Below are 55,163 nucleotides of genomic sequence, written 5' to 3'. Positions count from 1 at the left end.
GCGGCGGCGTGGGCCTGTCCCTGCCCGAGGGCGTCGACCCGGAGGACGAGGACTTCAAGGCCGCCGAGGAGGCCTGCGAGGACATGATGCCCGGGCCCGGTGAGGACGCGACGCTCGACCCGGAGATCTACGAGGCGCTGCTCGACTATTCGGAGTGCATGCGGGAGAACGGCATCACCGAGTTCCCGGACCCGGAGCCCAACGGCGGCATCATCATGAACGGCGAGATGGGCTTCGACCCCGAGAGCGAGGAGTTCCAGGCCGCCGACAAGGCGTGCGCCGACCTGCGGCCCGAAGGTCCTGACGAGCCCGGCAACGACAGCGAGGACGAGTGATGTCCCGCAAGCGCCGCAAGGGCGGTGCCGGGAAGGTCGTGGCCGTGACGGCCGTCGTGGTCGCGGCCGCCGGTGCGACCGCGGCCGCGCTCGGGTTCGATCCGCGCACGTTCTTCGAGGAGGCCGAAGCCGGTGCGGCGCAGGAGACTCCGGCGACCGCCGAGGTGGTGCGGCAGACGCTCACCGAGACCGTCACCGTCTCCGGCGATCTCGGCTACGGCGAGGTGATCGGGCTCGACTGCCTGCTCAGCGGCACGTATACGGCTCTGCCGAAGGCGGGGGACGTGATCGAGCGCGGCGGTGAGCTGTTCGCGGTCGACGACAAGCCGGTGACGCTCCTGTACGGGAGCCTGCCGGCCTACCGGTCCCTGACGCCGGGCGCTGAGGGCGCCGATGTGGAGCAGTTCGAGAAGAACCTGTCGAAGCTCGGCTATGAAGGGTTCACTGTGGACGATGAGTACACGGATGCGACCGCCGAGGCGGTGGAGGAGTGGCAGGACGATCTCGGCCTGACCGAGACCGGCATGGTCGAACTCGGTCAGATCGCCTACGCCCCAAGTGCAGTGCGGATCGACGCGGTGGGAGTCGAGCTGGGGGATCCGGCTCAGCCGGGCTCGCCCGTCCTGGACTACACGGGTCTCGACAAGGTCGTCACGGTGGAGGTCGAGCTGGAGGACCAGGCCCTGGTCACCGTCGGCGAGGCCGTCGCGATCACCCTCCCCGACGGCACCGAGTCGACCGGGACGATCGCGGACTCGGCGACCCTGGTGAGCGAGGAGGACACGCAGAGCGGCACCGAGTCGACCACGTATCTGGAGGTGACGGTGGCCGCGGACGACCCGGCGGTGTTCGACGGGCTCGACCAGGCCGCGGTGGACGTCGGGTTCGCCGGTGACACCGCCGAGGACGTGCTCACGGTCCCGGTCGAGGCCTTGCTGGGCCTCGGCGAGGGCGGGTACGGCCTCGAGATCGCGAACGGCGACACCACGGAGGTGATCGCTGTCGACACGGGCCTGTTCGCCGACGGCTCTGTGGAAGTGAGCGGCGAGGGCCTGGAGGCGGGCATGGCCGTGGTGGTGCCGTCATGAGCGCGCTGGCCGGGGCGGCCGAGGCGGGTGCGCCCGCCGGGCCGCGGCCGGTGGTCGAACTCGAGGGGGTCTCGAAGACGTATCCGGGCGGGGTGCGGGCGCTGCGCGGCGTCTCGCTGCGGATCGACGCGGGGGAGATGTGCGCGATCGTCGGCCCGTCGGGTTCGGGGAAGTCGACGATGCTGCATCTGATCGGGACGCTCGACCGGCCGAGCGAGGGCACGGTGCGGATCGACGGGTTCGATGTGGCGCGGTTGCGCGACAAGCAGTTGTCGGCGCTGCGCGCCACCAGGATCGGGTTCGTGTTCCAGCAGTTCCATCTGGCGGTGGGGCAGCAGGTGCTCGACAATGTCGCTGACGGGCTGCTCTATTCCGGGCGGCGCGGACCGGATCGGCGGGCGCGTGCCGCCGAGGCTTTGGAGAAGGTCGGGCTGGCGCATCGCCTGGACCACTTGCCGAACGAGCTCTCGGGCGGTGAGCGGCAGCGGGTGGCGGTGGCGCGGGCGATCGTGGGTGGGCCGGCGGTGCTGCTGGCGGACGAGCCGACCGGGAATCTCGATTCGGTGTCCGGTTCGGGTGTGATGGCGCTGCTGCACGAGTTGCATGAGGCCGGTACCACCGTGGTGGTGATCACGCATGACCAGGACATCGCGGGGTCGCTGCCGCGGCAGGTCGCGATGCGGGACGGGGAGGTGGTCTGAATGGACACGCCTCCAGGAGGTTCCGGGCGCGGCGAAGGGCCGCCGCCGGTCAGCTGGCCGCCCCCGCCGACCTCCGCGCGGCGACCGGACACAGCGTCGACGGGTGGCCCGACCGGGTCGGCGCAGAGCACCGCCGCGACGGCACCTGTGCCGGAGCCTGACACAGGCCCGGCTGCGACCCGAGCGCCCGCGAAGCCGCCGAAGGGTGCTCGTCGGATGCGGTCGCTGCGGCCGCCCGGTCCGGCGGAGCCTTCGGCGAAGTCGCTGCGGGCTGCCAGGATGCGGCCGGGGGACGTGCTCAGGGTCGGGGCCACCGGCCTGCGGACCCGGCCTTTGCGGGCCTGGTTGTCGGCGTTGGGGATCGCGATCGGGATCGCGGCGATGATCGCGGTCGTCGGGATCTCGTCGTCGAGCCGGGCCGAGCTCGACCGGCAGCTGGCCGCGCTCGGCACGAACCTGCTGACGGTCTCGCCGGGCACGTCGATGATGAGCGGCGAGGTCGGGGTGCTGCCGTACGAGGCGGTGTCGATGATCGGCCGGATCGCGCCGGTCACGCAGGTCGCGGCGGTCGGGCAGGTGCCGGATGCGAACGTGTACCGCAACGACCGGATTCCCGAGGGGCAGAGCGGCGGGATGACCGTGTGCGCGGCCGAGCTCGCGATGCTCGACACCGTGGGCGCGGACCTCGCGGACGGGGTGTGGCTGAACGAGGCTACGTCCCAGTACCCGGCGGTGGTGCTCGGTGCGAGCGCCGCCGAGCAGTTGGGGATCACGGGCGCGGGTGTCGACATCTACATTGGAGGGCAGTGGTTCTCGGTCGCGGGAGTCCTCGAGCCGGTGGTGCTCGCTCCGGAGCTCGACTTGACGGCGCTCATCGGCTGGGAGTCGGCGGCGGCGTATCTCGGGTTCGACGGACACGCGACCACGGTGTACACCCGCGCTGAGGACGCGTACGTGCTCGACGTGGCGAACGTTCTGGCCGCGACCGCCGACCCCTCGGCGCCCGATGAGATGTCGGTGTCGCGTCCCTCTGACGCCCTCGAGGCGCAGCAGGCCGTGGACAGCGCGTTCACCGGGATGCTGCTGGGGCTCGGCGCGGTGGCGCTGCTCGTCGGCGGGGTCGGGGTCGCGAACACGATGGTGATCTCGGTGCTGGAGCGGCGCAGCGAGATCGGGTTGCGGCGGTCGCTCGGTGCGACGCGGGGCCAGATCCGGACGCAGTTCCTCGCGGAGTCGCTGCTGCTCAGTGCACTGGGCGGCCTGGGCGGGGTGCTCATCGGCACCGTGGTGACCGCGGGGTACGCGTCTTCGCAGGGCTGGCCCGCGGTGGTGCCGTACTGGGCGAGCGCGGGCGGTGTGGGGGCGACGCTGTTCATCGGCGCGGCCGCGGGGCTCTACCCGGCGATCCGGGCGTCCCGGCTCGCGCCGACGGAAGCCCTTGCGGCCCAATAGGAATGGAAACAGCGGTGCCCGGCTCGACCGAGCCGGGCACCACGTCTTGCCGGCGTTCCTAGATGTACCGGTCGAGGATCGGCGTCAGCAGGCCCGCGATCTTCGCGTGGCCGGCGTCGTGGGGGTGCACGTTGTCGCTGGTGTCGGTGGCCGGGTCGACCCAGCCGCGGGTGTCGACGTAGTGGACCTTCGAGTCACCCGCGTTGTTGCGGTTGGCGACGGCGTTCTGGACCTCCGTGAGCAGCCGCTCGCGGAAGACCCCCATCGCGAGGATCTCCGCGTTCGGGTACGACTGGCGGACCCGTTGCAGCAGCAGGATGTAGTCGGCCTGGAACTGCGCGGCCGACACCTTGTTGTTGGTGCCCAGGTTGATGACGACCAGGTCGGTCTCGTAGGTGTTGAACTCCCACATGTCGTTGGCGTCCTGGTTGGTGGTGCGCAGGAACCAGTCGACCATGCCGCGGCAGTCGGTGGTCGAGACGCACGCGCCGCCCTCGGCGACCTGCATGTGTGAGGCGCCGAGCGCTTCGGCCGAGTTCCACGCGTACGTCGAGAAGGGACGGTTCGCGTTCGGCTGGCCGACGGTGATCGAGTCGCCGATGAACTCGATGTGCTTGTCCGGGCGCACCGTGGAGCTGGTCGCGCCGCCGGAGGCGAGGATGAAGCCGCCGAAGGACGGGTCGCCGGTGTAGGAGCCGGCGCGCTCGCGGAAGCCGATGCGGATCGTGTGGGTGCCGCTGAGGCCGCTCCTGACGGTGACGTTGCCCGAGACCGCGCGCATCCACGTCTCGGCGCCGCCGTCGATCGAGTACCACATGTCGATGGTGTTCCGGAGTTTCACGCCGATCGAGGAGCCGCTGAAGGCGGTCTCGACGTAGCCGCCGGCCCAGCCCATCTGGTACCAGGTGGCGTTGTCCCGGTCCCAGCGCCCGTAGAACTGGACGTTCGCGTCGGTGAGGGAGCCGTTCCCGGACGCGCCGGTCGAGCCGACCGGCACGAGCTTCCAGTGCTGCGTCTCTTCGTTGTTCCGGGTGTACTGCGAGACGCGGCTGCCCGCGCTGGTGGCCCGCTCCCAGTTGTCGAGGGCCTTGCCGGAGTTGCGGTTCACGAGTTCGACGCTGCCGTCGGACTGGGTGTTGACCTGCCACTGCTGGTTGGTGCCGTTGTTGTCGGACCACTGGACGATGTCGGCGCCGTTGGCGGTGGACTTGGCGTAGACGTCGAGTACCTGATTCGAGTGCCGGGCTTGGATCCGGTAGTAGCCGCCGCCGGAGTCCACGAAGCGGAACTGCTGGTTCGTGGCACTGGATGCGGTGGCGAGCACGGATTTCGCGCCCGCGGTGGTGGAACCGCCCTCGATGCTGACGGCGAGGCCGGAGTAGTCGTTGACGATCCGGTACCAGGTGTTGGTCTCGACGGCGGCGGCCGGAGCGGCGGTGAAGGCGGTGAGGCCCGCGGCGGTGCAGACGGTGACGACGGCCGCGGCGAGCCATCGCGTCAGGCTTCGCCTCTGGCGGGGTGGAGCGGGAGTGCGCAAGGGGGAACTCCTTAAATTGAAACGTTTAAATGCGTTGGTACGTTAGAGGATACCGCTTGCACGTGAGCGAGGCCACCCCTCCGACGCCCGAAATCGGTGAGTTCGCGACACCGGACGTCACCCGGCGGCCCCCGCTGTGCCGCCCGCACCAACTCCACCGGTCGCGCCGCCGGATGTCGGACCCAGGCCGTACCCTGGCAGGAACGGAAGAGCCCCGGCCAGCAGGAGGATGACGTGGCACTCGCGCTGTACCGCAAATACCGGCCGCAGACCTTCGCCGAGGTCGTAGGCCAAGAGCACGTCACCGAGCCGCTCATCAACGCCATCCGCGCCGGGCGCCTCAACCACGCCTACCTCTTCTCCGGACCCCGCGGCTGCGGCAAGACCTCCTCGGCCCGCATCCTCGCCCGCTCCCTCAACTGCGCCCAGGGCCCCACCCCCGAGCCCTGCGGCGAGTGCCGCTCCTGCAAGGCGCTCGCCGCCGACGGGCACGGCTCGGTCGACGTCATCGAGATCGACGCCGCCAGCCACGGCGGTGTCGACGACGCCCGTGAACTGCGCGAACGCGCCGTCTTCGCCCCCGTCGACTCGCGGTTCAAGATCTACATCATCGACGAAGCCCACATGGTCACCGCCGCGGGCTTCAACGCCCTCCTCAAACTCGTCGAAGAACCCCCCGAGTACGTCCTCTTCATCTTCGCGACCACCGAACCGGACAAGGTCCTCCCGACCATCCGCTCGCGCACCCACCACTACCCGTTCCGGCTCATCGCCCCGCCCGCCATGCGCGAGCTCTGCCGCAAGCTCTGCGACGAAGAGGGCGCGAACGTCGCCGACGACGTGCTCCCCCTCGTCGTCCGCGCCGGCGGCGGTTCCGCCCGCGACACCCTCTCCGTCCTCGACCAGCTCATCGCCGGGGCCGGACCCGAAGGCGTCACCTATGAAAGGGCCGCCGGGCTCCTCGGCGTCACCGACGCGGGACTCCTCGACGAGATGTGCGAGGCCTTCGCCGCCGCCGACGGCCGCGCCGTCATGGAAGTGGTCGAACGCGTCGTCGAGGGCGGCCACGACCCCCGGCGCTTCGCGGGCGACCTCCTCGAACGCCTCCGCGACCTCATCGTCCTCCACCAGGTTCCCGACGCGGGCTCCTCGGGCCTCGTCGACGCGCCCGCCGACCAGCTCGCCAAGATGACCAGCCAGGCCACCCGCATGGGCACCTCCACGCTCACCCGCATGGCCGAGGTCATCGCCGCCGGGCTCGCAGGCATGCGCGGCGCCACCGCCCCGCGCCTCCTCCTCGAACTCGCCTGCGTCCGCGCGATCCTGCCCGGTTCGGACGAATCGATGGCCGGACTCACGCAGCGCCTCGAGACCCTCGAGCAGCGCGCGGCCGGAGCCGCGTTCGCCGCACGCGAAGCCCCGAGCGGCGCCGCAGCGGCGCGCGCCGCGCTGGCGCGGTCCGCCGAAGTCCCCGCGCCGACCCCGGCAGCCGAAGCCGCGCCGGCCCCGGCGACCGCCGCACCCGCCCCGCCGAGCCAGGCGGCCGCCGTCCCGCCCTGGGAAGACGAAGCCCCGCAAGCGAACCCGCCGCAGCCGACGGCCGCGCCGGAACCGGTCGCGGCCCCCGCTGACGACTGGGCCGCCGACACCCGTGCCGACGCCGAACCCGTCCCGGCGGCCGAACCGGCGGCCCCGGCCTACGAGCCCGCGTACGACGGCGGCGGCGTGACCGCGGCGTCGATCCGGCGCCAGTGGGACCGGATCATGATGGCGGTCAAGGACAAGAAGCGCACCACCGCGGCGCTGCTGCAGGACGCGACGATCGCGGACGCCACCGACAAAGAGGTGGTGCTCGCGTTCAAGCACGCCTTCCACGCCGAGAACCTGCAGAAGGAACCCGCGTACGGCATCGTCGTGGGCGTCTTCAACGAGGTGCTCGGCGGCAGCTGGAAGATCCGGTGCGAGGTGGGGGAGGCAGCGAGCCTCCCAAAAGCGGGGACGGGAGCGGCGCCTAGTCCGGCGCCCAGAACCCCCGCGCCCGCCGCACCCAGTGCGCGGCCGCAGACCGTCCCGTCCCGCCAGGCCCCCGCGCCCGCCGCGGAGTCCTTCGAGGAGCCCCCGGCGGACGACTACGACGAACCGAGCCCCGACGACCCGGTCGCCCCCGGCGGCTTCGGCACCAGCGAAGAGCAGGCCGTGAAACTCCTGACCACCGCCTTCGGCGCCAAGAAGATCGGCGTCTAGCCCCGGAACTCCTCGCGGAGCCGGTGTGGCTCGATCCGGTGCCCCCGGCGGCTTGGGGGCGGTGTGTCGGGTCGGGCGGTTAGGCTGGCGGGACACCTGGGAGACCCGGAGCCGGAGGAGTGACATGGACATGTTCGCAGGAGGCGACCTGCAGAAGATGCTGCAGCAGGCGCAGCAGATGCAGGCCGACATGATGCAGGCCCAGGCCGAGCTGGCCGAGTCCGAGGTCACGGCTTCGGCCGGGGGCGGACTCGTGAGCGCCACGGTCAGCGGCGACGGCGAGCTGAAGGGCGTCAAGATCGACCCGAAGGCCGTCGACCCCGAGGACGTCGAGACCCTCGAGGACCTCATCCTCGCCGCGGTCCAGGCCGCCAACACTGACGCCAAGCGCCTGGCGGCCGAGAAGATGGGCCCGTTCGGCGACGCCCTCGGCGGCATGTCGGGCGGCCTCGGCCTCCCCGGCATGTAAGTCTCAGGGCCGCAACCCTTCGGCGCGACCGCGCCACCACCGCACTGACCGTGAACGAGCCGCAGGAAAAGAGAGATCCTTGTACGACGGGGCTTTGGGCGACCTCATCGAAGAGCTGGGGCAGCTCCCGGGCATCGGGCCGAAGAGCGCCCAGCGGCTCGCCTTCCACCTGCTCGCCTCCGAGAGCGCGGACGTCGAGCGCCTGACGTCGGCGCTCGAGCGCGTCAAGGCCCAGGTCCGCTTCTGCGAGATCTGCGGGAACGTGACCGAGGCGGAGCAGTGCGGCATCTGCCGCGACCCGCGCCGGTCCGAGGCGCTCATCTGCGTGGTCGAGGAGCCCAAGGACGTGCTGGCGATCGAGCGCACCGGCGAGTTCCGCGGCCGGTACCACGTGCTCGGCGGTGCGATCAATCCGCTCGAGGGCATCGGCCCGGACGACCTGCGGATCCGCCAGCTCATGATCCGCCTCCAATCAGGAGAGACCAAAGAGCTCATCCTCGCCACGGACCCGAACACGGAGGGTGAGGCGACCGCCACGTACCTGGCGATGCTCATCAAACCCATGGGGTTCAAGGTGACCCGGCTCGCGAGCGGGCTGCCCGTCGGCGGCGACCTCGAGTACGCGGACGAGGTGACGCTCGGCCGGGCGTTCTCGGGCCGCCGGGACGTCGACTAGCGCGAACCCGGATCCGTTGGGGCACTGCGGACTGTAATTGACAGGATTCTTTTCCGTGACGGCGCCTCAGGCGCGCCGATTTTCAGTTCCCTTGTGCCGCAACGGAATGCACTTCGGTGCGATCCTTACGATTTGGGTAACAATATTCGCCGAAACGGTCACGATCACATAACGCTTAACAGTGGTGTAACTCACCTGGACTTAGGCTGTCTCTACCTCCGAATACCCAACGACGACAGGTGAGACAACCTATGCGTACGCCACCTTCCCCAACCAGGCGCGCCTTGGCCGCAGCGGCAGGCGCCGCAATGGCATTGGGCCTGTTCACCGCCTGTGGATCCGACGGCGACGCCGGCGGCGACGCCGACACCGCCGAGGACTTCGACTTCTCGTGCCCTGAGCGCACCGACGGCGAACCGGCCGCGGACACGGCCGCGAACGAATCGCAGCCGTTCGTCTTCGGCACCCCCGGCGACCCGACCAGCCTGGACCCGATCCTCGCCTCCGACGGCGAGACCTTCCGCGTCAACCGCCAGGTCTTCGACACGCTCCTCGACGCCGACTGCACCGACACCGTCCCCGGTCTCGCAGAGTCCTACGAGCAGAACGAGGAAGGCACGGAGTGGACGTTCCACCTGCGCGAGGGCGTGACCTTCCACGACGGTGAAGTCCTCGACGGCGCCGCCGTGTGCAAGAACTTCGAGCGCTGGGCGAACTTCAAGGGCGGCTACCAGTCCCCGAACTTCACCTACTACTACTCGTCGGTGTTCGGCGGCTTCGCCGAGAACGACCCGGCCATGGGCATCGAGACCGAGTCGATCTACAAGGGCTGCACCGCAGACGGCCTCGACGCGACCATCAGCCTGAGCAAGTACACCTCCAGCTTCCCGGGCGCGTTCACCCTCGAATCGCTCTCGATCATCAGCCCGGCCTCGATCGACGCCGTCGCCGACGCCGCGATCCCCACGGCCGACTCGCCGCTGCCGGAGTACACCCAGACCGTCGGCACCCTCGCCGGCACCGGGCCCTACAAGCTCGAGAACTGGGACCACAGCTCGCAGGAGGTCGTCCTCACCCGCAACGACGACTACTTCGGCGAGCCCGCCAAGGTCAAGACGGTCATCTTCAAGACCATCTCCGACGAGACCGCCCGCCGCCAGGCCCTCGAAGCCGGGGACATCCACGGCTACGACCTCGCCGCCCCCGCCGACGCGCAGGCGCTCATCGAGGCCGGCTACCAGGTCCCCGTCCGCGGCGTCTTCAACCTGCTGTACCTCGCGTACACGCAGAGCCACTCGCCGCTCGATGACCACGCCGTCCGCGAGGCCCTCTCCTACGCCATCGACCGCGAACGCATCGTCAACTCGGTGCTCCCGGCCGGCGGCATGGTCGCCACGCAGTTCATCCCGCCGAGCCTCGAGGGCTACTCCGAGGACGTCGCCACCTACGACTACGACGCCGAGAAGGCCAAGCAGATGCTCGCCGACGCGGGCGCGGAAGACCTCACCATCACCTTCTGCTACCCGACCGACGTCACCCGGCCGTACATGCCGGCGCCGAAGGACATCTTCGACATGATCTCCTCCGACCTGCAGAACGCGGGAGTCACGGTGGAGGCCAAGCCGATCACGTGGGTCGACTACATCCCGACCACCCGCTCCGGCGAATGCCCGCTGTACCTGCTCGGCTGGACCGGCGACTTCGCCGACCCGTACAACTTCCTCGGCACCTGGTTCGCCACCGAGTCCACCGAATGGGGCTTCAACAACCCCGAGGTCTTCGACTCGATCGCCGCGGCGAACACCGAGCCCGACGAGGCCAAGCGCGTCGAACTGTGGAAGGCCGCGAACGAGGCCGTGATGGAAGAGCTGCCGGGCCTGCCGATCTCGTCCTCGCCGCCGTCGATCGCGTTCGCTCCCAACGTGTACCCGCCGGACGTCTCCCCGCTCACGCGGGAGGACTTCTCGCAGGTCTACTTCACCACCGCCTCCTAATCGGAACGATTACAGCCGAATATGCTGCGCTACACCGTTAAGCGCCTCCTGCAGTTGTCCGTGGCGCTCTTGGGACTCTCACTGCTCCTGTTCGCGTGGTTCAAAGCCCTCCCGGGCGGACCCGAGAACCGGCTGCTCCCCGAGAACGCCACGGACCGGCAGCGGGAGGCGCTGCGGGCCGCACTGGGTCTGGACGAACCCGTCTGGACCCAGTACGGCGAGTTCCTCGGACGCATCGTCCGCCTCGACTTCGGCTCCTCGCTGTCGAGCGGACGCCCGATCGCGACCGAGCTCGCCGAACGCCTGCCCGCCACCGTCGAACTCTCCTTGGCCGCCATGCTCATCGCCGTCGGCCTCGGCATCCCGCTCGGGTACCTCGCGGCCAAGCGCCGCGGCACCTGGATCGACTTCGGCACCGTCTCCGGCTCGCTGCTGGGGACCTGCATCCCGATCTTCTTCCTCGCCGCCATGCTCAAAGTGGTGTTCGCGCAGGAGCTCGGATGGCTGCCGACCACGTTCCGGCTCACCGCCGGCGCCGACTTCACCGAAGTGACAGGCCTGCGCGTCTTCGACGGGATCATCACCGGCGAATTCGACATCGCCTGGGACGCGGTGAAACACCTCATCCTGCCCGCCATCGCGCTCTCCTCGATCCCGCTCGCGGTCATCGTGCGCATCACCCGCGCGAGCGTGCTCGACGTCGTCGGCGAGGACTACGTCCGCACCGCGGACGCCAAGGGCCTCAAGCCCTCCACCGTCCGCGGCCGCCACGTCATGCGCAACGCCATGCTCCCGATCGCCACGATCATCGGCCTCCTGCTCGGCAGCCTGTTCGCGGGCGCCGTGCTCACCGAGAGCGTGTTCGCGTTCGGCGGCATCGGCTCGTTCGTCTACCAGGCCACCACCGAGCGCGACTACCCCGCGCTCATGGGCTTCATCCTCGTCATCGCCGTGTTCTACGTGGTCATCAACCTCCTCGTAGACCTCTCGTACGGCCTGCTCGACCCGAGAGTGCGGGTGCGCAAATGACCACCGCGAAAATCGAGAAGCTCGACCGGCTCATCGAGGCCACGGCCACCGCCCGGGACGCCAAGACCGGTTCCCTGTGGCGGCAGTCGATCCGCCGCATGCGCCACTCGCCCATGGCGCTCACCGGCGCGATCATCGTCGGCCTCTTCGTCCTCGTCGCCGTCGTCGGCCCCTGGGTCGCCCCGTACGACCCGACGGCGCAGACCTGGGGCCGCGAGGTGTTCCTCAACCAGAACATCTTCCCCGGGCCGCGCCCGGAGAACTGGTTCGGCCTCGACCACCTGGGTCGGGACATGTTCTCCCGCATGATCGTCGGCGCCCGCCAGACACTGCTCGTCGGCGTCGTCGCCACCTTCATCGGCTTCATCGCCGGAGCGTTCATCGGCGGCGTCGCCGCCGCCGCGGGCACCTTCGGCGGCCGCTGGGGCGAACGCGTCGAAGCGGTCATCATGCGCGCGGTCGACGTCGCGCTGGCGATCCCGATGCTGCTGCTGGCCTTGAGCGTCGCGGCCCTGCTGGGCCCGTCGCTGCGCACGGTCATGATCGCGGTCGGGGTCGCGCAGATCCCGATCTTCGCGCGGCTGCTGCGCGGTTCGATGCTGGCGCAGGCCCACTCGGACTACGTGCTCGCCGCGATCGCAATCGGCGTCCCCAAAGGACGGATCGTGGTCTCGCACATCCTGCCGAACTCGCTCGGCCCGGTGATCGTCCAGGCGACGCTCGTGCTCGCCACGGCGATCATCGAGGCCGCCGCGCTCTCCTACCTGGGCCTCGGCAACCCCGACCCGGGCAGTGCCGAATGGGGGACCATGCTCGCCGACGCGCAGCGGTTCCTCTCCGGCGCACCGCAACTGGCGATCTACCCGGCCGTCGGCATCATCGTCACGGCGCTCGGCTTCACCCTCCTGGGCGAGGCCATGCGCGAATCGCTCGACCCGAGGCTGAGGAGGCAGGAGTAATGGCACTGCTCGAAGTCGAAGACCTGCGGGTCGCCTTCGGGGCGTCCACCGCCGTCGACGGCGTGTCCTTCTCGGTCCCGGAAGGCAAAGTGGTCGGGCTCGTGGGCGAGTCCGGCTGCGGCAAGTCGGTGACGAGCCTGGCGATCATGGGGCTGCTGCCGAAGGGCCGCGGCCGCAAGGCCCGCCAGCCGGTGCTGGCCGCGGCATCGGAGCCGGTCGGCAGCGGACTCAAGGCGACCGCGGCCGCGCCGCAGTCGATCGCGGCCTCCGGCGGCCGCAGCCGCGGCGGCGCCGACGTCAACGGCCGCGCCGTCTTCGACGGCACCGACCTGCTCTCGCTCGCACCCGCCGCGATGCGCCGCCGCCGCGGCAAGGACCTCGCGATGGTCTTCCAGGACCCGCTCTCGAGCCTCAACCCGGTCGTGCCGATCGGCAGGCAGATCACCGAGGTCCTCGAACGCCACCGGGGCCTCAAGGGCGACAAGGCGTCGAAGGAGGCCGCGAACCTGCTCGACCGCGTCGGCATCCCCGACCCGACCCGCCGCCTCAAGGAGTACCCGCACCAGCTCTCGGGCGGCATGCGCCAGCGCGTGCTCATCGCGATCGCGGTCGCGTGCGCCCCAAGGCTGTTGATCGCCGACGAGCCGACCACGGCGCTCGACGTCACGATCCAGGCGCAGATCCTCGAGCTCCTCAAGGACCTCGTGGAGACCGAGGGCACGGCGCTGCTCATGATCACGCACGACCTCGGCGTGGTCGCCGGGATCTGCGACGAGGTGAACGTGCTCTACTCGGGCCGCGTGGTCGAGTCCGCGCCGGTGCGCGAGCTGTTCGCGCGGCCCACGCACCCTTACACGATCGGGCTGCTCGGTTCGATTCCGCGGCTGGACCTGCCGATCCACGAGCCGCTCACGCCGATCCGCGGTTCGATCGCGGATGTGATCCGCTGGCACGACGGGTGCGCGTTCGCGCCCCGCTGCGACCGCGTCGCCGCGCCCTGCGTCGAGGGCGAACCCGCGCTCGTCGGGGCCGTGCACGCCCACCGCTGCGTCATGGCCGAGGAGGTCGCATGAGCACTGAGCAAACGGAGCCGCACGTTCCCGCGCAGCGCACCGAGGAACCGGACCTGTCCGCTGCCGCGACCGCGTCCACGCGGCTGCTCGAGGTCGAGGATCTGAAGGTCCACTTCCCGATCCGGCGCGGCATCGTCGTGGAGCGCACGGTGGGCCACGTCCAGGCCGTCGACGGCGTCGGCCTGGGCATCGACTCGGGCGGCACGTACGGCCTGGTCGGTGAATCCGGTTGCGGCAAGACCACGTTCGGCCGGGCCGTGCTGCGCCTTGAGGAGCCGACCGCGGGCCGCGTGCGGCTCGGCGGTGAAGAAGTGACCGCGATGAAGGGCGAGCGCCTGCGCCGCTTCAGGTCCAGGATGCAGATGGTCTTCCAGGACCCGCTCGGTTCGCTCAATCCGAGGCACAACGTGGACATGCTCTTGTCGGAGCCGCTGAAGGTCCACGGGGTCGGGTCGAAGGCCGAGCGCCGCAAGCTCGCGGTCGAGACGCTCGACGCGGTGGGCCTGCCGAAGTCGGTGCTGGAGCGCTTCCCGCACGAGTTCTCGGGCGGGCAGCGGCAGCGCCTCGGGATCGCGCGGGCGCTGATGCTGCGTCCGGACCTGATCGTGTGCGACGAGCCGGTGAGCGCCTTGGACGTCTCGATCCAGGCGCAGGTGATGAACCTGCTCGACGAGCTCCAGGACGAGTTCGGCCTGACGTATCTCGTGATCGCGCACGACCTCGCGGTGGTGCGCCACCTCTCGGACCGGGTCGGGGTCATGTATCTCGGCAAGCTCGTGGAGGAGGCGGACTCGGAGACCATCTACGAGCGCCCGCGTCACCCGTACACGAAGGCCCTGCTTTCGGCGGTGCCCCAACCGGATCCGGAGGTCGAGGCGAACCGGGAGCGGATCATCCTCAAGGGCGACCTGCCGTCCCCGGCGAATCCGCCGTCGGGCTGCCGTTTCCGCACCCGCTGCCCGTGGGCGGAGGACATCTGCGCCGAGGTGGAACCGGAATGGCGCGAGGCGGCCGGCGGCCACAAGGTGGCGTGCCACTTCGACCTCTGATCGATATTGGGGCGCAGCGAATGAGCAAGGCGGCGCGGGCGGGGCGAGAACCCCGTCCGCGCCGCCGTTTCCCGCTCCGGTCGCGGTCTACGCGGGGCCGTCGGCGGGGATGCCCTCGATGCGTCCCCGGTAAGGGTGCCTGCGCTGCCACTGGGTTTCCCAGAGCACGAGGTCGGCGAGGTGTTCGGGCAGGTCGGGCCGGTGCACGCGGATCGCTTGCGGGCTGCCGGGGACGGTGATGATGCACCGCCAGAGGGCTTCGATCGCGTCCTTCGCCTCCGCGAAGTCGTAGGCGGTGGCGCGGTCGTCGAGGTACCGGTGTGCGACGGTGACCGTGTCGGGCGCGAACTCGACGTCGTAGCCTTCGCCTTCGAAGTGCTCGCGCTGCTTCTCTCCCGCTTCGACATCCGCTATGGACATGAGTGCGTTGAGGCAGCCGAAGTAGTTGCGGCCCAGGTCGAAGCTCAACCAGGTGCCGAGCTCCCGGTCGTGGTCGGGCCGGTGGCCGGTGTAGCCGATCCCGCCTTCGCGCTTCGCGTAGAAGTCCATGTCGTCACCCTACTTCGCTATTGTTCATCGACCCAGGCTGGGAATCCGTGGCCGATCTTGCCGGTCTTCGGGTCCCAGAACCCGTTGATCTTGACGCCGTCGTATACGCCGCTCCAGGTGCCGTCCTCGTTCTTCGTGCCGTTCTTGAACGCGGAGGAGGTGGCGTCGTCGACCTTCCGGGGCCCCCAGCTGTCGGGGAAGAACGCGGACTTGCCGTTGCCGTTCTTCGGCACCCAGTCGGGCGGCGGCTTGCTGTTCTGGAATTCGGGCGTCCCCTCGTAGACGCCGTTGGGGTGCCGCTTGGTGATGGTGGTGCGGCGGCCGGGGAGGTCGTGGCCGCCGGGCCGGTAGTGGTAGCCGGTGCCGCGCTTCTGGTAGTCGGGCGGCTGGTTGCGCCGGGCGACGTTGTAGGTCTTGACCTCGCCGCGCATCTGGTGCCGGAGCGACCGGCCGTTCATGCGGTGCGCCTGGCCCTTGCGGGTCTTCTTCTCTTTGAGGAAGTCGAGCGCCTTCTTGATGAGGCCGTTGTGCTTGCCGCTCATCAGCCCTCCAGGATCTGGGTGAGGGCCTCTTCGATGGCCCAGCCGATGGCCTCTTTCGCGGCCTGCTTGATGGCGACGACGGCTGCACCGCCGAGGCCGCCGCTCGCGACCGCCGCGGCGACAGCGGCGGCGATCGCGTAGACGGTGGCCGCGAGTTCCGCGATGATGTACATCTTCAGGCCGATGACGATGTTGGCGCAGATCTGCAGGGCCGTGCCGGTCATGGCGGCGGCGGTCGCGCCTTCGGGGAGGGATTTCGGCGGGTTGTCCTCGCCCTCCCACCAGGTCTTGAACGCGTCGATGTCCTTGCCGCTGTGCTCGCTCCAGACGCCGGCGGCGCTGAGGCCGACCTGGACGGCGTGGAGGGAGAGTTCGAGGCCGAGGGTCGACCAGGCGCTGCCGAGTTCGGCGATCTTGTCTTCGTCGGCGGTGGGGAACTCGAATCCGAGTTCGCTGAGGAGGCCGCGCAGGTCCTCGGGCAGGGTGATGGTCATCAGCCGCCGCCCATCTCGTCGCCGATGCGCCCGAAGTCGCTCTTGGCCGCGTCGTCGGCGTCGCGCCACTGCTGCGCGAAGCCCTTCAGGTCGCCTCCGGCGGACTGGACTTCGTAGGCGGCCACGTAGAGCACGTCCAGGGCGGTATTGAGCACTTCGCCGTGGTGCTCCTCCATGAGCCGGCCGATCTCGCCGTTCCCGAAGCAGCCGTGCACGCTCTCGGCCTTGTCGCCGAGTCTGTCGACGGAGGCGGCGACCGCTTCGCCGAGCTCCATGAGCTGCTGCCCTTGGGCGTCGAGCGTGTCGGGGTCGTTGGCGACGGTCACGGCGCCGCCGTTCCGGTCGGGTGCTGGAGGCGCATGACCGAGTCGAGCACCTGCTGGAACGCCTGCCTGCCTTGGGCGCTGACGCGCGCGAACTCCTCGGCTACGGCCGCGGGGTCGACCGGGGCGGCGGTCGTCATCGAGTGGCGCAGGCGGTGCAGCGCCTCGTTCGCGGCGCGGCCGATCTCCCGGGAGACCTCGTCGGAGCCGCGCTGGAGGACGCGCGGGTCGCGGATCTCGACCTTGATGAAGCCGGGCGGGGCGGCGATGACGCGCAGGCCGCCGTCGCAGCCTTGGACGGCGACGGGCGGGACGTTCGCGCCCTGGCCGACGCGCTGCGCCATGCCGGCCGCCTGCTCGACGACGGCGGCGAGGTTTTCAAGGGACCGTTGCGGATCGGTCATGGGCGTCTCCCTGGATCGGCCTCCGGCCCGGGGGACGGAGGTGCGGTCTCGTTGGGAGCCACAGTGACCGGGCGCGCTCTGGATCCGCTCTAGATTCGCCCCGGATCGGATGCGCGGCCGGGCGCGAACGCCCGGCCCGCCCGTAACAGCTGATCGGCTTTGACCTTGCCGCCCTGCATGATCAGCTGCAGGTTCTCCTCAGGCCGAGTGAGTACGGCGAGGTCCGCGAGCGGGTCGCCGTCTATGACGATGAGGTCGGCGAGCGCGCCCGGGACGACCTGTCCGAGGCGGCCCTCCTCACCGAGCAGCCTTGCGGCAGTGACGGTGGCGGAGCGGATCACGTCGGCTGCCGGAATGACCGCGCCGCGGATCGTGAACTCCTCCAACTGGTGTCGGCGCATGCCGCCGAGGAGGTCGGAGCCGTAGCAGAGGTTGACGCCGGCGCGGTGGGCGAGTTCGAGCGCGCGGAGTCCGGCGTCGAGCACGATGGGGTTCTTGGCGATGCTCTCGGCGGGGAGGCCGTGCTCGACGCCCTCGGCGGCCATGCGCTGGTAGGTCACCAAGGTGGGCACCAGGAACGCGTCGTGCTCCAGGAACAGATCGATGCTGGACTCGTCGAGGAGGTTGCCGTGCTCGATCGAGCGGACGCCCGCCTCGAGGCCCCGGTTGATGGCCCGAGCGGTGTACGCGTGCCCGGCCACGTACCGGTTGGCGGCCTCGGCTTCTTCTACGATCGCGCGGATCTCCTCGAGCGAGAACTGGGTCGAGTCGATCCGGTCGGTCGGTGAGGCGACGCCGCCGGAGAGCATGATCTTGACGTGGAACGCGCCGGTACGCAACTGTTCCCTTGCAGCCCTGCGAACTTCATCGACACCGTCGCAGACCGTACTGAGGTCGGGGCAGCACTGGTGGTCCTCGCGCACGCTGCGGCCGCGCGGGCGGCCGTCGCCGTGCCCGCCGGTCTGGGAGAGCGCCTTGCCGCCGAAGTACAGGCGCGGGCCTTCGATCACGCCCTCGTTGAGGGCCTCGTGCAGGCCGAAGTCCGCGCCGCCCGGGTCGCGCACGGTGGTGAACCCGCGGTGCAGCATCGCCCGCATCTCGTCGGCGGCCTTGAGGGCCACGTACGCGGGCGACTCGTCGGCGAGCCCGGCCAGGTTGGCGCTGTGGGCGTTGACGTGCGCGTGGCAGTCGATGAGTCCGGGCATGAGGGTCTTCCCGGCGAGATCGATCACGCGGGCGTCGGGCGCTTCGAGGTCGGGCCCGACTGCGGCGATCTCATTGCCGCGCACCAGGACGCGCTGATCGCGGACCAGTTCGCCCGCGGCGGTGTCGAGCACAGCGGCCCGCTCGAACAGCACGGTCCCGGTCATCGGCTTCTCCCAAGGCGTCACAGCGGCCGAACTGGCCGCGCGGCTAGTACGGGTACCAATATGCCTGACCGCCGGATCGGCCCGGCGCCCGCCCGAGCCGCGGCACCGGACCGCTTGCGGCGCTTCACGGCATGAGCAGGGCGTACTCGCGCAAGTGCTTCTCGAAGCCGGGCGCGAGCCCGATCTCGACGATCACTTCGTCGATGCTCTGGAACGGCCCGACGCTCTCGACCCGTTCGCGGACCTGCCTCGCGGTCGCCTCGTTGAAGCCGGGGAGCTCCCGCAGGACTTCGACGGCGGCGTGGTTGAGGTCGACGAGCCCGCCGTCGTCGAACTGCCGCGGCAGATCGGGGCGGCCGACGCCGCTGCGCTTCGCCAGCGCGGGGTCGCCTTCGGCCAGTCGGCGGGCGTCCTGGCGGAGCCGGGCCGCGCGGTCGAGTGCGGGTGCGACCCAGTCCTGGCCGGGTATGGCCGGTTTGGCGGGCTTGGGTGCGGCGGGGCGCGGTTCCACTGGGGCCCATACGTATCGGCGGATCGCGAAGAGGTGTGCGGAGGCGCCGAGGGTGGAGGCGAGCAGCGAGAGGAAGGCGAGCAGGCTGGCCCATCCCGGCGACTCGCCGGCCGGGAACGGCAGGAGGAACGCGAAGAACCCGATGAGCGCGGCCGAGTAGAGGACCAGCGGCACGGCGGTGGCCGGGGAGGGGCGGCGCCCGACGGCGATGGCGCAGGCGATCGGGGCGCCGAGGCCGGGGATCAGCGGCAGGAGCGCCCATCCGACGGTGGCCGCGCCGCGGGCCGCCGACGGGTGCGGGCGGTCGCCGGGGCCGAGGGGTTTGTCAGGCATGCGGTCATGCTAGCGATGCGGCACCAAGACAGGACGCTTCGTCACCGGTCCGGGCTAGCGGCGCAGCCGTATCGACGCAGGGAACGCGAACGGCCGCAGCGGCTCGCTTCGTCAACTGGGGCATCGGGTGGGGCCGGCGGACACCGCCAGACGGCCGCTCCGCGCTCCGCCAACCGGAGCCTCCGGTGGAGCCCCCCGGCAACGCGAAGGGCCGGACGGTCGCACCGTCCGGCCCTCGTGTCGCTATGCGTCCCTTAGAGGTTCTCGATGACCTCGCGCATGAGGCGCGCGGTCTCGCTCGGGGTCTTGCCGACCTTGACGCCGGCGGCCTCGAGGGCCTCCTTCTTCGACTCGGCGGTGCCGGCCGAACCGGAGATGATGGCGCCCGCGTGGCCCATCGTCTTCCCCTCGGGGGCGGTGAAACCGGCGATGTAGCCGACGACCGGCTTCGTCACGTGGTTCTTGATGTACTCGGCCGCGCGCTCTTCGGCGTCGCCGCCGATCTCGCCGATCATGACGATCGCCTTGGTCTCGGGGTCCTCTTCGAACGCCTTGAGGCAGTCGATGTGGGTGGTCCCGATGACCGGGTCGCCGCCGATGCCGACGGAGGTCGAGAAGCCGAGGTCCCGCAGCTCGTACATGAGCTGGTAGGTCAGCGTGCCCGACTTGGAGACGAGGCCGATCGGGCCGGTCCCGGTGATGTCGGCCGGGGTGATGCCCGCGTTCGACTTGCCGGGGGAGGCGATGCCGGGGCAGTTCGGGCCCACGATGCGGGTCTTGTTGCCCTTGGCCTCGGCGTAGTTCCAGAAGGTCACGGAGTCGTGCACCGGGATGCCCTCGGTGATGACGATCGCGAGCTCGATCTCGGCGTCGATCGCCTCGATCACGGCGGACTTGCAGAACGCCGGGGGCACGAACACCACGGAGGTGTTCGCGCCGGTCTCGGCCATGGCCTCGGCCACGGTGGCGAACACCGGCAGGCTCACGCCGTCGACGTCGACCTTGGTGCCGGCCTTGCGCGGGTTGACGCCGCCCACGATCTCGGTGCCGGCCTTGAGCATGCGGCGGGTGTGCTTCATGCCCTCGGAGCCGGTCATGCCCTGGACGATGACCTTGGAGTTCTCGTTGAGGAAGATCGCCATTGGACTAGGCCCCCTTGTTTGCGAGCTCGGCGGCCTTGTCGGCCGCGGCGTCCATGGTCTCGACCACGGTGATGAGCGGGTGGTTCGCGTCGGCCAGGATCTGGCGGCCGGCCTCGGCGTTGTTGCCGTCGATGCGGGCGACGAGCGGCTTGGTGACGTCCTCGCCGCGGTCGGCGAGCGTCTTGAGGGCGCCGAGGATGCCGTTGGCGACCTCGTCGCAGGCGGTGATGCCGCCGAAGATGTTCACGAACACGCTCTTGACCTGCGGGTCCGAGAGGACCACTTCGAGGCCGTTCGCCATCACGGCGGCAGAGGCGCCGCCGCCGATGTCGAGGAAGTTCGCGGGCTTGACGCCGCCGTGGTTCTCCCCGGCGTACGACACGACGTCGAGGGTGGACATGACGAGCCCGGCGCCGTTGCCGATGATGCCGACGGAGCCGTCGAGCTTCACGTAGTTCAGGCCGGAGTCCTTGGCGCGCTGCTCGAGCGGGTCCACGGCCGACTTGTCCTCGAACTCGGCGTTCTCGGGGTGGCGGAAGTCCGCGTTCTCGTCCAGGGTGACCTTCGCGTCGAGCGCGAGGACCTTGCCCTCGGGCGTGCGCACGAGCGGGTTGACCTCGACGAGCGTCGCGTCCTCGGACACGAACGCGCCCCACAGCTTGACGAACACGTCGACGAGCTGGTCGCGCAGGTCCTCGGGGAACCCGGCCTTGGTGACGATGTCGTCCGCGATCTCCGGGGTGACGCCGACGCCGGCGTCGATCGGGAGTTTCACGACCTTCTCGGGCGCGGTGTGCGCGACCTCTTCGATCTCCATGCCGCCCGCGGTCGAGGCGATGCACAGGAAGGTGCGGTTCGCCCGGTCGAGCAGGTAGGAGAAGTAGTACTCCTCGTCGATGTCGGCGGTCACGGTGAGCATGACCTTCTCGACGGTGTGGCCCTTGATGTCCATGCCGAGGATGTTGGTGGCGTGGGTCTTGACCTCGTCGACGTTGTCGGCGAGTTTGACGCCGCCCGCCTTGCCTCGGCCGCCGACCTTCACCTGTGCTTTGACGACCACCCGGTCACCGAGGCGCTCAGCGAGCTCCACGGCCTCCTGCGTGGTGGTGGCGACGCCGCCGTCCAGTACCGGCACGTTGTGCCGGGCGAACAGTGCGCGGCCCTGGTATTCGTACAGATCCACTGTAGAGTCCGCTCCACTAGCTAGTCTTCTTTGACCGGACGGCCTGGCCTCCCCGCCGGTGGGCGGGGTTCGGGTACAGGTGCCCGTTCTCGCAGGGTAACCCTTAGCGAGTGGGCGAAGCTTGCCACGGGCGACCGGTGTGACGAGATCGAAGTTCGCACGACAGAAGCGACGAATCGTGCGCTCCGCGGGAACGGAGCGGCCCCGCCCCGAGGTCGGGTGTGCCGGTTCGCGATCGCCCCCGGTTCGATGGTGCCGCGGGGGTGCGGTTTCGAGCACGGGCGTGTCGCGGGATTCAGGGGGCATAGAGGCGGGGACCGGACGCACCCCTCAGGCGTCCGGTCCCCTTAGCGGGAATCAAGCCCACCCCTCAAAGGCTTGACTCCCTTAGGCACGATGCCCTATCGCCACCCCTCAATCGACAGGGCATCGGCAGTTTGTGGCACAGCTCTATGAACCGTGCGATATTGCCGCGAACCCGACCGGAAGTGAACTTCCGGTACCGCGCGGCGGCCTCATTAGCGGCCTCTCGGCCCGCTGCCGATGCGTCTTCCGCTGTATTCCACTGCGTCCGACACTATTAGAAACGAGGGCGCTCGCGGCCGGTTACGGTCTTCTCAGAAAATTTTTTGGCCGAGACGTTTCCGCAGGTGGGAGCCGTCATACGGCTGCGGGACGGCCCTGATCGGGTGAGGCGACTCCGGACGATGGGACATGCTCGCGCACCCATTCGGCGATCACCTGCGTCGAGGCGCCGGGACCGAATATCGCGGCCACTCCGGCTTCGCGCAGTTGCGCCGCGTCCTCCTCGGGAATGATGCCGCCGCCGAAGACGATGATGTCGCGCGCGTTCGCCTCATCGAGTAGTCGCAGCACTCGCGGGAACAGCGTCATATGCGCGCCGGAGAGAATGCTCAGGCCGATCGCATCGGCGTCCTCCGCGAGCGCGGTCGCGACGACCTGCTCGGGGGAGTTGTGCAGGCCGGTGTAGACGACCTCCATGCCCGCGTCGCGCAGCGCCCGCGCCACGACCTTCGCGCCCCGGTCGTGCCCGTCGAGCCCGACCTTCGCGACGACCACCCTGATCGGTGTGCCGGTAGCGGACATAGATGTACCTCCTCGTACAGGAGGCCGCGGCACCTACGGCGCTCTTGGCGTACCGTGCGTGCCGCGGCCGTTGCTTACGAGTGAGCTTAGTCGCGTCCGGTGTGAGGCGGAAGGGCTAACCGCCGTAGGGGCTCTGCGGAGGCTGCTGGCCCTGCTGCGGGTAGCCCGGAGGCGGCGGCGGGTACGCACCCGGCTGCTGCTGGGGCTGCTGCGGGCCGGGCTGGCCGTAGCCGGGAGGCGGCGGCTGCTGCCCGTACTGCTGCTGGGGCTGCTGCGGGTACCCGGCGGGCGGATAGCCGCCGGCCATCGCCGGGGCGCCCTTGATGTAGTCCTTGACCTCCTGCTTCGTGAGGTACAGGAAGCTGGCGTAGCCGTAGATGCCGGCGTTGATCAGGTACATGATCAGCATGACCGGGAAGAGGAAGGAGCCGAGGGCGGCGATGAGCGAGCCGCCGGCGCCGATCATCATGAGGATGACGCCGGTCAGGCGCAGCCCGCCGGAGGTGATCTTCCCCTTCGGCAGCGCCCAGCCGTACCAGCCGAACGCGGCCGCCACGAGCACGCTGATGACGAGCCCGCCCATCGCGAAGACGCCGTAGGTGGCCAAGCTGATGATGCTGAAGACGAGGCCGACGCCCGCGCCCGCCATCGCCATGAGGCCGATGTGCTTGATGCCCGTGGGCGCTTCGCCGGCGGGGACGCCGGGCTGGACCTGCGGGTAGCCGCCCGGCTGCTGCGGCGGCGGGCCCGGGAAGGGCTGCGGCTGCTGGCCGTAGGGCTGCTGCTGGGACGGCTGCGGGATCGGGCCGCTGCCGAGCGGGTTGGACTGCGGGGGCTGCGAGGCCGGCTGGAAGCCGGTCTGCGAGCCGCCCTGCTGCGGCATGACGGTGGTCTCCGCGAAAGAGGCGACGTTCGGATCCGCAGGTCCGGTCGGGTTGCCGAGCGGTGAAGGCGGCGGAGGCGGGGTCGACGCACCCGCCGGGGCGCCGCCCTGGCGCTGGATCTTCATCGTGCGGTCGAGGCCGGACTCATCGCCGGACGGGGCGGGCGCCGGGGCGCCGCCTGCGGCGCCGGGCTTCAGCTTGAAGGTGCCGCCGTCCTCGTCGTCGGGTCGTTCGTTCTCTGGGGGAGTCATTGCATCCACGCTCCACGGGCCGGATCGGTTGTGACTGCTCTCGCCTTCACCATACCGACCGAGGCCGGGGGCCGGGGAAAGCCGTCCAGTCCGTAGCGGGAACGCCACGCGCCCAGCGGTACTGCGCTAGGAGCAGGCCTCGGCGCGTTGGGAGTCGCCCGGCACGGTGAGGTGCTTGACGAGGACGGCCCGGTGGGTGGGCTTCGCGGCCTCGAAGCGCTCGCGGCCCGAGGGGGTGAGCATGAGGAAGTTGGCGCGGCGGTCGAAGTCGCAGGCGGCGCGGGTCACGAGCCCGGCCTTCTCGAGGCGGGTGACGGTGCGGGAGAGGGCGCTCTGGCTGAGGTACATCTCGGCCTCGATGTCCTTCATCTTCGCCTTGCCCTCGGCCTGGTCGCCGCAGGTGCGACCCAGGATCAGGAGCACCTCGAACTCGCTGAGCCCCAGGTCGTGCCGGGACTGCAGCTCGTTCTCGAGCTCGCACGATGTGTTGTGGTACACGCGCAGTGTTTCAGACCACTTGGCGCATACGTCTACGTCTGATCCAGCCTCCATGACCAGGAGATTACCATGTCAAGACATTTAATGTCCACTCATTAGATGTGTTGACATCCAATGCGCGTGCATGTAAGTTTCTCGGCATGACGATCACCGAGAACCAACCCCGCACCAACGAACTCCCCGACACCCCCGATCCCGAATCACATTCCCCGAGCAGATGGGGACCAAAGCTCTGGGCCGTCCTGTTCGTCGCCGGCCTCGCGATGTTCCTCGACGCGCTCGACGTCTCCATGGTCGGCGTCGCGCTCCCGTCCATCGGCACCGAACTCGGCCTCGAGACCAGCTCGCTGCAGTGGATCGTCAACGGCTACATCCTCGGCTACGGCGGCCTGCTCCTCCTGGGCGGACGCATGGCCGACCTGCTCGGCCGCCGCCAGGTCTTCCTGACCGCGCTCGTCGTCTTCGGCATCGCCTCGCTCGTCGGCGGCCTCGTCGACAACGAGGGCCTGCTCATCGCCTCGCGCATCGTCAAGGGCGTCGCCGCCGCGTTCACCGCCCCGGCCGCGCTCTCGATCATCACCACCACGTTCAAGGAAGGCCACGACCGCAACAAGGCGCTGTCGATCTTCACCGTCTTCGGCGCCACCGGCTACGCCTCGGGCCTCATCGCCTCCGGCCTGCTCACCAGCGTCGACTGGCGACTGACCTTCTACGTGCCCACCGTGGTCGTCGCGGGCGTCGTCATCGCCGCCTTCTTCGTGGTCCCCAAGACCACCGACCGCGAACGCGGCTCGATCGACTACGCCGGCACCGTGACGCTCACCGGCGGCATGCTCGCCGCCGTCTACACGATCGTCACCGCCCCCGAGACCGGGTTCACGCCGCTCGTCACCGCCACCACGATCGCCGCGGTCCTCCTGCTCGGCGCGTTCTTCGTCATCGAGAACAAGGTGGCCCACCCGCTGGTCCGCCTGAGCATCTTCAAGGTCAAGTCGATCGTGCGGGCCAACCTGGCCGCGCTGGCGATCTTCGGCTCCTACATCAGCTTCCAGACGATCGTGTCCCTGTACCTGCAGAACACGCTCGAGTGGGAGCCGATCCAGATGGCGCTCGCCCTGGCCCCGGCCGGAATCATCGTCGCCATCCTCTCGCCGAGCGCCGGCAAGTTCATCGACCGCTACGGCACCAAGTCGATGATCATCGTCGCGCTGGCCTCGTTCGTCCTCGGCTACCTGTGGTTCATCCTGCGCGGCGGCAACCCCGAGCCGAACTACTTCGCCGACTACCTGCCCTCGTTCCTGCTGCTCGGCCTCGGTTTCGCCATCGGCTTCTCCGCGGTCATGGTGCAGGCCACCGAAGGCATCGCAGACGACGAGCAGGGCCTGGCCTCCGGCCTGGTCCAGACCTCCGGCCAGATCGGCGGCGCGATCGTCCTGGCGATCGTCACCGGCCTGATCTCCGGCGGCGTCGCCACCAACCTCGACCAGTACCGCCCCGGCCTCTACATGGTCACGGTGGTCGCGATCGTCGGACTGCTCGCCAGCGCCACCGCGCTGCTGGGCCGCCGCACCGCGGTCGAAGCCGCCTAACTCCATACACCCGCGCTGAGCGAATCTACGGCTCGCAGGCGTCGCCGAGAGGGGGCCACCGATTCCGGTGGCCCCCTTTTCGTTTCGCGCTATTCGGCCGCCGCCACCAGGGTGGTGAGCGGCATCTTGAGCGCTTTGCGGGTCGGGATGGCGATGGCGGCGCTCGCGACCAGGGCGGTGAGCGCGACGACGGCGGGGATGACCCACAGCGGCCCCTGCGGCCAGGGCTCGCCGAGGAAGACCAGGCTCAGCAGCGTCATCGGCAGGACCGAGACGGCGAGTCCGGCCCCGATCGCCAAGGCGCACAGGAACAGCGTCTCGCGGCGCATCATCGCCCGCACCTGCCGCTGCGTCGCGCCGGCGGCGCGCAGGCTCGCGAACTCGCCTCTTCTGCGGGCGGTGGCGGCGACCAGGCCATTGGCCGCGCCGAGCATGACGTAGCCGCAGAGCACGAGCGTCACCATCACGTTGAGCCACTGGTCCGGGGTCATCCCGGTCGCGATGGACGGGACCGTCGCGCCCGTCTCGACCGCGAGGCCGGGGACGTCGGCGGCCCAGTCCGCCACGGCCGCTTCGTCTCCGGTGGCGAGTGCGGCGTCGTAGAAGCGGGGCCCGGCGTGGCCGGTGACGAGGTCGGCGGCGAGGATCACGGTGCCGAACCCGAAGCCGCGCCCGTAGGTCGCGGCGACTTCGGCGTCCACGCGGGTGCCGTCGGCGAGGACGAGGCCGATGCGGTCGCCGACTTCGGCGCCCCACAGGCGGGCGGTCCCGGCGTCGAGGGCGACGGTGTCGCCGGTGAGCGCCGCGAGGTCGCCGTCTTCGAGGTCGAGGTCGGCGACCTGGTCGATGCCCGGGCTGAAGGCGAGCGCGGGGATCGGGTCGACCTCTTCGTCGCCCGCCATGTCGTAGGTGCGGAGCACGGTGGTCTCGATGACGCCGACGGCGGCCTCGACGCCGCTTTCGCGGTTGAGCGCGGCGAGGTCTGCGGTGCTGATCGCGCCGGTGACGGTGGCGTCCGCCTTCGCGCCGTCCGCGATCTCGGCGGCGGCGGTCTGGCTGAACGTGGACTGGGCGGACACCTGCGTGACCGTGAGGCCCACGGCGAGGGCGAGCACGGCGACGGCTCCGGCGGTGCGCCGGGCGTAGGCGCGGCCGTTGCCGGCCGCGAGCCAGCCCGGTGCGTCGACCCGCGTGCCCGACTTGCGTGCCATCAACCGCAGCACGGTCCTGACCAGCGCGGGTCCGGCCAGCGCGAGGCCGATGACGGCGGTGAGCGTAGCGGTCGCGGCGGAGGCGAACGCGGCCTCGCCGGGAATGACGAGCGGCATCAGCGACTGCGCGATCGCCATGGCGAGGACCAGGAGTCCGATGCCGGTGCGGATGCGGCCGGGTTCGCGCGGTTCGATCCGGGATTCGGCGACGGCCGCGGTGGCCGGGAGTCGGGAGGTGCGCAGCGCGGCGGCGCGGGCGGCGATCTGCACGGTCAGGATCAGGAGTGCCGCGGCGATGAGCCCGCTGATCGGCGTCAACGCGACCGGCAGGCCCTCCGGCATCGTCCCGGATCCGGCCAGGAACGCCGTGAACCGCTCGGCGAGCAGGTATCCGACGGCGACGCCGGGGACGAGGCCGATCGCGGCGACGATGCTGGCCTGGGTGGCGACGAGCCGCCGCACCTGGCGCGGGGTGGCGCCGACGGCGCGCAGGAGCGCGAGGTCGCGGCGCTGGCCCGCGACCGAGACGCCGATCGCTCCGGCGGTGATGAAGCCGACGAGCAGCACGATGGTGGCGGCCAGGGCGGTGGCGAGTTCGATGAGTTCGCTGCGGGCGGTTCCCCCCGCGAGGGTCTCGGCGTCGCCGCGCGCGTCGCCGGTGACGACCTCGAATCCGGTGCCGGACAGGGCGGCCCGCAGGTCGGCGGCGACGGCCTCGACGGCGGCATCTGCGGCGACGTCGACCACGATGAGGTCCGCTTCGCCGTCGCCGTGTCCGGCCAGGGCGCGCGCGGTGGCGGCGTCGGTGTAGAAGCCCTGGCCCGCGGTGTCGGCGACGGCGCTGACGGTGTACTCGGCGGTGCCGTGGGCGGTGGTGAGGGCGACGAGGTCGCCGGCGGCCAGCCCTGCCTCGGCGGCGGTCTCGGCGTCGAACACGACTTCGCCGGTGCCCGGCGCGGGAGTCGACGTGCCGAAGAGCGCAGCGGTGTCCCAGCTGTGTCCTTCGATCGCATCGCCACGGGCCGCACCGTCTTCGACCGCGCCTATGTCGTCGAGCCGCGCGGTGAACGTGAGGTCGGCGGCCGCGCCCGCGACGCCCGGCACCGCCGCGATGTCGGCGACGAGCTCGGCCGGAAGCGTCTGCCGCTCAGGGAAGGGGATGTCGGGGTCTTCGACCACCCGGTGGCGCTGCGGGGCGGTGACCAGGATCTCGGCGTCTGCGAGGCGGTCGGGGACGAGGTGGGAGCTGACGCCGGTCTCGCCGAGGACGGCGGCGGCGGTGACCATCGCGGCACCGCCGAAGACCGCGAAGGCCACCGCGATGAGGCTCGCGATCCTGTTGCGGGCCATGCTGATTGACGGTCCGGCCAAGGTGAGCCGACCGCTCGGGGGCAGGAGACGCAAGTTCAGCGCCCCCGCAGGTCGGCGAAGATCGCGGTCAGCTGCGCCGCGCCCGCCGCGGGTACGTAGTGCTCGATGCGCCCGTTCGCGACCACCGCGGTCGCGTGCGCGCGGGCCGCCGCGGCCGGGTCGTGCGTGACCATGACCACGGTCTGCCCGAAATCGTCCACGAGCTCCCGCAGCAGATCCAGGACCTCGGCGGCCGTGTCCAGGTCGAGCGCCCCCGTCGGCTCGTCCGCGAACACCACCTCCGGGCGGGCCGCGAGCGAGCGCGCGATCGCCGCCCGCTGCTGCTGGCCGCCCGAGAGCTCCCCAGGGCGCCGGTGCAGCAGGTCCGCGATGCCCACGCGCTCGACCAGGTCACGCAGCCAGCGCTGGTCCGCCGGAGCACCGGCGAGGCGCAGCGGCAGCGTCAGGTTCTCCTCCACGGTCAGCGACGGCAGCAGGTTGTACGACTGGAACACGAACCCGATCCGGCTGCGCCGCAGGCGGGTCCGCTGGTGCTCACTGAGCTTCGCGATCTCGGTCCCGCCGATCCGGACCTCCCCCGACGTGGGCGTGTCGAGCCCGGCCGCGCAGTGCAGCAGCGTCGACTTGCCCGACCCGGACGGGCCCATGATCGCCAGGAACGAGCCGCGCCGCACCTCGAGTGAGACGCGGTCGAGCGCGGTGTGCGCCCCGTCGTACGTCTTCGTCACGTCGCGCAGCAGCAGCGCCGGAGGCCTGCCGGTGTCGGAGCGCAGTTCAGCGCGGGGGGCGGTGAGCGTGCTCATCGGCTCCTCCGGCTCTTCACGGCGCGGACGATGAGCGCGATGCCGCAGATGAGCGCGACCGCGCCGAACGGGACGGCCACGAAGTGGAGGCCCACGGCCTGCAGGCCCGTATTGAGGATGACGCCGACGACGAGGCCGATCCACAGCGCGATCGTCATGATCGTGAAGTGGCCCATGCCCTGCCTCGGCGGCGGTTCGGTGATGCGGTACTGGTCGTTCATGGCTGGTTCCCGGTCCTATCGCAATGCCCGTTCCCCCAACGGGACCGGCTGAGAAGAACGCTATGGCGAAACGCCCTGCGGCCCAATGCGGCTGGCTTGCCGATTCGCAGTAGGGCCTGGTGGAGGCCCTGAGGTACAGCCAGCACTACCGACGATCGGGACCGCGCCGGGTAGCTTTCAAAGCCGACTCGGCGAAAGGGGGTGCACCGTGCGCGAACGCATGCGGCAGGCGAAGGCATGGCTCGACGCCCAGCTGCGCCCCGAGGGCGAAGCGGCCGACCTGCGGGCGCTGCTCCTCGCGTCCCTCCGCGCCACCGGCTACGGCATCGTCGGGGCCGGTTTCGCGTTCCTCGCGCTCTACACGATCCCGCTGCTCCTGCTCACGACCGTGCTCGCGTTCCTCGGCGTCGGCCGCTTCCTCATCCGCCCGATGGCGCGCTGGGTGCGCACCATCGCGGGCCTGGAACGCGGTCGGCTCCGCCGCCTCGGCCACGAAGTGAAGACCCCCTACCTCGGGCCCTACATCGACGCGCCGCGCAACTTCCGGGAGCTCAAGGCCGACCCGAGCACGCGCCGCGACCTGCTCTGGCTCGTCATCCACGGCACGTGGGGCCTCATCCTCGGCGCGCTGCTGCTCCAGATGCCGTTCACCGCCGTCCACGACGTCACCTACCCGGTGTGGTGGTACTTCGCGCCCACTTCGGAGCAGAACATCCTCAACGGCATGGTCGAGGCCGAGACGGCGACCGCCGCGCTCCTCGGCTGCGCCACCGGCGTCGCCGTGTTCGTGCTGTGGATCCTCTTCGGCACCAAGATCCTCGAACTCCAGACCCGCCCCGGCCTGGCGTTCCTCGTCCCCGACCCCGGCATGGACCTCACCGAGAAGGTCGCCCGCCTCACCGCGACCCGCGCCGCCGCCCTCGACGCGCACGCCGTCGAGCTGCGCCGCATCGAACGTGCCCTGCACGACGGCGCGCAGAACCGCATCGTCGGCGTCAACGTGCTCATCGGCGCGGCCCGCCGCGAGATCGACCGCGACCCCGCGCGCGCCGACCAGATCCTCGGACGCGCCCAGGACACCGTCGAAGGCGCGCTCGCGGAACTGCGCGCCGTCGTCCGCTCGATCCTGCCCCCGGTCCTGGAGGACCGCGGCCTGGCCGGGGCGCTGAGCGCGCTGGCCTCCGACTGCGCCGTGCCGTGCACGCTCGAGGTGGACGTGGAGGGCCGGTGCCCGGCGAGCGTCGAGGCCACCGCGTATTTCGTGGTCGCCGAGTCGCTGACGAACGTGGCCAAGCACTCCCGCGCGTCCAGTGCCTCGGTCGAGGTGCGGCGCAGGGGGAATACCCTCACCGTGGTCGTGTCCGACGACGGCCGCGGCGGCGCCGACGCCGCCGCGGGATCGGGGCTCGCGGGGATCGCGCGCCGCGTGGAGGCGCTGGACGGGACCGTGGCCGTGCAGAGCCCCGCGGGCGGGCCGACAGAGATCAGAGTGGAGCTGCCATGCGGATCGTGATCGCCGAGGACGACTTCCTCCTGCGCGAGGGCCTGAACCTGGTGCTGCAGGGGGAGGGCTTCGAGGTCGTGGCCACTGTGGGCGGGCCGGAGGAGTTCCTGGCCGCCGTGGAGGAGCACCGGCCCGAGATCGCGGTCGTGGACGTGCGGATGCCGCCGACCCACACCGACGAGGGCATCAAAGCCGCGGTGGCCGCCCGCCGCGCCCACCCGGGCCTGGCGGTGCTCGTCCTCTCGGCCTATGTCGAGCAGAGCTTCGCCACCGACCTCCTCGCCGACGGCGCGCGCAGCGTCGGCTACCTCCTGAAGGAACGCGTCGGGCGGGTGGACGCGTTCGTGGAGGCCCTGCACCGGGTCGCCCAGGGCGGCACGGCGATCGACCCCGAGGTGGTCGCGCAGCTGTTCGCGCAGCGCCGTGCGGACGATCCCGTGGAGCGGTTGACACCGCGCGAGAAGGAGGTCCTGTCGGTCATGGCCGAGGGCCTCGGCAACCAGGCGATCGCGCAGCGGCTCTTCATCACCGAGAACGCCGTCCACAAGCACATCCGCAACATCTTCCTGAAGCTCGACCTCACCCCGGACGACCAGACCGACCGCCGCGTCGCGGCCGTACTCCACTATCTGGAACGCTCCTGAGCTGCGCGTATTACGGATTGTGATACACTGGCGGCATGTCGACCCTGAACGTGCGCACTGATGCGGCGATGGACCAGGCCCTCGCCGCGCTCACGGCCGACGGTCGCACCAAGACCGAGGCCGTCCGGTACGCCCTGCTGCATACCTACCGGGACGAGCTCCTCAAGCAGGCCCGCGAGGACTCCGAACGCCTCGCCGCCGACCCTGACGACCGCGCCGAGATGCTCGCCATCCAGCGTTTCCTGGGCCTCGTCGAGTGATGTTCCGCGGCGCGATCTTCGAGGTCCGGCCTCTCGGGGGAAGCGGGCACGAGCAGCGGGGCAAGCGCTGCTGCGTCGTCATCCAATCGGATCGTTTCGCGTGCAGCACCGTCACCGTCGCGATGACCTCCACCAGTGCCGGACACGCGGTCTATCGGCCTGAGGTCGAATTCCTCGGTGCCAAGGCCCGCATCCTCACCGACCAGATCCATTCGCTCGACCACGGCCGCCTCGGCGAATTCAAGGGGGCGTTGGAGGTCGAGGAACTCGACGCCCTCGACCGGGCGCTCATGCTCAAGCTCGCCCTCGTTTGAGGCGGGACCACTTTCCGGAGCGCTCCTGATCCCGTCCCCGGGTCAGTCCGGAATGGTCGAAACCGGCCCGTGACCTCGTGAATCCTGCGACCCTCGATGTCGAACGCGAGGAAACGGCATCGAAGGGGACGATATGCGCGAGTTCTGGGCCGAGCTGCTGGGCACCTTCTGCCTGGTGTTCTTCGCCGTCGGATCGGCGGTCTACGGCATCGAGACGATCGGCTTCGTCGGCGTCGCCCTCGCCTTCGGGCTGGTGCTGCTCGCCCTCTACTACGCGCTCGGGCCCGTCTCGGGCTGCCACATCAACCCGGCTGTCACCCTCGGTGCGCTGCTCGCGAAGCGGATCGACGTCGCGACGGCCGTCAAGTACTGGATCGCGCAGTTCATCGGCGGCTTCGCCGGTGCGGCAGGGCTCAAGTTCATGACGACCGCGGGCGACGTCGCCGACCAGACCGGGACCCTCGGCGCCAACGGCTACGGCGCCGCCGTCGACCTGGGCGGCGCGATCATCATCGAGATCCTGCTGACGTTCCTGCTCGTCTTCATCTTTCTCGCTGTCACCAGCAAGCGGGGCAAGACTTCCTTCGCGGGAGCGGCCTTCGGCCTGGTGCTGGCGGCCGTCCACCTCGTGGGCATCCCGCTCACGGGCACTTCGGTCAACCCGGCCCGCTCGCTCGGCCCGGCGCTGTTCGCCGGGGGCGAGGTGCTCGGGCAGGTGTGGGTGTTCATCCTCGCGCCGCTGGTCGGCGGCTACCTCGCGGCATCGGCTCAGCCGCTGCTGTACGCCCGCGAACGCGAATCGGCGACTCCGGCGGCGCCCGAAGAGGCCTGAGACGACTGACGGGCACTCCCTCATCGAGGGGGTGCCCGTGCGCGTGTCAGTCGTGGATCTTCGAGGCCCACATGCCGCGGCGCTCGGCCTTCGCGAGCTTCTCCGCCTTGCGGAGCGTGTCGCCGATTGTGAGTTCCTGGTGGCGCAGGATGTACGTGTGCGCCATGCCCTCCGCGACCGCGAGGACCGCGTAGTTCATGCCGTTCTCCATGACCACGTGCATGAGCAGCCGGTCGTACTGGTCGTAGGCGGGGTCGCCCGGGTCGGTGAAGAGGTGCACGGTGCGGCCCTCGAGCTTGTTGCGCGCGTACACCTTCGCCTCGGCGCCCCAGTCCTCCTCCTCACGGAAACCGCCGGACTCGGGGGAGTTGATCCCCATGATGCGCACGCGGACCTTCTCGCCGTCGATGACCGCGCGGAACGTGTCCCCGTCGACCACGTCGACCACGTCCACCGTCGCGTAGAAATCGCCCGGACCTTCCATGTGGTGCCTCCTCCCGGCCGGCCCCAGCAGCCGGACGTTTCGTTGCCATCCTCGCATTCCGAAGCCGTGGACGGGAACCGTGCTCCCCATGCCCGGTTGTGACAGACTGGTCGGCGTGGAGCGACGACCGAACCGACGCCCTGGCAGAGCAGGGTCCGCACAGCGGGAGACCGTTCGCATCAGCGTGTCGGGAGACGGTTCCGCTGTAGACGCTCTACCTCCTCATGAACGCCCTACCGAAGTGGTCGACACGGCCGCGTATGCCCGGCGCGGCAAGGCGAAACGCCCGCGGGCGCTCCTCGCCTCCGCCCTGGCCACGACGCTGTGGGCGACCACCGTGGTCTTCACGCCGATCCTCGTGATCGTCATCCTCGGCTGGTGGCAGGCCGGAGCCGAAGGCTCGGTCGCGCACGTCGCCGCGGCCGCCGGGGTCGCCTGGCTCTCCGGGCACGGTGTGCCCGTGGACATCGGGGCGATCCACCTCAGCGTCACCCCGCTCGCGCTCACCGTCCTCGTCTTCTGGCGCCTCGCCAAGGCCGCCGCCGGGACCACCCGCGCCATCGGCGGCCGCGACGCCGCCGCCGTGCGCGCCGCCGCCGGGCTCATCACGATCTTCTACACCGGACTCGTCGCCGGAGCCGCAGCCCTGTGCACCACCGGGCCCTTCACCGTGGACCTGCTCCCCGCGCTCCTGCACGCGGTACCGCTCATCGTCGCCGCGACCGCTTACGGCGCCGCCCGCGAAGCGGGGGTCCTGCCCTGGGACGCCGCCTCGGTGTGGATGCGGCGCGGCCTGCGCACCGGCATGATCACCGCCGGGGCGCTCCTCGCGTGCGGCGCGGCAGCCACCGGCGTCGCGTTCGCCGTGCGCGGCCCGGTCGTCGCGGACACCTTGGGGCTCTACGGGTCCGAATCCTGGATCGTCGCGCTGCTCAGCCTGCTCTACCTGCCGAACTGCGCGGTCTGGGCCGCCGCGTACATCACCGGCCCCGGTTTCGCCGTCGGCGCGGGCACCGCCGTGCAGGCCTCCATGGCCGAACTCGGCCCGCTCCCGGCCTTCCCCGTCTTCGCGGCCGTCCCGAACGCGCCCCTGCCCTCCTACGCCACCATCCTCATCGGACTCCCGCTCATGCTCGCGGCCGTCTTCGGCGTCATCCTCACCTACCGCTCCCCGGACCTGCGCGTCCCGCGCGTCACCACCGCCGCGACCGTGGCCGCGGGGACCGCCGCCGTCACCCTCGGCGTCCTCGCCCACCTCTCCGGAGGCGCCGCGGGCGTCAACCTCATGGCCGACCTCGGACCCGACCCGCTCGCCGTCACCGGCATCGCCGCCGTCCAGTTCCTCATCGGCCTCCTCGGCGCCGCCCTCGTCGCGCGCCTCTTCGCCGTCCACCGCCGCGCCGCCGAGGCGGAGCTGGTGCGGAGGGACACGGTGGTCATCCCCGAACCCTCGCCGAACCGCGACGACGCGTTACCGTACTGACGTGACCTCTGCGCAAACTGACGGCTCGCAAGCTTCGCCGAAGCGGCTCGTCGTCCTCGTCTCCGGCTCCGGCTCCAACCTCCAGGCCCTCATCGACGCCTGCACCGACCCCGCCTACGGGGCCGAGGTCGTCGCCGTCGGGGCCGACCGCGAGGGCACCTTCGGGGTCGAGCGCGCGCAGCAGGCCGGCATCCCCACCTTCGTCCACCGCGTCAAGGACTACCCCGACCGCGACGCCTGGGACCGCGCGCTCACCGAGGAGGTCGCCTCCTACGAGCCCGACCTCGTCGTCTCCGCCGGCTTCCTCAAGCTCTGCGGCCCGCGTTTCCTCGACCGCTTCCCCGGTCGCTACATCAACACCCACAACTCGCTGCTCCCGGCCTTCCCCGGCATGAACGGCCCCGGTGAGGCCCTCGCCGCCGGCGTCAAACTCGCGGGCGCGACCCTCTTCATCTGCGACGCGGGCGTCGACACCGGCCCGATCATCGCCCAGTGCGCGGTCCCGGTCGAGGACGACGACACCGTCGAGACCCTCACCGAGCGCATCAAGGAAGCCGAACGCGCCCAACTGGTCGCCTCGGTCGGCCGCATGGTCCGCGACGGCTGGAAGGTCGAAGGCCACCGAGTCCGCCTCGGCTAACCCAGGAACGCGTCGGCCTCGGTCAAGGCCTCGTCGATGACCTCCACACCGGTCGCGACGTCGGCATCGCCGATATTGAGCGGCGGCGCGACATGGATCCGGTTGCCGAGGACCAGCGTGAGCAGATCGCGGTCGCGGCACGCCCGGACGAAGGCCGCCATCGGCGCGTTCGCCTCCCCAGCGGCCCCGGTCGGCACGAGCGGCTCCTTCGACCGCCGGTCGCGCACGAGTTCGATCGTCCAAAGCGCACCGATGCCGCGCACGTCCCCGACCGAGGGATGGCCTTCGGCGAGCTTCGCGAGCGCGGGCCCCAGGACCGAATTCCCGAGTCGGGCGGCCGACTCGACAGTGCGCTCTTCGTGCATCGCGCGGAGGGCGCCGACCGCAGCGGCGCAGGCGAGCGGATGGCCGCTGTACGTCAGGCCCGCCGGGTAGGGCCGCTCGGTGAACGCCTCGAAGATCCGCTCGCCCACGAGCACGCCCCCGAGCGGCACGTACCCGGAGTTCACGCCCTTCGCGAAGGCCAGCAGATCCGGGGCGACTTCGTCGTGGTCGACCGCGAACCAGGCCCCGGTGCGGCCGAACCCGACCAGCACCTCGTCGGCGATGTAGACGATGCCGTGCCGGGTGCACAGCTCGCGGACGCCCCGCAGGTATCCCGGCGGCGGCACGATGACCCCGGAACTGCCGGTCACCGACTCGAGGACCAGCGCCGCGACCGTGGACGGCCCCTCGAGCAGGATCACCTGCTCGAGATGGTCGAGCGCCCGCTCGCACTCCTCCTCGGGCGTGCTCGACCCGAACGCCGAGCGGTACGGGAACGGCCCGAAGAAGTGGACGACGCCGGCGGCGCCGGTGTCCGAGGCCCAGCGGCGCGGGTCGCCGGTCAGATGGATGGAGGTGGTCGTCGAGCCGTGGTACGAGCGGTAGGCGGCGAGCACCTTCGGCCGACCGGTGGCCAGGCGCGCCATGCGCACCGCGTGCTCGATGGCCTCGGTGCCGCTGGTGGTGAACAGGACGTGCCCGAGCCCTTCTGGGGCGACGCCCACGATCAGCCGCGCCGCTTCGCCGCGGACATCCGAGGCGTGCGAGGGCGCGAGGGTGCAGAGCCGGTCGGCCTGCGCCTTGATGGCCTCGACGATCCGCGGGTGCTGGTGGCCGAGGTTGGCGAAGACCAGCTGCGAGCTGAAGTCCAGGTACCGCCGCCCGTATTCGTCGACGACATGGCTTCCGGCGCCGCCGACGAACGTCGGCACCTGCCGCGGCCCCTGCGCGACCCAGGGATGGAACACCAGCTCGTCGAGGTCCATGGCGTCAGTCTGCGCTCTGCGTCGCGGCCTGCGCAGCGCTTCGATGGACGCGATTCAAGTGCGTCGGGGTGTCATTGCGCTCGTCCTGCGTTTACACTTGTAAACATTGACGGCGTGGAAGAACGATACCGATTCGACGAGGCGTCCTACGACGCCATCACGGCAGCCGGGCTCCACTGGCGGGACGTGCAGGACGTACTGCACGGCAAACCGCGGGTGCGCGAGCTCATCGGAGCAGTGCTGCGCGTCGGTGCGCAGGACCGACTGCACCGGTGGATCGCGGTCGCGCTCATCGAGGACGAGTGCGACGACGAGTTCCTCGTGGTGTCCGCCAGGCTGATGGACGCCGCCGAGATAGCCGGGATCGAGCGGGTCTTCCGGGAAGGAAGCGAGTCATGACGAAACGAGAAGAGGCGCTGCGGGCGCTCGAATCCCGCGACTGGACCGGGGCCGTAGTCGACGACGCCAAGCGGCAGACCTCGATCGTGTACTCGGTCCGCGTCGACCAGGAGCTCTCCGAGTGGATCGCGGCCGAGTCCGAGCGCCGGGGCGTGAGTCCGAGTCTGATCATCCGAGACGCGTTGACCGAGGCCAAGGCCGCGCAGGCGAGCGACGAGACGGTCACGCTGAAGCTGTCCGACCTGCACCGGGCGGTCAACCGTCTGGTCCAGCCGATCGGCTACCGCACCGCCTAGGCGAGCGAGCCATGCTCGGCTAGGGTTCCGGGCATGACCGCTCCCCTCGCCGTCAACACCCTCGAAGCGAACACGCTCTATCTCAGCTTCGCCCTGCTGCCGTTCGCGTTCGCCACGGCATGGGCGCTCGCCGCCTGGCGCATCCGTCGCGGCCGCCCGCGCCGGGAAGCGTGGCTCGACTCCCTCGCCGAGGTCGGCGCGGTCGTCGGATCGGTGCCGCTGCTGTTTCTCGGCCTCACCTCGAGGGAAGGCGCGAACGCGCTCCAGCTCGTTCCTCTCGTGGACCTCGCCGACCTGGCCGGTGCCGGCCCGCGCGTCATCGTCGAGCAGCTGGCCGGGAACCTGTTCGTGTTCGCCGCCGCGGGTTTCTTCCTGCCCGTCCGGTTCAGGATCGGACTCGGCTCCGTCGCGGCTGGTGCGGTCCTGGCCGCCGCGACGCTCGAGGCGCTGCAGTACGCCTTCCTCGCCGGCCGGGTCGTCTCAGTCGACGACGCGCTCATGAACGCGCTCGGAGCGGTGCTGGCGGCGCTCGCCTCCCGCCCCTGGTGGCGGCGCGCACGCTCGCGCGCAGCGGCGGAGCCGGAACCCGAAGCGGCCGTGTTACGCTCGGCTTGTCGCGACTGGCGAGTGACGTCTTTCGAGGTTTCCCGTGGCACGGACCGGGCAGCTCGTTGTTGAGGGGGAGCCTTCTGAGACGTTCGCAGGTGGAGCACCACCAGGGAGCGGCGCTGCTGAACCTGTTACTGCGGTCGAACGCCTGGGCCGCAGTCATTAGACAACCAGGAGCAGTGCATTCATGTCCGAGCGGAAGCGCATTCAGCGAGCCCTCATCTCAGTGTTCGACAAGACCGGCGTCGTCGAACTCGCAGCAGACCTCCACAAAGCGGGCGTAGCGCTCGTGTCCACCGGCTCGACCGCCGCGCGGATCGCCGAGGCCGGCATCCCCGTCACGAAGGTCGAAGACCTCACCGGCTTCCCCGAGATCCTCGACGACCGTGTGAAGACCCTCCACCCGAAGGTCCACGCCGGGATGCTCGCGGACGTGCGCCGCGAATCCCACCGCGAGCAGCTCGAAGAGCTGGGCATCGAGGCGTTCGACCTCTTCGTCGGGAACCTCTACCCGTTCCAGGACACCGTCGCCTCCGGCGCGGGCTTCGACGACATCGTCGAGAAGATCGACGTCGGCGGGCCCTCCATGACGCGCGGCGCCGCGAAGAACCACGCCAACGTCGCGGTCGTCGTCGACCCCGCCGACTACGGCCTCGTGCGCACCGCCGCCGTCGAGGGCACCACGGCCGCCGAGCGGCTTCGCCTGGCCGCCAAGGCCTTCGCGCACCTCGCGACCTACGACGCGGCCGTAGCTTCCTGGCTCGCCGAACAGTCCACCGAGGCCGCCCTTCCGGACTTCCAGGCCGTGCCGATGACGAAGCTCGCGGACCTCCGCTACGGCGAGAACCCGCACCAGCCCGCCGCCGTCTACGCGGCTCCCGGCGCGGCCGGGCTCGCGCAGGCCGAGCAGCTGCACGGCAAGGCGATGAGCTTCAACAACTACACCGACGCGGACGCCGCCTGGCGCGCCGCGCACGACTTCTCCGAGCCGTGCGTCGCGATCATCAAGCACGCCAACCCGTGCGGCATCGCCGTCGGCGACTCGATCGCCGCCGCGCACCGCCGCGCCCACGAGTGCGACCCGGTGAGCGCCTTCGGCGGCGTGATCGCCGCCAACGGCGAGATCGACGCCGAGGCCGCCGCGCAGATCGCCGAGATCTTCACCGAGGTCGTCGTCGCGCCCTCGTTCACCGATCAAGCGATCGAAATCCTCTCGGCGAAGAAGAACATCCGGCTCCTCCGCGCCCCTGCATGGGCCCCGGCCGAGCTGGAGTTCAAGCCGATCTCCGGCGGCGTGCTCGCACAGCGCCCCGACCGCATCGACGCCGACGGCGACGACCCGGCGAACTGGACCCTCGCCACGGGCGACGCCGCGGACGAGGCGACCCTCGCCGATCTCGCCTTCGCTTGGCGCGCGGTGCGTTCGGTGAAGTCGAACGCGATCCTGCTGGCCTCGGGCGGCGCCTCCGTCGGCGTCGGCATGGGCCAGGTCAACCGCGTCGACTCCGCGAAGCTCGCGGTCGAGCGCGCGGGCGAGCGGGCCACCGGCTCGGTCGCGTCCTCTGACGCCTTCTTCCCGTTCGCCGACGGCCTGCAGATCCTCATCGACGGCGGCATCAAGGCCGTCGTGCAGCCCGGCGGATCGCTCCGCGACGAAGAGGTCATCGCCGCGGCCAAGGAAGCCGGCATCACGATGTACCTGACCGGGACCAGGCACTTCACGCACTAAGAGATCTGGATCTCAAAGGCGGGCAAGGAATTACATCGATTCCTGCCCGCCTTTCGGCATCTCTGTGGACAGTCCCGGGCGTATGGAGGGCAAGAATCCCGACCCGCAGTCGAAAGGTGCTTCCATGCGCAGACGAACCATCGCCGCGGCCTCGGCCGCCGCTGTCGCCATCACCGTGGGCGGCTTCACCTCCTCCGCTTCCGCCGGCATGCGCTCGACGGACGTCCCCAAGGTCAGCAACTCCTTCGGTCCCGGCGGGGAGGTTCACTTCGACGTCGAACCGGCGAACCTGGTGATCTCCGAGTACTCGACCGGGCGCGGCATCGAATGGGAGATGTGGGGTCCTGAGGCGGCCGTCGGCACCGGCGACCTGTACGGGACCTGGGTCGAGGGCGAGTACTACGAGGACGTGACGATCATCCTCTTCGCCCCCGACGACGGTTACTTCACCGAGTACGCGGTCACCGGCGACTTCGAGGCGCCGCAGTATCCGCAGGACAAGACCCGCGGGTTCATCGAGTACCCGCGCCCCCTCTGACTCGGGGGCTTGTCGGTGTCTGCCGAGAGTGCCGGTTCGCGCTGGCGGAGCGGTGCTCGGACGGGCGTCTCAGCTGAGAGAACTCACAGGTGAGACGCCCGGTTCTGGTTGGGCATCCATGCGCATTTCACGATAGGTTGTTGACATGATGCAGATGCTCTGTCCGAAATGTCAGAACCCGATGCACCAGTACGAGCGCAACGGCGTAGTCGTAGAGCAGTGCACCGAGTGCAAGGGCATTTTCCTCGACCGCGGCGAGCTCGAGCACTTGATGAAGTTCGAGCAGTCGTTCCACGCCGGTGCCGGTGCGCCCGTCGCCGCAGCGCCCGCCGGCCCGCCCCCGCGCGATCCCCGGTACGACGACCGCCGCCATGACGACCGCCGCTACGACGACCGCCGCCGGGACGACGACCACCACCGTCGCGACCACTACGACGACCACCGCAAGGACGACTACTACTACAAGAAGAAGAAAAAGAAGAGCGTCTTCGAAGACCTCTTCGACTTCTGACCCGAAGCGGCGACGCAAACGGACCGAGCGGCGGATGCCGGTCGGTCCTCGTCGTCTGCGCGCCCGGCGTCAGCCGGTGAGCGGGTATTCCGCCCGCGGCGTCCAGGGAATCGGGGCGCCGGTCAGGGTCTCGGAAGTCCAGTCGCCCGGGCTCGGGTGCGTGTACAGGGTGAACGACTCCACCCGGAACTTCGCCTCGAAACCGGCCAGGGACTGGAAGGCGCGGTCCAGCGCCGCGGTGCCGACGTTCTGCGCGATCGTCACGTGCGGGTGGTACGGGAAGTTCCGCTCGCGACTGGCCGGGCCCTGGCGGATCGCCGATTCCAGCTGCTCGCAGATCGCGATCCCGTCGACCACGGCCACGAACACCACCTCGGTGACGGGCCGGAACGACCCGGTCCCGCGCAAGTGCAGGTCGAAGCGCGGGCACCCGTTCGCGACGGCGGCGAGATGCGCTTTGTAGCCCTCGAGGGTCGCCGCCGGGATCTCGGTGGGCCCGAGCAGCGTCAGGTGCGCGGGGACGGTCCCGCCGAGCAGGTCGCCCGAGGCGATGCGGGCCTCGTCGAGGATCTCGCGCCAAGGCGAGGGCACCGGGATCGCCACCCCGACGGTGACGACCTTCTCCCGTGGTGCGGTCGGGCTGGTCTGCGCCACTAAAGCGCCACCGGCGGGTAGAAGCCGACCTTCTTGTACGCCTTCGCGAGCGTGCGCGAGGCGACCTGCCGCGCCTTCTCCGCGCCCGCGGTGAGGATCCGGTCGAGCTCGGCCTTGTCCGCCAGGTACTCCTTGGTGCGGGCCGCGATCGGACCGAGCGAATCGGCCACGACCTCGGCGAGGTCCCCCTTGAAGTCGCCGTAGCCGCGCCCGGCGTACTCGGCCTCGAGCTTCTCGATCGTGGTGTTCCCCAGCGCCGCATAGATGTTGAGCAGGTTCGAGACGCCGGGCTTGTGCTCGACGTCGTAGCGGACCTCGGCCTCGGAGTCGGTGACGGCGCTCTTGATCTTCTTGCGCATCTGGTTCGGCTCGTCCAGCAGGTAGACGCACCCGCGCGGACTCGCGGAGGACTTCGACATCTTCTTCTCGGGCTCGGCGAGGTCCTTGATCGTCGCGGTCTCCTTGACGATGTGGGGTTCGGGCACGATGAAGGTCTGGCCGTACGTGGTGTTGAACCGGATCGCGAGGTCCCGGGTCAGCTCCAGGTGCTGGCGCTGGTCCTCGCCGACCGGGACCTGGTCGGTCTGGTACAGCAGGATGTCGGCCGCCTGCAGGATCGGGTAGGTGAAGAGGCCGACGGTTGTGCGTTCTTGTTTGGCCGACTTGTCCTTGAACTGGGTCATGCGGCTGGCCTCGCCGAAGCCGGTCTCGGCGCCCAGGATCCAGGCGAGCATCGGGTGCTCGGGGACCTGCGACTGCACGAACAGCGCCGACTTCTCGGGGTCCACGCCCAGGGCCAGGAGCTGCGCGGCACTCACGCGTGAGCGCTGGTGCAATACCTTTGGCTCGTGATCGACGGTGATCGCGTGGAGGTCGACGACCATGTAGAACGCGTCCGAGGTGTCCTGCAGGGCCACCCACTGCCGCAGCGCGCCCAGGTAGTTCCCGATGTGGAAGGAATCCGAGGTCGGCTGGATGCCCGACAGGACGCGGGGCTTGCGGTCGGCAGTGCTCATGGACCGATTCTGACATCCACGCTGAGAAGGCGGCCACCCGGTATTGCGGCGCCGATGATCCTGATGTTTAATTGTGTTGGATCTTGAGCACTCTGCTCTCGAAACATGAGGAGGCGGCATGCTGGCGCAGCAGCGACAGAGCCGGATCGCCGAGCGAGTCCACCGAACCGGCGCGGTCCGGGTGGCGGAGCTGGTCGAAGAGTTCGGCGTGTCCGACATGACCATCCGCCGCGACCTCGAGACCCTCGCCGAGCGCGGCCTGGTCGCCAAGGTCCACGGCGGCGCCACCGCCGTCGACTTCGGCTCGACCACCGAGCCCGGCTTCGCCGTCAAGCAGGTCCGCCAGGAAGTCGAGAAGCAGGCCGTCGCCGACGCCGCCGCCACCCTCGTCGGCCCCGGCCAGGCCATCGCCCTCTCCGCCGGCACCACCACCTGGACCCTCGCCCACCGCCTCACCGACGTCCCCGACCTCACCGTCGTCACCAATTCGGTGCCCGTGGCCGACGTCTTCTACCGCGCCGGCCGCGCCGACCAGACCGTCATCCTCACCGGCGGCGTCCGCACCCCCTCCGACGCCCTCGTCGGCCCCTTCGCCGTCGCCTCCCTCGAGAAGGTCAACGTCGACACCGTCTTCCTCGGCGTCCACGGCATGTCCCTGCGGGCCGGGTTCACCACCCCGAACCTCCTCGAAGCCGAGACCGTCAGCACCCTCGCCTCCAAAGGCCGCCGCCTCGTGGTCGTCGCCGACCACACCAAGTACGACGTCGTCGGCATCGCCACCATCGCCGCCCTCGACGACGCCGACGTCATCGTCACCGACTCCCTCCTCGACGAGGAGGCCCGACGCCAACTGCGCGAGCACGTCGACCAGGTCGTGCTCGCGCCGGTCCCGACCGCGGAACACCACGGCCCCGGGAGACAACGCACTACATCCGAGAAGAGAGCATGAGACCTGCGTTCCACATGGAGTCCGGCAGCCTCGCCGACGGCCGCCAGATCCTCTACTACTCGACCGAGCCCGAGGCCGGCCGTGCCGGATACGCCGACAAGCGCGACCTCGGCGACCGCGTGAGCGCCGGCGAGATCCGCTACGACGTGCTCCGCGACGAATGGGTGGCCGTCTCCGCGGGCCGCTCCGGCCGCCCGCAGCTGCCCGTCGCCTGCCCGCTGTGCCCCTCCCACGGGGACGAGCTCACCGAGATCCCCGCCCCCGACTACGAGGTCGCGGTCTTCGAGAACCGCTTCCCGAGCTTCGGCGGCACCGAGACCCCCGGTTCGCTCGCTCCGGAGGTGGACGGCGCGGCCATGGAGGTCGCGGTCCCCGCGAGCGGCCGCTGCGAGGTCGTCGTCTTCTCCGACGACCACGACTCCTCGCTCGTCGACCTCAGCCCCGAGCGCATCGCCCTCGTGGTCCGCGCCCAGGCCCAGCGCACCGCCGACCTGTACGCCCGCGGCGACATCGCCCAGGTCTTCTGCTTCGAGAACCGCGGCGTCGAGATCGGCGTGACCCTCCACCACCCGCACGGCCAGATCTACGGCTACCCGTACGTCACCCCGCAGACCCAGAAGTACCTCTCGGCGGCCAAGCGCCACAAGGAGACCACCGGCCGCGACCTCTTCGACGACATCATCGAGTCGGAGAGCAGTAGCGAGCGCGTCATCGCCGAGAACGACCACTGGATCGCCTTCACGCCCTTCGCCGCGCGCTGGCCCTTCGAGGTCCAGGTCTACCCGAAGGCCCGCTTCGCCGACCTCACCGAGCTGCCCGAGGAGTACATCGACTCCTTCGCGCCGCTCTACCTCGACCTGCTCAAGCGCTGCGACGCGGCCTACCCCGGCGAGCCGATGCCGTACATGTCCGGATGGCACCAGGCCCCCGTCGGCGAAGGCCGCGAGTTCGGGCGCCTGCGCCTGGAGCTCGTCTCCATCCGCCGCGGCCCCGGCCGCGTCAAGTTCCTGGCCTCATCGGAGTCCGTCATGGGCGGCTGGGTCCACGACCTGGGCCCCGAGGCCTCCGCGTCAATCCTCAAGGGAGCACTGTGAAGTACCTCGTCACCGGCGGCGCCGGCTACATCGGCTCGATCGTCGCCACGATGCTGCTCGAAGCCGGCCACGAAGTGGTCGTGCTCGACAACTGCTCGACCGGCTCGGCCGAGCGCGTCCCGACCGGGGCCACTCTGGTGCGCAAGGACATCCGGGACGCCCGCGAGGTCCTCGACGCCACCTTCGACGGGGTCCTGCACTTCGCGGGCCTCATCGCGGCGGGCGAGTCTATGGTCAAGCCCGACATCTACTGGGAGGCCAACACGGCCGGCACGTTCGCGCTCCTCGACGCCATGCGCGAGGCGAACGTGAAGACCCTCGTGTTCTCCTCCACCGCCGCCGTCTACGGCAACCCGACCGAGGTCCCCATCAAAGAGGAGGCCGTCAAGGCCCCCACCTCGACCTACGGCGCCACCAAGCTCTCCAGCGACATGGCGATCGCCTCCGAGGTCACCGCCTACGGCCTCGCCGCGGTCTCCCTGCGCTACTTCAACGTCGTCGGCGCCTACCAGGACCAGTCCGGCACCTGGCACGGCGAGAACCACGACCCGGAGACCCACATCATCCCGATCGCGTTCGACGCCGCCTCCGGCAAGCGCGAGTCCTTCGGGCTCTTCGGGGACGACTACCCCACCCCCGACGGCACCTGCATCCGCGACTACATCCACGTCGCCGACCTGGCCGACGCCCACCTGCTCGCCCTCCAGGCCGCCGAGGCCGGCGAGCACAAGATCTACAACCTCGGCAACGGCAACGGCTTCTCCAACAAAGAGGTCGTCGCCACCGTCAAGCAGGTCACCGGGACGGACTTCCCGGTGGAGATCGGGCCCCGCCGCCCCGGGGACCCGGCCGAACTCGTCGCCTCCTCGGAGCGCGCGAAGACCGAACTCGGCTGGAAGCCCAGCCGGGACAGCCTCGACCGCATGGTCGCCGACGCCTGGAAGTACTACCAGCATGCCCACTCCTGACCTGCACGCCATCGAACTCGCCGAGACCGCCGCGCAGGCCTTCCGCGACGTGTTCGGCACCGAGCCCGAAGGCCTCTGGGCCGCGCCCGGCCGCGTGAACCTCATCGGCGAGCACACCGACTACAACGAGGGCTTCGTGATGCCCTTCGCGCTGCCGTTCTACGCCGCGGTGGCCGTCGCCAAGTCCGAGAGCTGGGAGTTCCATTCGACGTACGGCGAAGGCAGCACCGTCCGCGCCGACTCGGTCGAAGGGGTCGAAGGCTGGGCCGCGTACATCGCCGGGGTCGCCTGGGCCATGAACGAATCGGGCTACCCGGTCGCACCGGTGCGCATCGCCATCAACTCGGACGTGCCGCACGGCGCGGGCCTCTCGTCCTCCGCCGCGCTCGAATGCGCGACCCTGATCGCGCTGGCCGACCTCTACGGCCACGAGATCGACCGGGCCGAGGCCGCGCGCATCGCGCAGAAGGCCGAGAACGAGTACGTCGGCGCGCCCACGGGCGTGCTCGACCAGTCGGCCTCGCTGCTGTGCACCGAAGGCAACGTCATGTTCATGGACTGCCGGGACTTCTCGCGCGAACAGGTCCCGTTCGATCTGACCGCCGAGGGCCTGGTGATGCTCGTGATCGACACCCAGGCCCCGCACCGCCACGTCGACGGCGAGTACGGCGCGCGCCGCGCCGACTGCGAGGAGGCGGCCCGCCGGCTCGGGGTGCCGTTCCTGCGGGACGCGCCGCGGGACGCGAAGCTCGATGACGACCGCCTGAACCGGCGGATGCACCACATCCTCACCGAGAACGACCGCGTCCTCGAGACGGTGGAAATCCTCAAGCGGGGCAACGTTTCCGGCATCGGGGACCTGCTCACCGCCTCGCACGTGTCGCTGCGCGACGACTACGAGGTCTCCTCGGTCGAGCTCGACTCGGCCGTCGACGCCGCGCTCGGCGCCGGGGCCCTTGGCGCGCGCATGACCGGCGGCGGGTTCGGCGGCAGCGCCATCGCCCTCGTCGAGTCGGCCGCGGCCCAGAAGGTCGAGGCCGCCGTGCTCGAGGCCGCCGCCGACAAGGGCCTGCCGACACCGCGCGTCTTCGTCGCCCGCGCCGCGGCGGGAGCCCACCGCGTGTCGTGACACCGATGCAGTCGAGCGGCGTAATGCCGCTGCTGTGACAGCGAACAAGGGGCCGGTCGCGCGGGAGCGCGGCCGGCCCCTTGCTCTGCAATACTCCTGAGCATGGAATTCGTCCACTTGCTGCTGCGCTATCTCCACCTGCTCGGGTTCGCCGCCGTGTTCGGCGGCTGGCTCGTCTCCCTGCTCTCCAAGAAGTTCGACTTCAACGCCGCGATGCTCTACGGCATCGCCACCCAGCTCGCCACCGGCATCGTCCTATACGGGATCGTCGCGGCGGACGGTGACGCGAACCACGCCAAGCTCGGCGTGAAGTTCCTGCTCGCCCTGATGCTCGGCGTGATGATCGCGATTCCGGTGTGGAAGAAGCGTGCGAAGGTCGCCGCCGGGCACTTCTACGCGACCGGCGCGCTCATCGCGGTGACCGCCGGCGTGGCCGTCTTCTGGACCTAGACACCGAGCCGCCGCGGGACAGAATTGTGACCCTGCACGGGCCCGCGAGCTGCAATCGAGCCGTAGTGCGAACGAAACACCTGATCACCGCTGGTCTCAGTCATAGGATGTTTCGGTAACGAAATCATCAAGGTCGGTGTCAAAGCCCACCGAGTGCGGCCATGATGGTGCGGGTATCGACTTACCCCCGGATTGTCAAAGGAGACCGAGATGGCTGTCAAGCCGTTCAAGCTGGCCCTGGCGGGCCTTTCCGCCGTAGGCCTCGCCGCCCTCGCCGCTTGCGGTGAGGCACCGTCCGAGAACGGCGGCGACGGCAACGCCGACGCGTCGTTCCTCGCTTGCATGGTCACCGACTCCGGTGGCGTGGACGACAAGTCCTTCAACGAGTCCTCCTGGGCCGGCATGGAAGCCGCCGCCGAGGAGAACGACGACATCAAGGTCGAGGTCAAGGAGTCCAGCTCGGAGACCGACTACGACCCGAACCTCCAGGCGATGGTCGACAACGAGTGCAACTTCATCATCGGCGTCGGCGGCCTCATGACCGAGAACGTCAACACCGCCGCCACCGCGAACCCCGACACCGCGTTCGCCACGGTCGACGGCTTCTCCGAGGTCGAGAACGTCTACTCGATCCAGTTCGACACCGCCCAGTCGGCGTTCCTCGCCGGTTACGTCGCCGCGTCGCAGTCCAAGACCGGCACCGTCGCCACCTGGGGCGGCATGAAGATCCCGCCGGTGACCATCTTCATGGACGGCTTCGCCGCGGGCATCGAGCAGCACAACACCGACAAGGGCACCAACGTCGAGCTGCTCGGCTGGGACGCGGAGGCCCAGGAGGGCACCTTCCTCAACAGCTTCGAGGACACCGCCGCGGGCAAGTCCACCACGGACACCTTCATCTCGCAGGGCGCTGACATCATCTTCCCGGTCGCCGGCCCCGCCGGCATCGGCGCGCTGACCGCCGCCGCCGAGAACGACGCGGTCAACGCGATCTGGGTCGACACCGACGGCTACGAGTCCACCGAGTACGGCGCCGAGCTCATCACTTCGGCCGAGAAGGGCCTCGCCAACGCGGTCAAGGACTCCGTCCTCGCCGCTTACGAGGCCGCCAACGGCGGGGAGGCCATCACCGGCTCCTACGTCGGCACGCTGGCCAACGAAGGCGTCTCCATCGCGCCGTTCCACGACTTCGACTCGGCCGTCTCCGCCGACACCAAGGCCGAGCTCGAGGCGCTGACCCAGCAGATCATCGACGGCACGCTCACCGTCGAGTCGCCGTCCAGCCCCGCTGCTCAGTAACCGAGCGGATCGAAGCAAAAGGACACGCACTTGCGACTCGAACTGAAGGGCCTGACGAAGAAGTTCGGCTCGTTCACCGCTGACGACGACATCGACCTCGTGGTCGAGCCCGGCCAGATCCACGCCGTCCTCGGCGAGAACGGCGCGGGCAAGTCGACGCTCATGAACATGCTCTACGGGATCCTGACGCCCACCAGCGGCGAGATCCTGATCGACGACAAGCCGGTCTCCTTCACCGGTCCGGGCGACGCCATCGCCGCCGGGATCGGGATGGTGCACCAGCACTTCAAGCTCGTCGGTCCCTTCAGCGTCGCCGACAACGTGCAGCTCGGCCGGGAGCACACCCAGGGCATGGGCGTGCTCTCGGCCAAGGCCGCGCGCAAGGCCGTCCTCGACGTCTCCGAGGAGTACGGCCTCAAGCTCGACCCCGACGCGATCTGCGAGGACCTGCCCGTGGGCGTCCAGCAGCGCGTCGAGATCGTCAAGGCCCTCTCGGGGCCGAAGACGGAACTGCTCATCCTCGACGAGCCGACCGCGGTGCTCACGCCCGCGGAGATCACCGAGCTCCTGCAGATCATGCGGAACCTCGCGGCGGCGGGCACGTCGATCCTGTTCATCTCCCACAAGCTCAAAGAGGTCCAGGCCGTCGCGGACACCGTCACGGTGATCCGGCGCGGCAAAGTGGTCGCCGAGCTGGAGCCGACCGCTTCGGAGGCCGAGATGGCCTCCGCGATGGTCGGCCGGGCCGTGACCCTCCAGGTCGACAAGACCCCGGCCGAGCCGGGCGAGGCGCGCCTGGAGATCAAGGACCTCACCCTCGTCTCCGACGCCGGGGTGAAGGTCCTCGACGGACTCGACCTGACCGTCCACTCAGGAGAGATCGTGGGACTCGCGGGCGTCGAGGGCAACGGCCAGACCGAACTGGCCCGCGCGATCCTCGGCCTCGTCAAGCCCGACGAGGGCCGCATCGCGATCGACGGCAAGGACATGCACGGCGCGAGCCCCGCCGACCGCATCGCCGACGGCCTCGGCTACATCCCCGAGGACCGAGGCCGCGACGGCGTGATCTCGGAGTTCTCGGTCGCCGAGAACCTCGTGCTCAACCAGTACCGCGACGTCCCGTTCGCGCGCCGCGGCGCGGTCAACTCCGGTGCGGTGCGCAAGCGCGCGGTCGACTCGATCTCCGAGTTCGACATCCGCACCCAGTCCCCGGAGGAGCCCGTCTCGGCGCTGTCCGGCGGCAACGCGCAGAAGGTCATCATCGCCCGCGAGTTCTCCCGGCCCCGCCGGTTCCTCGTCGCGGCGCAGCCGACCCGCGGCGTCGACGTCGGCGCGAGCCAGTTCATCCACTCCCGGCTCATCGCCGAGCGCGACACCGGCACCGGCGTCCTGCTCATCTCGTCCGAACTGGACGAGATCTACGCCCTCGCCGACCGCATCGCCGTGATCTACAACGGCCGCATCGTCGGCGAGGTCGCCCCGGACACGCCGCGCGCGGTCATCGGCCGCCTCATGGTCGGCGCCGACATCGCCGGCGCGGACGACACCGCACCGGCATCCGACGACGACGCCGACCAGACCGACGAGGAAGCCAACGGAGGTGACCGATGAGCACGGATACCACGACCCCCACCGCCGACCAGCCTGAGGCGGGCGAGACCCCGGAGTCGAAGCCGAACTTCATGCGGCTCTTCGGCCGCTACCTGACCGAGGCCAACTCGGTCATGGTCACGATCTACTCCCTGCTGCTGGCGTTCCTCATCGGCGCGATCCTCCTCATCGTCTCCGACGAGTACACCCGCTCGACGTTCTCCTACTTCTTCTCGCGCCCCCAGGACGCCTGGTACGCCTCCCGGGACCTGATCGTCGAGTCGTACACGGCCCTGTTCGAGGGCGCGATCCTCAACCTGAACACGCTCGACCGGTACGCCGCCGGGACCGCCGAGTTCGGCGACCTGCTGCGGCCGCTGTCCGAGACGCTCACGTACGCGACCCCGCTGATCTTCACCGGCCTCGCCGTCGGCCTCGCGTTCCGCGCCGGGCTGTTCAACATCGGCGCCCAGGGCCAGATGATCTTCGGCATGATGGGCGCGCTCATCATCGGCTTCGCACTGGACCTCCCGGCGGTGATCCACCTGCCGCTCGCGGTCATCGCGGGCGCGCTCGCGGGCGCCGCGTTCGGCGCGGTTCCCGGCGTCCTCAAGGCGACCACCGGCGCGCATGAGGTCATCTCCTCGATCATGCTGAACAACATCGCGGCGCTGTTCCTGGTGTGGTCCATCAGCACCGAGTTCCTCCACTCGGAGACGAAGACGGACCTCATCACCAAGCCGGTGGACGAGTCGGCGGTCATGCCGAAGCTCCTCTCCGGCCTCAGCGAGAGCCTCCGCGTCAACTGGGCGCTGCTGATCGGCGTCGCCGCCGCGGTCTTCACCTGGTGGCTGCTCTCGAGGTCCACCTTCGGGTTCCGCATCCGCGCCGTCGGCTTCAACGAGCACGCCTCAGCGACCGCGGGCATGCGCATCGGCTCGACGTACACGACCACGATGGCCGTCGCCGGCGGTCTCGCGGGCCTCGCTGGCGCGGCCCTGTCCCTCGGCGTCGGCGCCGCGGGCATCACCACGAACACCGCTCTGGAGTACGGGTTCGACGGCATCACCGTCGCGCTCCTGGGCCGCGCCAAGCCCGGCGGCATCGTCGCCGCGGCGCTCCTGTTCGGCGCGTTGAAGGCCGGGGCCCTGTCGGCCCAGCCGGACGTGCCGGTCGACATCTCGACCCTGCTGCAGGCGATCATCGTGCTCTTCATCGCCGCTCCCGCACTGGTCAAGGCGATCCTGCACCTGCGCACGCCGCGCGGCGGCCTGGTCACCCTCGAAGCGAAAGGCTGGTGAGCCCCATGGCAGTGGACACCATGACCGCCTCACCGGCGCTCGTCGACGAGAGCGTCCCGGTCCGCTACGCGAAGGCGGGCGCGGTCTTCGCCGCGCTCGGCCTGTTCGTCCTGGTCATCGCCTTCGCGGTGGTCGGCGGGGACGACAAGACCCTGATCAGGTTCGACAAGACCCTCACCGACGTCGAGTGGGCCATGCCCACCACTGTCGTGATGGCGGTCCTCGGCGCGCTCACGGCCGCAGCGGGCGCCTGGATGCTCGCGGGGATCCCGAAGCGCCGCTTCAAGCTCGTGTCGGCGATCGCGGTGACCGCGTTCGTCTTCAGCCTGTTGTTCTGGGCCTACTCGCAGCCGGGCACCGTGTTCAGAGCGGAGTCGATCCTCGCGGGCGCGCTGTTCCTCTCGCTCCCTTACCTGTTCGGCGCGCTCTCGGGCGTCGTGTGCGAGCGCTCGGGCGTCATCAACATCGGCATCGAGGGCCAGTTCCTCATGGGCGCCTTCACCGGCGTCCTGGTCGCGAACATCACCGGGAACGTGTACGCCGGCATGGTCGGCGCGATGGTCGCCGGCCTCCTCTCGACGATGCTGCTCGCCCTGCTCGCCACCAAGTACCAGGTCAACCAGGTCGTCGTCGGCGTCATCCTCAACCTGCTGGCGCTGGGCTTCACCAGCTTCATGTACGACCAGCTGAAGAAGGCCGAGGGCCTCAACAGCGCCTTCGCGGTCCCGACGCTCTCCTGGGGCCCGCTCGCGGACATCCCCGTGATCGGGCCGGTCCTCTTCCAGCAGAAGATATTCGTCTACATCGGACTCGTGCTGGTGTTCGTGGTCTGGTTCCTGCTCTACCGCACCCGCTGGGGCCTGCGCACCCGCGCGGTCGGCGAGCACCCGGCCGCCGCGGACTCCATGGGCGTCAACGTGAACCGCCTCCGGTACTGGAACGTCACCGTAGCGGGCCTCATCTCCGGTTTCGGCGGCGCCTGGTTCACCATCGCGAACTCCCTGGCGTTCAGCAAGAACATGACCGCCGGGCTCGGCTTCGTGGCGCTCGCCGTCATGATCGTGGGCCGCTGGAACCCGCTCGGCGTGCTCGCGGGCGCGCTCATCTTCGGCTTCACCACGCAGGTCGCCCGCGACCTCGACGCCTCGGGCGGCTCGGTCGTCCCCGGCGAGTTCCTGCAGATGCTCCCGTACGCGGTCACGCTCGTGGTCGTCGCCGGGCTCATCGGGAAGGCCAAGGCCCCTGCGGCCGACGGCGTGCCGTACAACCCGGGGGACAAGTAGATGACTGACAGCATCGACTGGGACGTCTTGCGCGACAAGGCACGCGAGGCCATGAGCCGCGCGTACGCCCCGTACTCGAAGTTCCCGGTCGGCGTCGCCGGTCTGGTCGACGACGGCCGGATCGTCTCCGGCTGCAACGTCGAGAACGCCTCGTACGGCCTGACCCTGTGCGCCGAGTGCGGCATGGTCTCCCAGCTCGCCGCCACCGGCGGCGGGCGCCTGATCGCGATCGCGTGCGTCGACGGCGCAGGGGAACCCCTCACCCCCTGCGGCCGGTGCCGCCAGCTCCTCTACGAGCACGGCGGCGCCGAGTGCCTGGTGGACGCCGCGCCGGAGCCGACCACCGTAGGAGCCCTGCTCCCGGGCGCGTTCGGCCCCGAATACCTGTAGGCCGAGGACCGGTCATGCGACCGGCCCTCGGTTCTCCAATTCCATTGTCTGTGAGGGAAGCCCAATGATCACCGCTGTAGACGTCATCCGCACCAAACGGGACGGCGGCGAACTCTCGACCGCCCAGATCGACTGGATCATCGACGCCTACACCAAGGGCGCCGTCGCCGACGAGCAGATGTCGGCCCTCGCCATGGCGATCTTCCTCAATGGAGCAAAGCCGCGCGAGATCGCCGACTGGACGGCCGCGATGATCCACTCCGGGATCACGCTCAACCTCGCGGGCGTAGGCAAGCCGTGCGTCGACAAGCACTCCACGGGCGGTGTGGGCGACAAGATCACGCTGCCCCTGGCGCCGCTCGTCGCGGTCTTCGACGTCGCGGTACCGCAGCTGTCAGGCCGGGGCCTCGGCCACACCGGCGGCACGCTCGACAAGCTCGAGTCGATCCCGGGCTTCAAGGTCGACCTGACCGAAGACGAGGTCATCGAGCAGCTCAAGGAGATCGGCGCGGTCATCTGCGCGGCGACCGGGGACCTCGCGCCCGCGGACAAGAAGCTGTACGCCCTGCGCGACATCACCTCCACTGTCGAGTCAATTCCGCTCATCGCGTCCTCGATCATGTGCAAGAAGATCGCCGAAGGCGCCGACGCGATCGTGCTCGACGTCAAGGTCGGCTCGGGCGCCTTCATGAAGGACTTCGCCCAGGCCCGCGAACTCGCCGAGACGATGGTCCGCCTCGGCAGGGACCACGACGTCGACACCCGAGCCCTGCTCACCGACATGTCGATCCCGTTGGGCCGCACCGCGGGCAACGCTCTTGAGGTGCGCGAGTCCGTCGAGGTCCTCGCCGGCGGCGGCCCCGAGGACGTCGTGGAGCTGACCGTGGAGCTCGCCAAGGAGATGCTCGCCGCCGCAGGCCGGATGGACGTGGACCCGGCCGCCGCGCTGAAGGACGGCCGCGCGATGGACGCGTGGCGCAAGATGGTCGCCGCCCAGGGCGGCGACGTCGACGCGACGTTGCCGGTCGCGCAAGAATTCGAGGAGATCAAGGCCGAGACCGGAGGCTACATCTCGGAGATGGACGCCTACGCGGTCGGCGTCGCCGCATGGCGCCTCGGCGCGGGCCGCGAACGCCAGGGCCAGCCGGTCCAGGCGGGCGCGGGCATCGAGATCCTCAAGACCGTCGGCGAGCAGGTGCAGGCGGGCGAGGCGGTCTTCCGCCTTCACACCGACACCCCGGCGCGCTTCCCCGCTGCGATGGAGACCCTCGCGGGCCAGTGGAAGGTCGGCGCCGAGCCCGCCAAGCGCGGCCCGATCATCCTCGACCGCATCGTCTAGGGAGCAGCCAAACGCGAAGTGCAGCACCGCGAAAGCAGTGCCGCTGATGCACGGTGAGATAGGTCCGCCATGAGGGGGACATGGCCGTCGACGAAGGTCTGGTTCGTCCGGGTGGGGTGCTTTGGCTGCCTGGTGGTGTGGTGCCTGCGGTTCAACTGATCAGCGACATCGAGGTCTGCGCAGGCTCTGCGAAGCGCCGCGGCTTCCCGGTGTTGTGGTGTCTGCGGTTCAGGCGGGCAGCGACGACCAGGTTTGCGCAGGCTCTGCGAGGTGCTGCGGCTTCCCGGTGCGGCGGTGCTTGCGGTTCAACCAATCAGCGACGACAGGGCGGGGAAGGGGACCGGGCGCGCCTCTGGCCTCTCGGTCGGCTCGGGTCCGGGCTCAACCAATCAGCGACAACAAGGCAGGGGCAGGGATTGGGTCCCTCTCCGGCTTCCCAGCCCGATCGGGTCCAGGCTCAGGCAGGCAGCGACGACAGGGCGGGGAAGGGGACCGGGGTTCGTCTCCGGCTTCCCGGCTGGTTCGGTTTCGGGTCTGGGCGGGCGGCGACGGGTGGGTGTGGGCTGGGGTGGGTGGTCGGTCTTGGGCGTGCTGAGGGGCCCGGACCCGTTCGGGGTTCGGGCTGCGCTGCTTGGTGTTGCGGCGCTTCCCCCAGCGGTCGCCCGCTGGGGCAGCCTAAGACCGGCACCGGGGATCGGTTTCCGAACTTTTCTCGGCATTTCGCTTTCGCGGCTCGCATGGCTTTCACGGCTCGGT

At 70.0% G+C, this 55,163-nt stretch carries 56 protein-coding genes, 1 pseudogene and 1 riboswitch (1 of these 58 running past the window's edge); of the genes and pseudogenes, 37 read left to right on the top strand and 20 right to left on the bottom strand.

The genetic code is table 11. The features are described from left to right. From O1R50_RS20325 to O1R50_RS20310, 4 genes are all read left to right on the top strand, one after another. Window positions 1-335 carry the 3' portion of a hypothetical protein gene (locus tag O1R50_RS20325; protein ID WP_270112016.1) on the top strand. The gene continues 229 nt to the left of window position 1, outside the view, so the window shows 335 of its 564 coding nt (coding positions 230-564); its start codon lies off the left edge, out of view; its stop codon occupies window positions 333-335. Beyond that, entirely contained in the window at window positions 335-1,423 is a 1,089-nt protein-coding gene (locus tag O1R50_RS20320; RefSeq protein ID WP_270112015.1) for a peptidoglycan-binding protein, read from the top strand. The genes O1R50_RS20325 and O1R50_RS20320 overlap by 1 nt, the downstream gene beginning before the upstream one ends. Beyond that, window positions 1,420-2,124: an ABC transporter ATP-binding protein gene (locus O1R50_RS20315; RefSeq protein WP_270112014.1), complete on the top strand. Its 705-nt coding sequence runs from the start codon at window positions 1,420-1,422 to the stop codon at window positions 2,122-2,124. The genes O1R50_RS20320 and O1R50_RS20315 overlap by 4 nt, the downstream gene beginning before the upstream one ends. 216 nt (window positions 2,125-2,340) lie before the next feature. After that, complete coding sequence (locus tag O1R50_RS20310; protein WP_408612761.1) at window positions 2,341-3,576, top strand: ABC transporter permease; 1,236 nt, start codon at window positions 2,341-2,343, stop codon at window positions 3,574-3,576. A 58-nt stretch (window positions 3,577-3,634) separates the two neighbouring features. Here O1R50_RS20310 and O1R50_RS20305 read toward each other — a convergent pair whose 3' ends face one another. Beyond that, window positions 3,635-5,113, bottom strand: a complete 1,479-nt coding sequence (locus O1R50_RS20305; RefSeq protein WP_270112012.1) for an RICIN domain-containing protein — start codon at window positions 5,111-5,113, stop codon at window positions 3,635-3,637. Between the two features lie 234 nt (window positions 5,114-5,347). Between O1R50_RS20305 and O1R50_RS20300 the strand changes: the two genes are divergently transcribed. The 8 genes from O1R50_RS20300 to O1R50_RS20265 all read left to right on the top strand — a co-directional run bounded on the left by O1R50_RS20300 (window position 5,348) and on the right by O1R50_RS20265 (window position 14,606). Beyond that, the gene (locus O1R50_RS20300; protein ID WP_270112011.1) at window positions 5,348-7,357 is read left to right on the top strand and encodes a DNA polymerase III subunit gamma and tau; all 2,010 of its coding nucleotides are present in this window, start codon (window positions 5,348-5,350) and stop codon (window positions 7,355-7,357) included. Window positions 7,358-7,487: 130 nt separating this feature from the next. Then, the gene (locus O1R50_RS20295) at window positions 7,488-7,826 is read left to right on the top strand and encodes a YbaB/EbfC family nucleoid-associated protein (RefSeq protein WP_408612762.1); all 339 of its coding nucleotides are present in this window, start codon (window positions 7,488-7,490) and stop codon (window positions 7,824-7,826) included. A gap of 79 nt (window positions 7,827-7,905) precedes the next feature. Then, on the top strand, window positions 7,906-8,502 hold the full coding sequence (gene recR, locus O1R50_RS20290; protein ID WP_205326139.1) for a recombination mediator RecR: 597 nt from the start codon (window positions 7,906-7,908) through the stop codon (window positions 8,500-8,502). 308 nt (window positions 8,503-8,810) lie between these two features. Continuing rightward, a complete protein-coding gene (locus O1R50_RS20285) occupies window positions 8,811-10,496 on the top strand; it encodes an ABC transporter substrate-binding protein (protein WP_270112008.1) in 1,686 nt (561 codons plus the stop codon). Between the two features lie 21 nt (window positions 10,497-10,517). Then, the gene (locus O1R50_RS20280; RefSeq protein WP_270112007.1) at window positions 10,518-11,525 is read left to right on the top strand and encodes an ABC transporter permease; all 1,008 of its coding nucleotides are present in this window, start codon (window positions 10,518-10,520) and stop codon (window positions 11,523-11,525) included. Further along, on the top strand, window positions 11,522-12,484 hold the full coding sequence (locus O1R50_RS20275; protein WP_270112006.1) for an ABC transporter permease: 963 nt from the start codon (window positions 11,522-11,524) through the stop codon (window positions 12,482-12,484). The genes O1R50_RS20280 and O1R50_RS20275 overlap by 4 nt, the downstream gene beginning before the upstream one ends. Beyond that, the gene (locus O1R50_RS20270) at window positions 12,484-13,557 is read left to right on the top strand and encodes an ABC transporter ATP-binding protein (RefSeq protein ID WP_270112005.1); all 1,074 of its coding nucleotides are present in this window, start codon (window positions 12,484-12,486) and stop codon (window positions 13,555-13,557) included. Before O1R50_RS20275 ends, O1R50_RS20270 begins: the two co-directional genes overlap by 1 nt. After that, window positions 13,554-14,606, top strand: a complete 1,053-nt coding sequence (locus O1R50_RS20265; RefSeq protein WP_270112004.1) for an ABC transporter ATP-binding protein — start codon at window positions 13,554-13,556, stop codon at window positions 14,604-14,606. Before O1R50_RS20270 ends, O1R50_RS20265 begins: the two co-directional genes overlap by 4 nt. 87 nt (window positions 14,607-14,693) lie before the next feature. On the opposite strand, the gene O1R50_RS20260 is transcribed toward O1R50_RS20265, so the two are convergent. From O1R50_RS20260 to O1R50_RS20205, 12 genes are all read right to left on the bottom strand, one after another. After that, complete coding sequence (locus tag O1R50_RS20260; protein WP_270112003.1) at window positions 14,694-15,155, bottom strand: hypothetical protein; 462 nt, start codon at window positions 15,153-15,155, stop codon at window positions 14,694-14,696. Between the two features lie 17 nt (window positions 15,156-15,172). Then, complete coding sequence (locus O1R50_RS20255; RefSeq protein WP_270112002.1) at window positions 15,173-15,697, bottom strand: EndoU domain-containing protein; 525 nt, start codon at window positions 15,695-15,697, stop codon at window positions 15,173-15,175. Beyond that, complete coding sequence (locus O1R50_RS20250) at window positions 15,697-16,191, bottom strand: WXG100-like domain-containing protein (RefSeq protein ID WP_270112001.1); 495 nt, start codon at window positions 16,189-16,191, stop codon at window positions 15,697-15,699. Before O1R50_RS20250 ends, O1R50_RS20255 begins: the two co-directional genes overlap by 1 nt. Continuing rightward, window positions 16,191-16,517, bottom strand: a complete 327-nt coding sequence (locus O1R50_RS20245; RefSeq protein ID WP_270112000.1) for a hypothetical protein — start codon at window positions 16,515-16,517, stop codon at window positions 16,191-16,193. The genes O1R50_RS20250 and O1R50_RS20245 overlap by 1 nt, the downstream gene beginning before the upstream one ends. Further along, window positions 16,514-16,918 (bottom strand): hypothetical protein, encoded by a 405-nt coding sequence (locus tag O1R50_RS20240; protein WP_270111999.1) that lies wholly within the window; start codon window positions 16,916-16,918, stop codon window positions 16,514-16,516. Before O1R50_RS20240 ends, O1R50_RS20245 begins: the two co-directional genes overlap by 4 nt. Window positions 16,919-17,007: 89 nt before the next feature. Next, window positions 17,008-18,288, bottom strand: a complete 1,281-nt coding sequence (locus O1R50_RS20235; RefSeq protein ID WP_270111998.1) for a metal-dependent hydrolase family protein — start codon at window positions 18,286-18,288, stop codon at window positions 17,008-17,010. A 124-nt stretch (window positions 18,289-18,412) separates the two neighbouring features. Then, window positions 18,413-19,132, bottom strand: a complete 720-nt coding sequence (locus O1R50_RS20230; RefSeq protein WP_270111997.1) for a ComEA family DNA-binding protein — start codon at window positions 19,130-19,132, stop codon at window positions 18,413-18,415. A 254-nt stretch (window positions 19,133-19,386) separates the two neighbouring features. Next, on the bottom strand, window positions 19,387-20,274 hold the full coding sequence (gene sucD / locus O1R50_RS20225) for a succinate--CoA ligase subunit alpha (protein WP_270111996.1): 888 nt from the start codon (window positions 20,272-20,274) through the stop codon (window positions 19,387-19,389). A gap of 4 nt (window positions 20,275-20,278) precedes the next feature. After that, window positions 20,279-21,457, bottom strand: a complete 1,179-nt coding sequence (gene sucC, locus O1R50_RS20220; protein WP_270111995.1) for an ADP-forming succinate--CoA ligase subunit beta — start codon at window positions 21,455-21,457, stop codon at window positions 20,279-20,281. A gap of 660 nt (window positions 21,458-22,117) precedes the next feature. Beyond that, on the bottom strand, window positions 22,118-22,564 hold the full coding sequence (locus O1R50_RS20215; protein ID WP_270111994.1) for a cobalamin B12-binding domain-containing protein: 447 nt from the start codon (window positions 22,562-22,564) through the stop codon (window positions 22,118-22,120). A 115-nt stretch (window positions 22,565-22,679) separates the two neighbouring features. Then, entirely contained in the window at window positions 22,680-23,699 is a 1,020-nt protein-coding gene (locus O1R50_RS20210) for a hypothetical protein (RefSeq protein ID WP_270111993.1), read from the bottom strand. A 126-nt stretch (window positions 23,700-23,825) separates the two neighbouring features. Beyond that, window positions 23,826-24,197 carry a MarR family winged helix-turn-helix transcriptional regulator gene (locus O1R50_RS20205; protein ID WP_270111992.1) on the bottom strand — a complete coding sequence of 124 codons (372 nt, stop codon included), beginning with the start codon at window positions 24,195-24,197 and terminating at the stop codon, window positions 23,826-23,828. Window positions 24,198-24,337: 140 nt separating this feature from the next. Between O1R50_RS20205 and O1R50_RS20200 the strand changes: the two genes are divergently transcribed. Continuing rightward, complete coding sequence (locus tag O1R50_RS20200) at window positions 24,338-25,786, top strand: MFS transporter (protein WP_270111991.1); 1,449 nt, start codon at window positions 24,338-24,340, stop codon at window positions 25,784-25,786. An 89-nt stretch (window positions 25,787-25,875) separates the two neighbouring features. Here the strand turns inward: O1R50_RS20200 and O1R50_RS20195 are convergent, their stop codons facing one another. Genes O1R50_RS20195 through O1R50_RS20185 form a run of 3 tightly spaced genes read right to left on the bottom strand, consistent with a single transcriptional unit; the run spans window position 25,876 to window position 29,392 of the window. Beyond that, window positions 25,876-28,347, bottom strand: coding sequence for an ABC transporter permease (locus O1R50_RS20195; RefSeq protein ID WP_270111990.1), 2,472 nt, complete (start codon window positions 28,345-28,347; stop codon window positions 25,876-25,878). Between the two features lie 56 nt (window positions 28,348-28,403). Next, entirely contained in the window at window positions 28,404-29,171 is a 768-nt protein-coding gene (locus O1R50_RS20190; RefSeq protein ID WP_270111989.1) for an ABC transporter ATP-binding protein, read from the bottom strand. Continuing rightward, complete coding sequence (locus tag O1R50_RS20185) at window positions 29,168-29,392, bottom strand: hypothetical protein (RefSeq protein ID WP_270111988.1); 225 nt, start codon at window positions 29,390-29,392, stop codon at window positions 29,168-29,170. Before O1R50_RS20185 ends, O1R50_RS20190 begins: the two co-directional genes overlap by 4 nt. 208 nt (window positions 29,393-29,600) lie before the next feature. Here O1R50_RS20185 and O1R50_RS20180 point away from each other — a divergent pair, with 208 nt between their 5' ends. The 5 genes from O1R50_RS20180 (at window position 29,601) to O1R50_RS20160 (ending at window position 32,946) form a co-directional block, all read left to right on the top strand. Continuing rightward, a complete protein-coding gene (locus O1R50_RS20180) occupies window positions 29,601-30,905 on the top strand; it encodes a sensor histidine kinase (protein ID WP_270111987.1) in 1,305 nt (434 codons plus the stop codon). Continuing rightward, the gene (locus O1R50_RS20175; RefSeq protein ID WP_270111986.1) at window positions 30,893-31,540 is read left to right on the top strand and encodes a response regulator transcription factor; all 648 of its coding nucleotides are present in this window, start codon (window positions 30,893-30,895) and stop codon (window positions 31,538-31,540) included. Before O1R50_RS20180 ends, O1R50_RS20175 begins: the two co-directional genes overlap by 13 nt. A gap of 35 nt (window positions 31,541-31,575) precedes the next feature. Then, window positions 31,576-31,800 carry a hypothetical protein gene (locus tag O1R50_RS20170; protein WP_270111985.1) on the top strand — a complete coding sequence of 75 codons (225 nt, stop codon included), beginning with the start codon at window positions 31,576-31,578 and terminating at the stop codon, window positions 31,798-31,800. After that, window positions 31,800-32,114, top strand: coding sequence for a type II toxin-antitoxin system PemK/MazF family toxin (locus O1R50_RS20165; protein WP_270112067.1), 315 nt, complete (start codon window positions 31,800-31,802; stop codon window positions 32,112-32,114). The genes O1R50_RS20170 and O1R50_RS20165 overlap by 1 nt, the downstream gene beginning before the upstream one ends. A 133-nt stretch (window positions 32,115-32,247) precedes the next feature. Then, complete coding sequence (locus O1R50_RS20160) at window positions 32,248-32,946, top strand: MIP/aquaporin family protein (protein WP_270111984.1); 699 nt, start codon at window positions 32,248-32,250, stop codon at window positions 32,944-32,946. A gap of 46 nt (window positions 32,947-32,992) precedes the next feature. Here O1R50_RS20160 and O1R50_RS20155 read toward each other — a convergent pair whose 3' ends face one another. Continuing rightward, on the bottom strand, window positions 32,993-33,430 hold the full coding sequence (locus O1R50_RS20155) for a thermonuclease family protein (RefSeq protein ID WP_270111983.1): 438 nt from the start codon (window positions 33,428-33,430) through the stop codon (window positions 32,993-32,995). 241 nt (window positions 33,431-33,671) lie between these two features. Between O1R50_RS20155 and O1R50_RS20150 the strand changes: the two genes are divergently transcribed. Continuing rightward, the gene (locus O1R50_RS20150) at window positions 33,672-34,913 is read left to right on the top strand and encodes a cell division protein PerM (protein ID WP_270111982.1); all 1,242 of its coding nucleotides are present in this window, start codon (window positions 33,672-33,674) and stop codon (window positions 34,911-34,913) included. 1 nt (window position 34,914) lies between these two features. Beyond that, window positions 34,915-35,553 carry a phosphoribosylglycinamide formyltransferase gene (gene purN, locus O1R50_RS20145; RefSeq protein WP_270111981.1) on the top strand — a complete coding sequence of 213 codons (639 nt, stop codon included), beginning with the start codon at window positions 34,915-34,917 and terminating at the stop codon, window positions 35,551-35,553. On the opposite strand, the gene O1R50_RS20140 is transcribed toward purN, so the two are convergent. Continuing rightward, entirely contained in the window at window positions 35,550-36,899 is a 1,350-nt protein-coding gene (locus tag O1R50_RS20140; RefSeq protein ID WP_270112066.1) for an aspartate aminotransferase family protein, read from the bottom strand. The two genes, purN and O1R50_RS20140, sit on opposite strands and share 4 nt — an antisense overlap. Before the next feature lie 78 nt (window positions 36,900-36,977). Between O1R50_RS20140 and O1R50_RS20135 the strand changes: the two genes are divergently transcribed. The 6 genes and pseudogenes from O1R50_RS20135 to O1R50_RS20115 all read left to right on the top strand — a co-directional run bounded on the left by O1R50_RS20135 (window position 36,978) and on the right by O1R50_RS20115 (window position 40,945). Beyond that, window positions 36,978-37,262 (top strand): hypothetical protein, encoded by a 285-nt coding sequence (locus O1R50_RS20135; RefSeq protein ID WP_270111980.1) that lies wholly within the window; start codon window positions 36,978-36,980, stop codon window positions 37,260-37,262. Beyond that, window positions 37,259-37,558: a ribbon-helix-helix domain-containing protein gene (locus O1R50_RS20130; RefSeq protein ID WP_270111979.1), complete on the top strand. Its 300-nt coding sequence runs from the start codon at window positions 37,259-37,261 to the stop codon at window positions 37,556-37,558. Before O1R50_RS20135 ends, O1R50_RS20130 begins: the two co-directional genes overlap by 4 nt. Window positions 37,559-37,591: 33 nt before the next feature. Beyond that, window positions 37,592-38,080: pseudogene (locus tag O1R50_RS26465) on the top strand (VanZ family protein); the annotation flags it as partial. Window positions 38,081-38,164: 84 nt separating this feature from the next. Further along, a riboswitch (ZMP/ZTP riboswitch) is annotated at window positions 38,165-38,328 on the top strand. Window positions 38,329-38,354: 26 nt separating this feature from the next. Continuing rightward, the gene (gene purH / locus O1R50_RS20125; protein WP_270111978.1) at window positions 38,355-39,896 is read left to right on the top strand and encodes a bifunctional phosphoribosylaminoimidazolecarboxamide formyltransferase/IMP cyclohydrolase; all 1,542 of its coding nucleotides are present in this window, start codon (window positions 38,355-38,357) and stop codon (window positions 39,894-39,896) included. Between the two features lie 124 nt (window positions 39,897-40,020). Next, window positions 40,021-40,434: a hypothetical protein gene (locus tag O1R50_RS20120; protein ID WP_270111977.1), complete on the top strand. Its 414-nt coding sequence runs from the start codon at window positions 40,021-40,023 to the stop codon at window positions 40,432-40,434. 145 nt (window positions 40,435-40,579) lie between these two features. Beyond that, window positions 40,580-40,945 (top strand): TFIIB-type zinc ribbon-containing protein, encoded by a 366-nt coding sequence (locus O1R50_RS20115; protein ID WP_270111976.1) that lies wholly within the window; start codon window positions 40,580-40,582, stop codon window positions 40,943-40,945. A 69-nt stretch (window positions 40,946-41,014) separates the two neighbouring features. Here the strand turns inward: O1R50_RS20115 and O1R50_RS20110 are convergent, their stop codons facing one another. Together O1R50_RS20110 and trpS are read right to left on the bottom strand one after the other, a co-directional pair. Beyond that, on the bottom strand, window positions 41,015-41,599 hold the full coding sequence (locus O1R50_RS20110) for a 2'-5' RNA ligase family protein (protein ID WP_270111975.1): 585 nt from the start codon (window positions 41,597-41,599) through the stop codon (window positions 41,015-41,017). Further along, window positions 41,599-42,615: a tryptophan--tRNA ligase gene (trpS, locus tag O1R50_RS20105; protein ID WP_270111974.1), complete on the bottom strand. Its 1,017-nt coding sequence runs from the start codon at window positions 42,613-42,615 to the stop codon at window positions 41,599-41,601. Before trpS ends, O1R50_RS20110 begins: the two co-directional genes overlap by 1 nt. Window positions 42,616-42,733: 118 nt before the next feature. Between trpS and O1R50_RS20100 the strand changes: the two genes are divergently transcribed. The 11 genes from O1R50_RS20100 (at window position 42,734) to O1R50_RS20050 (ending at window position 54,407) form a co-directional block, all read left to right on the top strand. Beyond that, window positions 42,734-43,564, top strand: a complete 831-nt coding sequence (locus O1R50_RS20100) for a DeoR/GlpR family DNA-binding transcription regulator (RefSeq protein WP_270111973.1) — start codon at window positions 42,734-42,736, stop codon at window positions 43,562-43,564. Next, window positions 43,561-44,658: a galactose-1-phosphate uridylyltransferase gene (galT, locus tag O1R50_RS20095; RefSeq protein WP_270111972.1), complete on the top strand. Its 1,098-nt coding sequence runs from the start codon at window positions 43,561-43,563 to the stop codon at window positions 44,656-44,658. Before O1R50_RS20100 ends, galT begins: the two co-directional genes overlap by 4 nt. Then, complete coding sequence (galE, locus tag O1R50_RS20090; protein WP_270111971.1) at window positions 44,655-45,626, top strand: UDP-glucose 4-epimerase GalE; 972 nt, start codon at window positions 44,655-44,657, stop codon at window positions 45,624-45,626. Before galT ends, galE begins: the two co-directional genes overlap by 4 nt. Next, the gene (gene galK / locus O1R50_RS20085; protein ID WP_270111970.1) at window positions 45,613-46,755 is read left to right on the top strand and encodes a galactokinase; all 1,143 of its coding nucleotides are present in this window, start codon (window positions 45,613-45,615) and stop codon (window positions 46,753-46,755) included. Before galE ends, galK begins: the two co-directional genes overlap by 14 nt. Window positions 46,756-46,857: 102 nt before the next feature. Then, window positions 46,858-47,205 (top strand): hypothetical protein, encoded by a 348-nt coding sequence (locus O1R50_RS20080; RefSeq protein WP_270111969.1) that lies wholly within the window; start codon window positions 46,858-46,860, stop codon window positions 47,203-47,205. 210 nt (window positions 47,206-47,415) lie between these two features. Further along, a complete protein-coding gene (locus O1R50_RS20075) occupies window positions 47,416-48,504 on the top strand; it encodes a BMP family lipoprotein (RefSeq protein ID WP_270111968.1) in 1,089 nt (362 codons plus the stop codon). 30 nt (window positions 48,505-48,534) lie between these two features. Continuing rightward, window positions 48,535-50,115, top strand: coding sequence for an ABC transporter ATP-binding protein (locus tag O1R50_RS20070; RefSeq protein ID WP_270111967.1), 1,581 nt, complete (start codon window positions 48,535-48,537; stop codon window positions 50,113-50,115). Continuing rightward, window positions 50,112-51,395: an ABC transporter permease gene (locus O1R50_RS20065; RefSeq protein WP_270111966.1), complete on the top strand. Its 1,284-nt coding sequence runs from the start codon at window positions 50,112-50,114 to the stop codon at window positions 51,393-51,395. Before O1R50_RS20070 ends, O1R50_RS20065 begins: the two co-directional genes overlap by 4 nt. Before the next feature lie 5 nt (window positions 51,396-51,400). Further along, on the top strand, window positions 51,401-52,678 hold the full coding sequence (locus tag O1R50_RS20060) for an ABC transporter permease (RefSeq protein WP_270111965.1): 1,278 nt from the start codon (window positions 51,401-51,403) through the stop codon (window positions 52,676-52,678). Then, a complete protein-coding gene (locus tag O1R50_RS20055; protein ID WP_270111964.1) occupies window positions 52,679-53,068 on the top strand; it encodes a cytidine deaminase in 390 nt (129 codons plus the stop codon). A gap of 64 nt (window positions 53,069-53,132) precedes the next feature. Beyond that, window positions 53,133-54,407, top strand: coding sequence for a thymidine phosphorylase (locus O1R50_RS20050; RefSeq protein WP_270111963.1), 1,275 nt, complete (start codon window positions 53,133-53,135; stop codon window positions 54,405-54,407). Window positions 54,408-55,163 lie beyond the last annotated feature (756 nt).

It is taken from the genome of Glycomyces luteolus (genome assembly GCF_027622875.1).
Classification (GTDB): Bacteria; Actinomycetota; Actinomycetes; order Mycobacteriales; family Micromonosporaceae; genus Glycomyces; species Glycomyces luteolus.
This window is presented reverse-complemented; position numbering and strand designations above follow the sequence as displayed.

Coding starts and splice junctions, on each gene's coding strand:
- O1R50_RS20230 (WP_270111997.1), bottom strand. CDS start 19,132: ATGCCTGACAAACCCCTCGGCCCCGGCGACCGCCCGCACCCGTCGGCG.
- O1R50_RS20080 (WP_270111969.1), top strand. CDS start 46,858: ATGGAATTCGTCCACTTGCTGCTGCGCTATCTCCACCTGCTCGGGTTC.
- O1R50_RS20120 (WP_270111977.1), top strand. CDS start 40,021: ATGCGCAGACGAACCATCGCCGCGGCCTCGGCCGCCGCTGTCGCCATC.
- O1R50_RS20285 (WP_270112008.1), top strand. CDS start 8,811: ATGGCATTGGGCCTGTTCACCGCCTGTGGATCCGACGGCGACGCCGGC.
- galK (WP_270111970.1), top strand. CDS start 45,613: ATGCCCACTCCTGACCTGCACGCCATCGAACTCGCCGAGACCGCCGCG.
- O1R50_RS20260 (WP_270112003.1), bottom strand. CDS start 15,155: ATGGACTTCTACGCGAAGCGCGAAGGCGGGATCGGCTACACCGGCCAC.
- galT (WP_270111972.1), top strand. CDS start 43,561: ATGAGACCTGCGTTCCACATGGAGTCCGGCAGCCTCGCCGACGGCCGC.
- O1R50_RS20265 (WP_270112004.1), top strand. CDS start 13,554: ATGAGCACTGAGCAAACGGAGCCGCACGTTCCCGCGCAGCGCACCGAG.
- O1R50_RS20255 (WP_270112002.1), bottom strand. CDS start 15,697: ATGAGCGGCAAGCACAACGGCCTCATCAAGAAGGCGCTCGACTTCCTC.
- O1R50_RS20165 (WP_270112067.1), top strand. CDS start 31,800: ATGTTCCGCGGCGCGATCTTCGAGGTCCGGCCTCTCGGGGGAAGCGGG.
- O1R50_RS20185 (WP_270111988.1), bottom strand. CDS start 29,392: ATGAACGACCAGTACCGCATCACCGAACCGCCGCCGAGGCAGGGCATG.
- O1R50_RS20075 (WP_270111968.1), top strand. CDS start 47,416: ATGGCTGTCAAGCCGTTCAAGCTGGCCCTGGCGGGCCTTTCCGCCGTA.
- O1R50_RS20200 (WP_270111991.1), top strand. CDS start 24,338: ATGACGATCACCGAGAACCAACCCCGCACCAACGAACTCCCCGACACC.
- O1R50_RS20295 (WP_408612762.1), top strand. CDS start 7,488: ATGTTCGCAGGAGGCGACCTGCAGAAGATGCTGCAGCAGGCGCAGCAG.
- O1R50_RS20275 (WP_270112006.1), top strand. CDS start 11,522: ATGACCACCGCGAAAATCGAGAAGCTCGACCGGCTCATCGAGGCCACG.
- sucD (WP_270111996.1), bottom strand. CDS start 20,274: ATGGCGATCTTCCTCAACGAGAACTCCAAGGTCATCGTCCAGGGCATG.
- O1R50_RS20210 (WP_270111993.1), bottom strand. CDS start 23,699: ATGACTCCCCCAGAGAACGAACGACCCGACGACGAGGACGGCGGCACC.
- O1R50_RS20155 (WP_270111983.1), bottom strand. CDS start 33,430: ATGGAAGGTCCGGGCGATTTCTACGCGACGGTGGACGTGGTCGACGTG.
- O1R50_RS20160 (WP_270111984.1), top strand. CDS start 32,248: ATGCGCGAGTTCTGGGCCGAGCTGCTGGGCACCTTCTGCCTGGTGTTC.
- O1R50_RS20190 (WP_270111989.1), bottom strand. CDS start 29,171: ATGAGCACGCTCACCGCCCCCCGCGCTGAACTGCGCTCCGACACCGGC.
- O1R50_RS20100 (WP_270111973.1), top strand. CDS start 42,734: ATGCTGGCGCAGCAGCGACAGAGCCGGATCGCCGAGCGAGTCCACCGA.
- O1R50_RS20320 (WP_270112015.1), top strand. CDS start 335: ATGTCCCGCAAGCGCCGCAAGGGCGGTGCCGGGAAGGTCGTGGCCGTG.
- O1R50_RS20055 (WP_270111964.1), top strand. CDS start 52,679: ATGACTGACAGCATCGACTGGGACGTCTTGCGCGACAAGGCACGCGAG.
- O1R50_RS20270 (WP_270112005.1), top strand. CDS start 12,484: ATGGCACTGCTCGAAGTCGAAGACCTGCGGGTCGCCTTCGGGGCGTCC.
- O1R50_RS20310 (WP_408612761.1), top strand. CDS start 2,341: ATGCGGTCGCTGCGGCCGCCCGGTCCGGCGGAGCCTTCGGCGAAGTCG.
- O1R50_RS20115 (WP_270111976.1), top strand. CDS start 40,580: ATGATGCAGATGCTCTGTCCGAAATGTCAGAACCCGATGCACCAGTAC.
- O1R50_RS20235 (WP_270111998.1), bottom strand. CDS start 18,288: ATGACCGGGACCGTGCTGTTCGAGCGGGCCGCTGTGCTCGACACCGCC.
- O1R50_RS20065 (WP_270111966.1), top strand. CDS start 50,112: ATGAGCACGGATACCACGACCCCCACCGCCGACCAGCCTGAGGCGGGC.
- purH (WP_270111978.1), top strand. CDS start 38,355: ATGTCCGAGCGGAAGCGCATTCAGCGAGCCCTCATCTCAGTGTTCGAC.
- O1R50_RS20050 (WP_270111963.1), top strand. CDS start 53,133: ATGATCACCGCTGTAGACGTCATCCGCACCAAACGGGACGGCGGCGAA.
- O1R50_RS20170 (WP_270111985.1), top strand. CDS start 31,576: ATGTCGACCCTGAACGTGCGCACTGATGCGGCGATGGACCAGGCCCTC.
- O1R50_RS20175 (WP_270111986.1), top strand. CDS start 30,893: ATGCGGATCGTGATCGCCGAGGACGACTTCCTCCTGCGCGAGGGCCTG.
- O1R50_RS20280 (WP_270112007.1), top strand. CDS start 10,518: ATGCTGCGCTACACCGTTAAGCGCCTCCTGCAGTTGTCCGTGGCGCTC.
- O1R50_RS20250 (WP_270112001.1), bottom strand. CDS start 16,191: ATGACCATCACCCTGCCCGAGGACCTGCGCGGCCTCCTCAGCGAACTC.
- O1R50_RS20060 (WP_270111965.1), top strand. CDS start 51,401: ATGGCAGTGGACACCATGACCGCCTCACCGGCGCTCGTCGACGAGAGC.
- O1R50_RS20215 (WP_270111994.1), bottom strand. CDS start 22,564: ATGTCCGCTACCGGCACACCGATCAGGGTGGTCGTCGCGAAGGTCGGG.
- O1R50_RS20240 (WP_270111999.1), bottom strand. CDS start 16,918: ATGACCGATCCGCAACGGTCCCTTGAAAACCTCGCCGCCGTCGTCGAG.
- O1R50_RS20195 (WP_270111990.1), bottom strand. CDS start 28,347: ATGGCCCGCAACAGGATCGCGAGCCTCATCGCGGTGGCCTTCGCGGTC.
- trpS (WP_270111974.1), bottom strand. CDS start 42,615: ATGAGCACTGCCGACCGCAAGCCCCGCGTCCTGTCGGGCATCCAGCCG.
- O1R50_RS20315 (WP_270112014.1), top strand. CDS start 1,420: ATGAGCGCGCTGGCCGGGGCGGCCGAGGCGGGTGCGCCCGCCGGGCCG.
- O1R50_RS20130 (WP_270111979.1), top strand. CDS start 37,259: ATGACGAAACGAGAAGAGGCGCTGCGGGCGCTCGAATCCCGCGACTGG.